The organism is Rhodococcus sp. IEGM1339 (genome assembly GCF_050321925.1).
GTDB lineage: Bacteria > Actinomycetota > Actinomycetes > Mycobacteriales > Mycobacteriaceae > Rhodococcus > Rhodococcus pyridinivorans.
The window spans coordinates 1-57,118 of sequence record NZ_JBNQFT010000014.1; the positions used below are offsets into that span (position 1 = coordinate 1).

53 protein-coding genes, 2 tRNA genes and 2 pseudogenes (1 of these 57 cut by a window edge) are annotated in these 57,118 nt (G+C 69.1%); 22 read left to right on the forward strand and 35 right to left on the reverse strand.

Annotated elements, in window-relative coordinates; translation table 11 throughout:
• Positions 1-154: 154 nt before the first annotated feature.
• A tRNA-Leu gene (locus ACQR3U_RS13970) sits at positions 155-228 on the reverse strand.
• Positions 229-575: 347 nt separating this feature from the next.
• On the opposite strand from ACQR3U_RS13970, the gene ACQR3U_RS13975 reads away from it, so the two are divergent.
• Positions 576-1,829, forward strand: a complete 1,254-nt coding sequence (locus ACQR3U_RS13975; RefSeq protein ID WP_230810749.1) for a lipase family protein — start codon at positions 576-578, stop codon at positions 1,827-1,829.
• Positions 1,830-1,843: 14 nt separating this feature from the next.
• Positions 1,844-2,308 (forward strand): hypothetical protein, encoded by a 465-nt coding sequence (locus ACQR3U_RS13980; RefSeq protein ID WP_033098280.1) that lies wholly within the window; start codon positions 1,844-1,846, stop codon positions 2,306-2,308.
• A gap of 122 nt (positions 2,309-2,430) precedes the next feature.
• Here the strand turns inward: ACQR3U_RS13980 and ACQR3U_RS13985 are convergent.
• The 7 genes and pseudogenes from ACQR3U_RS13985 to ACQR3U_RS14015 all read right to left on the reverse strand — a co-directional run.
• Positions 2,431-2,547, reverse strand: a pseudogene (locus ACQR3U_RS13985) (cold shock domain-containing protein); the annotation flags it as partial.
• A 12-nt stretch (positions 2,548-2,559) separates the two neighbouring features.
• The gene (locus ACQR3U_RS13990; protein WP_230810748.1) at positions 2,560-3,504 is read right to left on the reverse strand and encodes a Ppx/GppA phosphatase family protein; all 945 of its coding nucleotides are present in this window, start codon (positions 3,502-3,504) and stop codon (positions 2,560-2,562) included.
• Positions 3,501-4,028, reverse strand: a complete 528-nt coding sequence (locus ACQR3U_RS13995; RefSeq protein ID WP_230810747.1) for a DUF501 domain-containing protein — start codon at positions 4,026-4,028, stop codon at positions 3,501-3,503. The genes ACQR3U_RS13990 and ACQR3U_RS13995 overlap by 4 nt, the downstream gene beginning before the upstream one ends.
• Positions 4,025-4,732 carry an FtsB family cell division protein gene (locus ACQR3U_RS14000; protein ID WP_230810746.1) on the reverse strand — a complete coding sequence of 236 codons (708 nt, stop codon included), beginning with the start codon at positions 4,730-4,732 and terminating at the stop codon, positions 4,025-4,027. The genes ACQR3U_RS13995 and ACQR3U_RS14000 overlap by 4 nt, the downstream gene beginning before the upstream one ends.
• An 8-nt stretch (positions 4,733-4,740) precedes the next feature.
• On the reverse strand, positions 4,741-6,027 hold the full coding sequence (gene eno, locus ACQR3U_RS14005) for a phosphopyruvate hydratase (RefSeq protein WP_024103250.1): 1,287 nt from the start codon (positions 6,025-6,027) through the stop codon (positions 4,741-4,743).
• A gap of 116 nt (positions 6,028-6,143) precedes the next feature.
• On the reverse strand, positions 6,144-6,920 hold the full coding sequence (locus ACQR3U_RS14010) for a lytic transglycosylase domain-containing protein (RefSeq protein WP_230810753.1): 777 nt from the start codon (positions 6,918-6,920) through the stop codon (positions 6,144-6,146).
• A gap of 204 nt (positions 6,921-7,124) precedes the next feature.
• Positions 7,125-7,613 (reverse strand): annotated as a pseudogene (locus ACQR3U_RS14015) (sugar transferase); the annotation flags it as partial.
• A gap of 728 nt (positions 7,614-8,341) precedes the next feature.
• Between ACQR3U_RS14015 and ACQR3U_RS14020 the strand changes: the two are divergent.
• Positions 8,342-8,761, forward strand: coding sequence for a hypothetical protein (locus ACQR3U_RS14020; RefSeq protein ID WP_269572350.1), 420 nt, complete (start codon positions 8,342-8,344; stop codon positions 8,759-8,761).
• A gap of 7 nt (positions 8,762-8,768) precedes the next feature.
• On the opposite strand, the gene ACQR3U_RS14025 is transcribed toward ACQR3U_RS14020, so the two are convergent.
• The 6 genes from ACQR3U_RS14025 to ACQR3U_RS14050 all read right to left on the reverse strand — a co-directional run bounded on the left by ACQR3U_RS14025 (position 8,769) and on the right by ACQR3U_RS14050 (position 15,556).
• Positions 8,769-9,491, reverse strand: a complete 723-nt coding sequence (locus ACQR3U_RS14025; RefSeq protein ID WP_230810745.1) for a MazG family protein — start codon at positions 9,489-9,491, stop codon at positions 8,769-8,771.
• Positions 9,488-13,141 (reverse strand): transcription-repair coupling factor, encoded by a 3,654-nt coding sequence (mfd, locus tag ACQR3U_RS14030; protein WP_230810744.1) that lies wholly within the window; start codon positions 13,139-13,141, stop codon positions 9,488-9,490. The genes ACQR3U_RS14025 and mfd overlap by 4 nt, the downstream gene beginning before the upstream one ends.
• A gap of 113 nt (positions 13,142-13,254) precedes the next feature.
• Positions 13,255-13,833 (reverse strand): PIN domain-containing protein, encoded by a 579-nt coding sequence (locus tag ACQR3U_RS14035; protein WP_039584602.1) that lies wholly within the window; start codon positions 13,831-13,833, stop codon positions 13,255-13,257.
• Positions 13,834-13,899: 66 nt separating this feature from the next.
• Complete coding sequence (locus tag ACQR3U_RS14040) at positions 13,900-14,229, reverse strand: helix-turn-helix domain-containing protein (protein WP_006553851.1); 330 nt, start codon at positions 14,227-14,229, stop codon at positions 13,900-13,902.
• On the reverse strand, positions 14,226-14,867 hold the full coding sequence (locus ACQR3U_RS14045; protein WP_033098277.1) for a ScbR family autoregulator-binding transcription factor: 642 nt from the start codon (positions 14,865-14,867) through the stop codon (positions 14,226-14,228). Before ACQR3U_RS14045 ends, ACQR3U_RS14040 begins: the two co-directional genes overlap by 4 nt.
• Positions 14,868-14,950: 83 nt before the next feature.
• Positions 14,951-15,556 (reverse strand): TetR/AcrR family transcriptional regulator, encoded by a 606-nt coding sequence (locus ACQR3U_RS14050; protein WP_024103232.1) that lies wholly within the window; start codon positions 15,554-15,556, stop codon positions 14,951-14,953.
• A gap of 192 nt (positions 15,557-15,748) precedes the next feature.
• Between ACQR3U_RS14050 and ACQR3U_RS14055 the strand changes: the two genes are divergently transcribed.
• The 6 genes from ACQR3U_RS14055 (at position 15,749) to ACQR3U_RS14080 (ending at position 22,656) form a co-directional block, all read left to right on the forward strand.
• Positions 15,749-15,820 (forward strand) — tRNA-Gln (locus ACQR3U_RS14055).
• A 79-nt stretch (positions 15,821-15,899) separates the two neighbouring features.
• Entirely contained in the window at positions 15,900-17,375 is a 1,476-nt protein-coding gene (gene glmU / locus ACQR3U_RS14060) for a bifunctional UDP-N-acetylglucosamine diphosphorylase/glucosamine-1-phosphate N-acetyltransferase GlmU (RefSeq protein ID WP_006553848.1), read from the forward strand.
• Positions 17,372-18,349 carry a ribose-phosphate diphosphokinase gene (locus ACQR3U_RS14065; RefSeq protein WP_006553847.1) on the forward strand — a complete coding sequence of 326 codons (978 nt, stop codon included), beginning with the start codon at positions 17,372-17,374 and terminating at the stop codon, positions 18,347-18,349. Before glmU ends, ACQR3U_RS14065 begins: the two co-directional genes overlap by 4 nt.
• Before the next feature lie 33 nt (positions 18,350-18,382).
• Positions 18,383-19,012, forward strand: coding sequence for a DUF2461 domain-containing protein (locus tag ACQR3U_RS14070; RefSeq protein WP_230810743.1), 630 nt, complete (start codon positions 18,383-18,385; stop codon positions 19,010-19,012).
• Between the two features lie 157 nt (positions 19,013-19,169).
• On the forward strand, positions 19,170-19,847 hold the full coding sequence (locus tag ACQR3U_RS14075; protein WP_230810742.1) for a hypothetical protein: 678 nt from the start codon (positions 19,170-19,172) through the stop codon (positions 19,845-19,847).
• 220 nt (positions 19,848-20,067) lie between these two features.
• On the forward strand, positions 20,068-22,656 hold the full coding sequence (locus ACQR3U_RS14080; RefSeq protein WP_230810741.1) for a LuxR C-terminal-related transcriptional regulator: 2,589 nt from the start codon (positions 20,068-20,070) through the stop codon (positions 22,654-22,656).
• On the opposite strand, the gene ACQR3U_RS14085 is transcribed toward ACQR3U_RS14080, so the two are convergent.
• The 5 genes from ACQR3U_RS14085 to egtA form a co-directional block, all read right to left on the reverse strand.
• Positions 22,625-23,851, reverse strand: a complete 1,227-nt coding sequence (locus ACQR3U_RS14085) for an MFS transporter (RefSeq protein WP_230810740.1) — start codon at positions 23,849-23,851, stop codon at positions 22,625-22,627. The genes ACQR3U_RS14080 and ACQR3U_RS14085 overlap by 32 nt on opposite strands.
• 64 nt (positions 23,852-23,915) lie before the next feature.
• On the reverse strand, positions 23,916-24,872 hold the full coding sequence (egtD, locus tag ACQR3U_RS14090; protein ID WP_230810739.1) for an L-histidine N(alpha)-methyltransferase: 957 nt from the start codon (positions 24,870-24,872) through the stop codon (positions 23,916-23,918).
• The gene (egtC, locus tag ACQR3U_RS14095) at positions 24,869-25,618 is read right to left on the reverse strand and encodes an ergothioneine biosynthesis protein EgtC (RefSeq protein ID WP_006553841.1); all 750 of its coding nucleotides are present in this window, start codon (positions 25,616-25,618) and stop codon (positions 24,869-24,871) included. Before egtC ends, egtD begins: the two co-directional genes overlap by 4 nt.
• Complete coding sequence (egtB, locus tag ACQR3U_RS14100) at positions 25,611-26,903, reverse strand: ergothioneine biosynthesis protein EgtB (protein ID WP_230810738.1); 1,293 nt, start codon at positions 26,901-26,903, stop codon at positions 25,611-25,613. Before egtB ends, egtC begins: the two co-directional genes overlap by 8 nt.
• Positions 26,900-28,129 (reverse strand): ergothioneine biosynthesis glutamate--cysteine ligase EgtA, encoded by a 1,230-nt coding sequence (egtA, locus tag ACQR3U_RS14105; protein ID WP_024103226.1) that lies wholly within the window; start codon positions 28,127-28,129, stop codon positions 26,900-26,902. Before egtA ends, egtB begins: the two co-directional genes overlap by 4 nt.
• A gap of 154 nt (positions 28,130-28,283) precedes the next feature.
• Between egtA and ACQR3U_RS14110 the strand changes: the two genes are divergently transcribed.
• The 3 genes from ACQR3U_RS14110 (at position 28,284) to pth (ending at position 30,970) form a co-directional block, all read left to right on the forward strand.
• Positions 28,284-29,462 carry an aminotransferase class V-fold PLP-dependent enzyme gene (locus tag ACQR3U_RS14110; protein WP_230810737.1) on the forward strand — a complete coding sequence of 393 codons (1,179 nt, stop codon included), beginning with the start codon at positions 28,284-28,286 and terminating at the stop codon, positions 29,460-29,462.
• Between the two features lie 219 nt (positions 29,463-29,681).
• Positions 29,682-30,302, forward strand: coding sequence for a 50S ribosomal protein L25/general stress protein Ctc (locus ACQR3U_RS14115; protein WP_230810736.1), 621 nt, complete (start codon positions 29,682-29,684; stop codon positions 30,300-30,302).
• Positions 30,303-30,397: 95 nt separating this feature from the next.
• Complete coding sequence (gene pth / locus ACQR3U_RS14120) at positions 30,398-30,970, forward strand: aminoacyl-tRNA hydrolase (RefSeq protein ID WP_006553836.1); 573 nt, start codon at positions 30,398-30,400, stop codon at positions 30,968-30,970.
• A gap of 55 nt (positions 30,971-31,025) precedes the next feature.
• On the opposite strand, the gene ACQR3U_RS14125 is transcribed toward pth, so the two are convergent.
• The gene (locus ACQR3U_RS14125) at positions 31,026-32,663 is read right to left on the reverse strand and encodes a fatty acyl-AMP ligase (RefSeq protein WP_230810735.1); all 1,638 of its coding nucleotides are present in this window, start codon (positions 32,661-32,663) and stop codon (positions 31,026-31,028) included.
• A gap of 205 nt (positions 32,664-32,868) precedes the next feature.
• Here ACQR3U_RS14125 and ACQR3U_RS14130 point away from each other — a divergent pair, with 205 nt between their 5' ends.
• Together ACQR3U_RS14130 and ACQR3U_RS14135 are read left to right on the forward strand one after the other, a co-directional pair.
• Positions 32,869-34,578 carry a peptide chain release factor 3 gene (locus tag ACQR3U_RS14130; protein WP_230810734.1) on the forward strand — a complete coding sequence of 570 codons (1,710 nt, stop codon included), beginning with the start codon at positions 32,869-32,871 and terminating at the stop codon, positions 34,576-34,578.
• Positions 34,579-34,673: 95 nt separating this feature from the next.
• On the forward strand, positions 34,674-35,351 hold the full coding sequence (locus ACQR3U_RS14135) for a hypothetical protein (protein WP_064060584.1): 678 nt from the start codon (positions 34,674-34,676) through the stop codon (positions 35,349-35,351).
• A gap of 34 nt (positions 35,352-35,385) precedes the next feature.
• Here ACQR3U_RS14135 and ACQR3U_RS14140 read toward each other — a convergent pair whose 3' ends face one another.
• The 5 genes from ACQR3U_RS14140 to ACQR3U_RS14160 form a co-directional block, all read right to left on the reverse strand.
• Positions 35,386-36,426, reverse strand: coding sequence for an enoyl-CoA hydratase/isomerase family protein (locus ACQR3U_RS14140; protein WP_019288763.1), 1,041 nt, complete (start codon positions 36,424-36,426; stop codon positions 35,386-35,388).
• A gap of 49 nt (positions 36,427-36,475) precedes the next feature.
• The gene (locus ACQR3U_RS14145; RefSeq protein ID WP_006553831.1) at positions 36,476-37,147 is read right to left on the reverse strand and encodes a pyridoxine/pyridoxamine 5'-phosphate oxidase; all 672 of its coding nucleotides are present in this window, start codon (positions 37,145-37,147) and stop codon (positions 36,476-36,478) included.
• Between the two features lie 25 nt (positions 37,148-37,172).
• Complete coding sequence (locus tag ACQR3U_RS14150; RefSeq protein WP_019288765.1) at positions 37,173-37,607, reverse strand: VOC family protein; 435 nt, start codon at positions 37,605-37,607, stop codon at positions 37,173-37,175.
• Between the two features lie 14 nt (positions 37,608-37,621).
• Positions 37,622-38,104 (reverse strand): nuclear transport factor 2 family protein, encoded by a 483-nt coding sequence (locus ACQR3U_RS14155; protein ID WP_024103220.1) that lies wholly within the window; start codon positions 38,102-38,104, stop codon positions 37,622-37,624.
• Between the two features lie 133 nt (positions 38,105-38,237).
• A complete protein-coding gene (locus ACQR3U_RS14160; RefSeq protein WP_006553828.1) occupies positions 38,238-38,846 on the reverse strand; it encodes a TetR-like C-terminal domain-containing protein in 609 nt (202 codons plus the stop codon).
• A 101-nt stretch (positions 38,847-38,947) separates the two neighbouring features.
• Here ACQR3U_RS14160 and ACQR3U_RS14165 point away from each other — a divergent pair, with 101 nt between their 5' ends.
• From ACQR3U_RS14165 to ACQR3U_RS14175, 3 genes are read left to right on the forward strand one after another with little or no spacing between them, the layout of a single operon-like run.
• Entirely contained in the window at positions 38,948-40,462 is a 1,515-nt protein-coding gene (locus tag ACQR3U_RS14165; RefSeq protein WP_230810733.1) for an acetyl-CoA acetyltransferase, read from the forward strand.
• A complete protein-coding gene (locus ACQR3U_RS14170; protein ID WP_200359579.1) occupies positions 40,459-41,253 on the forward strand; it encodes an enoyl-CoA hydratase/isomerase family protein in 795 nt (264 codons plus the stop codon). The genes ACQR3U_RS14165 and ACQR3U_RS14170 overlap by 4 nt, the downstream gene beginning before the upstream one ends.
• A gap of 2 nt (positions 41,254-41,255) precedes the next feature.
• Positions 41,256-41,591, forward strand: a complete 336-nt coding sequence (locus ACQR3U_RS14175) for an acyl-CoA dehydrogenase family protein (RefSeq protein WP_230810732.1) — start codon at positions 41,256-41,258, stop codon at positions 41,589-41,591.
• 124 nt (positions 41,592-41,715) lie between these two features.
• Here the strand turns inward: ACQR3U_RS14175 and ACQR3U_RS14180 are convergent, their stop codons facing one another.
• From ACQR3U_RS14180 to ACQR3U_RS14190, 3 genes are all read right to left on the reverse strand, one after another.
• Positions 41,716-42,153: a DUF6069 family protein gene (locus ACQR3U_RS14180; RefSeq protein ID WP_217580074.1), complete on the reverse strand. Its 438-nt coding sequence runs from the start codon at positions 42,151-42,153 to the stop codon at positions 41,716-41,718.
• Positions 42,154-42,226: 73 nt separating this feature from the next.
• Complete coding sequence (locus ACQR3U_RS14185) at positions 42,227-44,017, reverse strand: ABC-F family ATP-binding cassette domain-containing protein (RefSeq protein ID WP_230810731.1); 1,791 nt, start codon at positions 44,015-44,017, stop codon at positions 42,227-42,229.
• Positions 44,018-44,060: 43 nt separating this feature from the next.
• On the reverse strand, positions 44,061-44,996 hold the full coding sequence (locus ACQR3U_RS14190; RefSeq protein ID WP_037216304.1) for a 4-(cytidine 5'-diphospho)-2-C-methyl-D-erythritol kinase: 936 nt from the start codon (positions 44,994-44,996) through the stop codon (positions 44,061-44,063).
• 89 nt (positions 44,997-45,085) lie between these two features.
• Here ACQR3U_RS14190 and ACQR3U_RS14195 point away from each other — a divergent pair, with 89 nt between their 5' ends.
• On the forward strand, positions 45,086-45,352 hold the full coding sequence (locus ACQR3U_RS14195) for a hypothetical protein (protein WP_006553821.1): 267 nt from the start codon (positions 45,086-45,088) through the stop codon (positions 45,350-45,352).
• A gap of 63 nt (positions 45,353-45,415) precedes the next feature.
• Here ACQR3U_RS14195 and ACQR3U_RS14200 read toward each other — a convergent pair whose 3' ends face one another.
• The 7 genes from ACQR3U_RS14200 to ACQR3U_RS14230 form a co-directional block, all read right to left on the reverse strand.
• The gene (locus tag ACQR3U_RS14200; RefSeq protein ID WP_006553820.1) at positions 45,416-45,622 is read right to left on the reverse strand and encodes a cold-shock protein; all 207 of its coding nucleotides are present in this window, start codon (positions 45,620-45,622) and stop codon (positions 45,416-45,418) included.
• A gap of 226 nt (positions 45,623-45,848) precedes the next feature.
• On the reverse strand, positions 45,849-46,757 hold the full coding sequence (rsmA, locus tag ACQR3U_RS14205) for a 16S rRNA (adenine(1518)-N(6)/adenine(1519)-N(6))-dimethyltransferase RsmA (protein ID WP_230810730.1): 909 nt from the start codon (positions 46,755-46,757) through the stop codon (positions 45,849-45,851).
• 53 nt (positions 46,758-46,810) lie between these two features.
• Complete coding sequence (locus ACQR3U_RS14210; RefSeq protein ID WP_230810729.1) at positions 46,811-47,938, reverse strand: resuscitation-promoting factor; 1,128 nt, start codon at positions 47,936-47,938, stop codon at positions 46,811-46,813.
• 391 nt (positions 47,939-48,329) lie between these two features.
• Positions 48,330-50,009 carry a sulfatase-like hydrolase/transferase gene (locus ACQR3U_RS14215; protein ID WP_269065721.1) on the reverse strand — a complete coding sequence of 560 codons (1,680 nt, stop codon included), beginning with the start codon at positions 50,007-50,009 and terminating at the stop codon, positions 48,330-48,332.
• 141 nt (positions 50,010-50,150) lie between these two features.
• Positions 50,151-50,579: a DoxX family protein gene (locus tag ACQR3U_RS14220; RefSeq protein WP_019288774.1), complete on the reverse strand. Its 429-nt coding sequence runs from the start codon at positions 50,577-50,579 to the stop codon at positions 50,151-50,153.
• 79 nt (positions 50,580-50,658) lie between these two features.
• Positions 50,659-51,735 carry a maleylacetate reductase gene (locus tag ACQR3U_RS14225; RefSeq protein ID WP_006553815.1) on the reverse strand — a complete coding sequence of 359 codons (1,077 nt, stop codon included), beginning with the start codon at positions 51,733-51,735 and terminating at the stop codon, positions 50,659-50,661.
• A 40-nt stretch (positions 51,736-51,775) separates the two neighbouring features.
• Positions 51,776-52,606: a TatD family hydrolase gene (locus ACQR3U_RS14230; protein ID WP_060652139.1), complete on the reverse strand. Its 831-nt coding sequence runs from the start codon at positions 52,604-52,606 to the stop codon at positions 51,776-51,778.
• A gap of 22 nt (positions 52,607-52,628) precedes the next feature.
• Here ACQR3U_RS14230 and metG point away from each other — a divergent pair, with 22 nt between their 5' ends.
• The 4 genes from metG to ACQR3U_RS14250 form a co-directional block, all read left to right on the forward strand.
• On the forward strand, positions 52,629-54,209 hold the full coding sequence (gene metG / locus ACQR3U_RS14235; RefSeq protein ID WP_006553813.1) for a methionine--tRNA ligase: 1,581 nt from the start codon (positions 52,629-52,631) through the stop codon (positions 54,207-54,209).
• An 87-nt stretch (positions 54,210-54,296) separates the two neighbouring features.
• Positions 54,297-55,436, forward strand: a complete 1,140-nt coding sequence (locus tag ACQR3U_RS14240; protein WP_051121661.1) for a DUF2786 domain-containing protein — start codon at positions 54,297-54,299, stop codon at positions 55,434-55,436.
• 134 nt (positions 55,437-55,570) lie between these two features.
• Complete coding sequence (locus ACQR3U_RS14245; RefSeq protein ID WP_230810727.1) at positions 55,571-56,749, forward strand: NAD(P)/FAD-dependent oxidoreductase; 1,179 nt, start codon at positions 55,571-55,573, stop codon at positions 56,747-56,749.
• A protein-coding gene (locus ACQR3U_RS14250; protein ID WP_039583783.1) for an RNA polymerase sigma-70 factor crosses the window boundary here: on the forward strand, positions 56,746-57,118 show its beginning. It continues 509 nt past the right edge of the window; only the first 373 of its 882 coding nucleotides appear in the window; it begins with the start codon at positions 56,746-56,748; its stop codon lies beyond the right edge, outside the window. The genes ACQR3U_RS14245 and ACQR3U_RS14250 overlap by 4 nt, the downstream gene beginning before the upstream one ends.

Consider the following 57,118-nt stretch of genomic DNA (forward strand, 5'->3'; position numbering starts at 1 on the left):
TGTCGGTGTTCGGCCGACTTCGACGTCGATCATGATGCTTCCGTTTCCCCGCGTCCGTCCCTGAATGTGTCTCACGACCATCCTGGCAACCAACGAATTGCTGTAGCGGATAGCGAGAGCGGTAGCGGATGCATCGGGGACGACCCCGGACCTGTGCCCCCAGTGGGACTCGAACCCACACTGTGCGGATTTTAAGTCCGCTGCCTCTGCCAATTGGGCTATAGGGGCGTGGGGATCACATTAGCGTTCACGACTGTCCACCACCGCGCCGGGGCGCGAGGTTCTTGAAGTACCGTGCGACGGGACGGCGTTCGTATCCTCTCCCCTCGTAGACGGAGGCCGGTACAGCCCGAGGACGGGACGCCACGCCCGGAGGGAGAGATCGAGTACGTCACTTCGTCGTTCGGCCGTGCAAGGTTCGATCCTCATTGCTCCTCGACCTCCTCGGATCCGACTTCGAATGTGCTCCTCGCCCGGGCTGTAACGCACCTCGATTTCCGGCCGACATCCTGCGGGGAGACAAGTACACAGCGGACAGCCAGGTGGTGAACCGGGCACGAAGAGAAGGACCATGGATGCGCTTCGCGACCGCACGCCCACTGACCGGGCGACTCGCCACCGCAGTAGCCGTCATGGCCCTGGCAGCGACGCCGAGCCTGGTGGCCGCACCCTCCGCACAGGCCGAAGGCATCGTCTACCCCGCGTCCGTGAACGACTCCTTCTACAGCACCCCCGACGACATCGCCGATCGGCAGCCCGGTGACGTCCTCGCCGCGCGCGTCCTTCCGCCGCCGCTCGGATTTCCCGGCACCGACGCCGTCCAGTTGAAGTTCCGGTCGACGAACTCCGACGGCGAACCGATCTCCGCAGTGACCACCGTGCTGTCCCCTCAGGGTGGGGCGCCGGGTCGTCCGCTCGTCTCGTACCAAGCCATCATCAACGCACTCGGGCTCGAATGCGCGCCGTCGACGGCGCTGTACGCACCGAACCCACTGCGAGGGATCCGGGAGTCTCCCGGCCTGCTCATCGCGATCCAGCGCGGCTGGTCGCTGGCCGTTCCCGATCATCTCGGACCGAACAGCGCCTACGGCGCCGCGAAGGTCGGCGGGCAGATCACCCTCGACGGCATCCGGGCCGCGCAACGCTACGCACCGCTCGAACTCGCCGACAGTCCGGTCGGCATCGCCGGCTACTCCGGCGGCGGGATGGCGACAGCGATGGCCGCAGCACTCGCCCCGACCTACGCGCCCGAGATCCCGATCGTCGGCTCCGCCTACGGTGGCGTCCCGATGGACATCGGCGAGATGGCCCGGGAACTCGGCGAATCCGCGCATCCCGCCTTCGGATTGGCGATGGCGGCCGCCCTCGGCCTCGAACGTGAGTACCCGGACCGCATGCCGGTCAGCGAGCAGCTCAACGGTGCGGGGCGGGAACTGCGCGACCGCATCGCCAACGCGTGCACCAACGAAATTCTGCTCGCCGGTGCCGGTCGCAGCATGGCCGACATCGCCGACGCGGCGGCGGGCCTTGCCCTGCTCGACAGCCCGACCGTGCAGGAGGTGCTGATGGAGAACAGCGTCGAGAAGGTCTCGACGGTGCCGAATGCCCCGGTGTACGAGTGGCATTCACCGACCGACGTGCTGATTCCTCTCGATGCGATCTCCACGACGCTGCGCAGGTACTGCGACGCCGGGGTGGCGGTGCGGACCGAACTCGTGCCGAGCCCGGATCACATCACTGCCGCCGTGAACGGCTTGCCGGGTGCGCTGGACTTCCTCGACGGCCGATTCGCCGGCGTTGCGCCGTCGTCGGACTGCGGGACGGTATGAACACCGCTCGGAGCGTGACTGGACGACAATTCCGTCGGACGTTCGCGGTCGGCGGCATGTCGCTTGCCCTGCTCGCGGTTCTTCCGGGCACGGCGTCCGCGCACCACCAGGAGTTCGTTCCCCTGCCGACCACATACTCGTTGGGGCGGGACCACTCGGTACCGTGCAGCGGGCAGCTGACCGGCCACGTGTTCGCCCCGCACCATCGACCGGGAACGATCCTCATCGATCTGTCCTGGTCGACGTTCTTGGGCGGTTCGTGCACCATCACCGCATTCGTCAACCACTGGGGAAGCAAGAGGAACGGCGTACGCGCCCTCGAGCTGACGTCGGCTCCCGGCGAACCCGGACACGCTCCCAGCGGACAGATCAGTATCGACATCGGTTCCGGCGATGCGGGAATGACAGTGACCACGGACGGCCTCAACACGACCTATCTCGACCCCGCCCGGTTCACCACTCGTTTCACGGTGCCCTGACGGGATTTCCTGTCGTCACAATCGTTTCCGCTCGATCCGGCCAGGACATGCATCAGGCCCGCCTCGAATGACGAGGCGGGCCTGATGGTGTCTCGGATCCCCTGGGGGAACGGGAGATCGAATCAGATCACGGTGATACCGGTGGCCTGGGGACCCTTGGCACCCTGGCCGATCTCGAAGCGGACGCGCTGGTTCTCGTCGAGGCTGCGGTAGCCGCCCGACTGGATCTCCGAGTAGTGCGGATCAAAGAACTAGCGGGCGACGGACAGGGCGATGCCGTCGAGGATGTCGTGCTCGCTCACGACCAGCTCGGTGATGCCGGCTCGGCGGCCGAGTTCCTCGGCGAGGACCGTGGTGATGATCGAGCCGCCGCCGATGACGTCGACGCGGCCGGGATGCATCGGGCCGAGCGCCGCGCGCTTCTCGCGGGTCGCGGCGACGAGACCGTCGCACACCTCGCGCAGGCGGTCGAACGGCACCGACGACAAGTGGATCTTCTCGGAGTCGTACTCGTCGAGTTCGAGGGCGAGCGCGGCGAGGGTGGTCATGGTGCCCGCGACACCCACCCAGGTGTGGGCCTGCTCGACCGGCACCCGCTCGAGCGCTTCGCGGATCTTGTCCGCCGCGACCTCCTGTGCCGCAGCGACCTGCGCGGCGGTCGGCGGGTCGTCGTGCAGGCACCGTTCGGTCAGCCGGACGCAGCCGATGTCGGTGGAGTAGGCGGCGTGCACACCGTCGGCGTCGCCGAGCACGACCTCGGTGGATCCGCCACCGAGATCGACGACGACGAAAGGCCCACGCGCGGAGTCGAGTTCGCCGACCGCACCAGCGAAGGACAGACGCGCCTCCTCGTCGCCGGTGATGACCTCTGCCTCGGCTCCGGTGATCACGGCACCGAGCACCTCGCGGGTCATCGCGAAGAAGTCCTCACGGTTGCTCGCGTCGCGCGTGGCCGAGGTGGCAACCATGCGAACGGCGGTGGCGCCGGTCTCGCGGATCAGGTCGGCGTACTCCACCAGCGCGACCCGCGTGCGTTCGATCGCCTCGGGTGCGAGACGACCGGTGGCGTCGACGCCCTGCCCGAGCCGCACGACCTTCATTAGGCGGGTGACGTCGGTGAGGGTGCCGTCCTTCGCGATGTCGGCGATCAGAAGGCGGATGGAGTTGGTGCCGCAGTCGATTCCCGCGACCCTCACTGTTTTTCTCCACGAAGCTCGGCGTAGGTGGGCCAGTCGGCGGGGATCGCCGTGCCACGCAGACCGGCGTCGGCGGCGAGGGCTACGGATTCGTCGCCGAGCGGGTTGACGCCCGGTCCCTTCGCGAGCGAATGGGCGATCAGCACGTGCAGACACTTGACGCGTTCGGGCATGCCGCCGCCGGTGAAGTCGGTGCCGAGCGACTCGATCGCGTCGCGTTCGACCAGGTACGACTCGTGGGCGCGCAGGTAGCCCGCAGCAAGTTCCTCGTCGGCGCCGAGGCGCTCGGTCATCTCCTTCATGACCCCGGCGGATTCCTGCCGGCTCGCTTCGGCTGTGAGGCGCGGGTCGGTGAGGTAGTACAGCGTCGGGAAGGGCGTGCCGTCGGGCAGCTTGGGCGCGGTCTTCACCACTCCGGGCGCACCGTCGGGGCAACGGTAGGCGATGGCCAGGACGCCGCGGGGTTTGCGCCCGAGCTGGGCGGCGACGGCGTCGAGGTCTTCTTGCGTGACGTGATCGGTCACCCGGGGACATCTCCTGGTTCTGGGGGTGCCACAGGCATCTGCTGGGGCACGGGTTCGGGCTCGGGTTCGGGTGCCGGTTCGGACACCGACAACCACAGGTCGCTGTACCAGGCGCCGGTCGTCGGCCGGTCGGGTTCGCGTTCCTCACGTTCGGGCGGGGCGTCGCCCGGCAGTTGCACCTGGTAGGGAATGTCGCCGGGGACGACGAAGCGCAGTCGCTCGCGGGCCTGGGCGCGGACCCAGGCCGGGTCCTCCATGCGGGCCTTCTGTTCCTCGAGGGCCGCGATCTCCTGTTCGAGCTGCACGCGTTCGGCGGCGAGCTGCTCGGCTTCGGAACGCTGGCTCACGTAGGTGCGCAGCGGCACCGCGAGGGTGAGCGCGAGACCACACACGACGAGGGCGAGCACCACGGCGCGGCCGGTGGACAGGCCCAGGACGGTGCGTTCGGTGCGGGGGCGGCGGGAGTCGCGGGGCGCGCCGACCCGGGTGGGGCGGGCTCGCCCCGAACCACCGGGGCGGCCGCGACCGGGCGACGAATGAACGGGGTCCTCGCGGCCGGCCGGCCGCGCACCCGCGTTCTCGGCCGAGTGTTCGGCCGGCGCGGTAGATCCCGTGGGCCGGACCCGGCTCGGACGCCGGACGCCGGACACACCCTCGGTGCGGGTGCGCCTCGCTCCGGGACGGGATCTACCGCGCTGACTCATGCCGGCGATCAGCCCTCGACGGAGAACCGCGGGAAGGCGAGCTCGCCGGCGTAGCGAGCGACGTCGCCGAGGGACTCCTCGATGCGCAGCAGCTGGTTGTACTTGGCGACACGCTCGGAGCGGGCGGGCGCGCCGGTCTTGATCTGTCCGCTGCCGACGGCGACGGCGAGATCGGCGATGGTGGTGTCCTCGGTCTCGCCGGAGCGGTGGCTCATCATCGTCTTGTAGCCGTTGCGGTGCGCGAGGTCGACGGCGTCGAGGGTCTCGGTGAGGGTGCCGATCTGGTTGACCTTCACGAGCAGCGCGTTCGCGGCGCCCTTGACGATGCCGTCCTCGAGGCGCTCGGGGTTGGTGACGAACAGGTCGTCGCCGACGAGCTGGATCCTGTCGCCGATCTCCTCGGTGAGCGCGACCCAGCCCTCCCAGTCGTCCTCGCTGAGCGGATCTTCGATGGAGACCAGCGGGTACTGGCCGAGCAGCTCGGCGTAGAAGGCGCCCATCTCGGCGGCCGTCCGGTTCTGGCCCTCGAACTTGTAGCCGGTGCCCTCGGTGTAGAACTCGGTGGCCGCGACGTCCAGTGCGAGCGCGACATCGCTGCCCAGCTTCAGACCGGTCTTACCGATGGCCTCGCTGATCAGGTCGAGCGCGGCCTTGGTGCCCGCGACGTCGGGGGCGAAGCCGCCCTCGTCGCCGAGGCCGGTGGCCAAGCCCTTGCTCTTGAGCACGGACTTGAGGGAGTGGTAGACCTCGGCACCCCAGCGGAGGGATTCCTTGAAGGTCGGGGCGCCGATCGGGGCGACCATGAACTCCTGGACGTCGACGCCCGTGTCGGCGTGGGCGCCACCGTTGAGGATGTTCATCATCGGAACGGGAAGGATGTGGGCGTTCGGGCCTCCGACGTAACGGAACAGCTCGAGTCCGGACGACTCCGCACCGGCCTTCGCCACGGCGAGCGACGCGCCGAGCAGGGCGTTCGCGCCGAGGCGGCCCTTGTCGGGGGTGCCGTCGGCGTCGAGGAGTGCCTGGTCGACGGTGCGCTGCTCGGTGGCGTCGAGGCCGATGATGGCCGGGCCGATCTCGGCGAGAACCGCCTCGACGGCCTTCTCGACGCCCTTGCCGAGGTAACGGTCGCCGCCGTCACGCAGCTCGACGGCCTCGTGCTCGCCGGTGGAGGCGCCCGACGGCACTGCAGCGCGAGCGAAACTTCCGTCCTCGAGCAGCACTTCGACCTCGACCGTGGGGTTGCCACGGGAGTCGAGGATTTCGCGGGCTCCTACCTGCTCAATGATGGCCACTGGCTGATTCTCCTTCGATGGACTGTCACGCTGCGGTGTCTGCACGCTGTGGACAGCCTAACGGTCGCGACCTGCGTGTGAGGTACAGGCGCGCTCGAGGCCCGGCGCGGTACTGTCTACGGCCGCACTCCCACGCCGTAGGCGGCGGCGCGGTCGCGGACGAGCATCAGGTATTCGGTGGAGCGGTTGTAAGCCATCAGGGCGTTCGTCCAGCCCTCCGCGGTGGTCAGGTCGCCTCCACGGTCGCACAGATAGCGGCCTGCGGTCAGGGCCGCGTCGTCGATGTTGTCGGGGTGGGCGATGCCGTCGCCGTTCGCGTCGACGCCCCACCGTTCCCAGGTCTCGGGGATGAACTGCATCGGCCCGACCGCCCGGTCGAGCACCGGGTCGCCGTCGAGGCGGCCACCGTCGGTGTCGCGGATCTCGGCGTTGCCCCGGGTGCCGTCGAGCGGGACACCCCGGATGGGCGGTGAGACGCTGCCGTCGGATCCGAGGGAGGCGCCGCCGAACCGTCCGTGGCTGCTCTCCACGTTGCCGATGCCGGCGAGGGTCGTCCACGACAGGCCGCAGTCGGGGGTGCCGACGGCCAGGACGGCCGCCGCGTGCCCGTACGCCTCGAGTGCGGTGGTGGGGATGCCCAGTTCGCGGGACTGTGATTCGGCCCAGTCGGCGAGCTGTGCTGCTGTGCGGCCGGGACCGTTCACGTCGATGGGCGGAACGGGCAGACCGGGTGCCGGCGGGACGCCGTCGGGGATCTCGACGGACGGTCGCCGGGGTGAGTGCAGAGCGGACTCGACCGCCACGAAGACGACGGCGACGAGTGCACTGAGCAGGACCACCGGCCACAGCCAGCGTCGGGGTTCTCGATCGGACGGCACCCCTCCATATTCCATACGGGACGAAAACCCCATGTAGACGCACCGGCGTCGACGATCCCGCCTGATCGTCGGCGCCGGCCTCGGAGGGTGGAATCCGCGAGGGGTCGGACTCCACCGCTGTTTCGGCAGCGATGTCCCTCGATACGCGCCGTCCCCGCTGAGGACCGCCCGGATGGTGCGACGCAGGATCGACAGGTCGAGCATGAAGGTCCAGTTCTCGACGTACCGCAGATCGGCCCGTACCGACTCGTCCCAGGACAGATTGCTGCGTCCGTTGACCTGCCACAGTCCCGTCACACCCGGTTTGACGAACAACCGCCGCGCCGCGCCGTCCTCTCCGTACCGGGCGACCTCGCATTCGAGCGGTGGGCGCGGGCCGACTCCGGCACCGATGTCGTGATCGGCGATGTCGTCCTTGTGCTCGTCGGCGCCGACGACCATGCTGCGGAACTTGTACATCGTGAACGGGGTTCCGCCGCGTCCCACCCGTTGCTGACGGAAGAGGATCGGTCCTCTGCTGCCGACCTTGATCGCGACCGCGACGGCGAGCAGTGCCGGCGCGATCACCATCAGGATCAGCACCGCGAGGACCCGATCGAAGACGTTCTTCACGATCCAGGCCGGGCCACTGTAGCTGGGGGCGCTCATCTGCAACAGGGGCAGCCCCTCGAGCGGGGAGATGTGCAGGCGCGGGCCGACGACGTCCATAAGCACGGGGGCGATGAGGAGCTCGGCACCGATCTTCTCGAGGTCCCAGCCGAGTCTGCGTGTCCGCGCGTGCGGCCACCAACCGGAGGGCAGGAGTGCGACGGCCTCGAAGTTGTGCTGCTCGGCGACGGCCAGGACGATCTCGTCGGTGCCGAGGGCGGGGATGTCGTCGATGGCCACCGGCAGGGAGTCGGCGCCGCGGTCGACGGCGAGGCAGATGCCGTCGACCCGCCATCCGGCGCGTCGGAGGCAGTCGGCCCGGGCGACCAGCTCGTGCACCTACTCCACGTCTCCGGCCACGAGCACCGAGTGCAGATATCGACCCTCGGTGCGGGCCTTCGAGAGGTGACGGCGGAGCAGCGTCCGCCCCAGCAGGGTGAGCACGAGAGCGATCAGCAGCGAACCGAACGTCCAGGACTGACCGGCCGAGGTGCCCCCATCCGTATCCGGCGACGGCCAGGGCGGCGACGGCGAAGACGTATCCGCGGGCGACCCTCCGGTACTCCTCTGTGCCGGTTCCGAGAATTCTTTCGTCCCAGGCCTTCTGGATTCCGAGGGAGACGATCGCCGCAGTCGTCGAGGCGCCGACGAGAACGGGGGTACGCCACGAGTCGATCTGGTCGAAGCAGTGGTATCCGACCGTGACGACCACGTGGGCGATCACGAGCACCAACAGCTCGAAGCCGGTCACCACCGATCTGTAGAATGCGGGACTGAGTGCACGCCGGATCCTCGCCGCCGAACGGGCGACCGGCATCACGAGCGCTGCGACACTCCGCACCCTGCAACGGCGGGCCGACCGCCAGGTGGACGAACTGGTCTCCTGGATGCGCAAGTCGGCCGCCGAACACCGACGGGTCTTCGCCTACGGCGCGGCTTCCCGGGCCGTGGCACTGTTCGCTCGTGCGGGTGTCGACCGCTCCGTCATGGAGGCCGTCGCCGACGGCTCACCGGCGAAGGCCGGACGACGAATGCCGGGAACGGACGTCCCGATCGTCGACCTCACCGCTCTGCGCGATGCATCCCCCGATTGCATCCTGCTCACCATCCCCGATCTGCTCCCCGAAGTGCGGGCGCAGTTCCCGGAGTTCGAGGGCCGCTGGTGTATTCCACCCGACAGCCGGCACGGGGTCCGGTGGGTCGGGTGAGACACATTCAGGCGCGGTGCTCGTCTGCGGGTCCCCCGCGGTGCTCGTCTGCGGGTCCCCCGCGGTGCTCGCCGGCGGGTGCCCAGTAGCGACGCCACGCATCCTCGTCGAGCCCGCCGTGCGGAACTCCGTCGGTGTGCGCGGCCTTCTCCGTTGCCCGGATCGATCCGGCGAACGCGAGGATCGCCGATCGGAGCGTCGACTCCGTGTCGCCCGTGCCTGTGATCCGGACGACCCGCAACGTCTCGGGCACCAGGTCCTCCGGGAAACCCGCTCGCATCGCGCGTTCGATCACCTTGTCGGCCAGGGAGAGTGCGGGCTGTGCCATCGCGATCCCGTCGAGGCACGACGTGCGTGCCTTCTCCGTCTTCTTCGCGATCTCCCACGCCGCTTCCTGCTCCGCGACGTCGAGCGGACCGGCGTGCCCGTTGGTCAGGTGCGGGCTGCGCGCGGCCAGCTTGGCGACGAGCGTCGCCGCCACGTCGTCGACCGTGAACTGCCCGTTCGCCTCGGCGATCCGGGAGTGGAACAGCACCTGCAGCAGCAGGTCGCCGAGTTCTTCGCGGAGTTCGTCCGGATCACCCGACTCGACGGCGTCGAGAACCTCGTAGGTCTCCTCGATCAGATAGCGGCGCAGACTCTCGTGGGTCTGGGTGACCTCCCATCCCCCGAACGACCACAGTCTGTCCATCACGGCCGCCGCCTCGGCGAGAGCGGTGTAGTCGGTCATGCATTCACCGTCGCCGCGCTGTTCAGGTCCACCGAGCCTTGCGGCTTGCCGTCGAGGGCGAGCAGGAAGTCGGCGATGTACTGCAGCAGCGCCACGTCGCGCACCCGATCCGATCCGACCCCGCCGGTCCGCGGGATCGGCAGTTGCAGGAGACCGCTCGTCGCGCGGTACTGCGCTCCCGGGTACAACCGCTTGAGCCGCATCTGCTTCGAGTCGGGCAGCTCCATCGGCGAGATCCGGATCTGGGTGCCGGTGACCGCGACCTCCTCGAGGCCGTACTCGCGGCACAGCAACCGCAACCGGCCGACGGACACGAGCCGCTGCACCTCATCGGGCAGCGGACCGTAACGGTCGACGAGTTCGTCGACGACCGTGGCGATCGCGGCGTCGTCGTTCGCGGCGGCGAGCTTGCGGTACGCCTCGAGGCGCAGCCGGTCGGATGCGACGTAGTCGGCCGGGATGTGCGCATCGACGGGAAGGTCGATCCGCACCTCCTTGGGCGCTTCGTCGGTGGTGACCGTGCGGCCGTCGGCCGCGGCCCGGTACGCCTCGACGGCCTCGCCGACGAGCCGCACGTACAGGTCGAAGCCCACGCCGGCGACGTGGCCGGACTGTTCGGCACCGAGAACGTTACCGGCGCCGCGGATCTCGAGGTCCTTCATGGCCACGGCCATACCCGCGCCGAGATCGGAGTTCTGCGAGATCGTGGCGAGTCGGTCGTAGGCGGTCTCCGTCAGCGGCTTCTCCGCCGGGTACAGGAAGTACGCGTAGCCGCGCTCACGCGAACGCCCGACGCGGCCGCGCAACTGGTGCAGCTGCGACAGACCGAGCGAATCCGCACGTTCGACGATGAGCGTGTTGGCGTTCGAGATGTCGAGGCCGGTCTCGACGATCGTCGTGCACACCAGCACGTCGAACTCGCGCTGCCAGAAGCCCTGCACCGTCTTCTCGAGCGTCTCCTCCTTCATCTGCCCGTGCGCGACCGCGACCCGCGCCTCGGGGACGAGATCGCGGAGTCGCTTGGCAGCCTTGTCGATCGAGCTCACCCGGTTGTGGACGTAGAAGACCTGACCGTCGCGCAGCAGCTCTCGGCGGATCGCCGCGGCGACCTGCTTGTCGTTGTACGCACCCACATAGGTGAGGATCGGGTGCCGCTCCTCGGGCGGGGTGAGGATGGTCGACATCTCGCGGATCCCGGCCATGCTCATCTCGAGGGTTCGCGGGATCGGTGTGGCCGACATCGTGAGCACGTCGACGTGCGTGCGCAGCGCCTTGATGTGTTCCTTGTGCTCGACGCCGAAACGCTGCTCCTCGTCGACGATCACGAGACCGAGGTCCTTCCAGCGGATCCCGGTCTGGAGCAGGCGGTGGGTGCCGACGACGATGTCGACGGTGCCGTCGGCCATGCCCTCGGTGATCGCGCGCGAATCGGATGCGTCGGTGAACCGGCTCAGCCCCTTCACCGTCACGGGGAAAGCCGCCATCCGCTCGGTGAAGGTCTGCAGGTGCTGCTGCGCGAGCAGGGTCGTGGGGACGAGCACCGCGACCTGCTTGCCGTCCTGCACGGCCTTGAAGGCCGCACGCACCGCGATCTCGGTCTTGCCGTAGCCGACGTCGCCGATCACGACGCGGTCCATCGGCACCGCCTTCTCCATGTCGGCCTTGACCTCGGAGATCACCGTGAGCTGGTCCTGTGTCTCCGTGAAGGGGAAGGCGTCCTCCATCTCCTTCTGCCACGGCGAGTCGGGCGCGAAGGCATGGCCGGGCGAGGCCTGCCGCGCCGCGTACAGCCGCACGAGCTCGCCGGCGATCTCGCGAACCGCCTTGCGCGCCTTGCGCTTGGTGTTGGCCCAGTCGGATCCGCCGAGCTTGCTGACGGACGGCAGCTCACCGCCGACGTACCGAGAGAGCTGGTCGAGCTGCTCCATCGGCACGAACAGCTTGTCGCCGGGCTGGCCCCGCTTGCCGGGCGCGTACTCGATGACGAGATACTCGCGGCGGGCACCACCGACCGTGCGCTCGACCATCTCGACGAACTTGCCGATGCCGTGCTGGTCGTGGACGACGAAGTCACCGGCGTTCAGGGCGAGCGGGTCGACCTGGTTGCGACGCTTGACTGGAGTCTTGCGGCCCTCGGTGACCACGCGGTTACCGGTGAGGTCGGCCTCGGTGACGACCACCAGCCCCGGCACCACGTTGTCGTCGTTGCCGGGGAGGACGACGCCCTCGTGCAGGCAACCGCGCATGACGCCGACCTGCCCGCGCACCGGTTCGGTGCCCGGTTCGAGCTTCGCGGCGGGGACCTCGTTCTCCTTCAGCCGCTCGAGGATGCGCTGTCCGGTGCCCGCACCGGCGACGACGATCACCGCGCGGCCCCCCGCGGTGACGTGGGCGCGCAGGTTCACGAACAGCATCGACAGCAGGTCCTCGGAGCCGCGGACCTCGGGGGCCGGCTGCACGTCGAGGACGAGTTCGGTGTCGGCACCGGAGGCGAGCGGGCTGAGCGTCCACCACGGTCTGCCCGCGGCCTGCGCGGCCTCGCGCACCTGACGCAGCGACCGGTAGGCCGACGCGCCGAGATCGAGCTTCCGGCCGTCCACCCCGTTGAGGTTCGAGGTGTCGAGCGGCGCCGCACCACCGATCGAGGCGGCCGTCCACGACGCCTCGAGGAACTCCTGCCCGGTGCGGGCGAGATCGCTCGCACGGGTGCGGACCTTCTCCGGGTCGCAGATCAGCACGTGCGCCCCGGCGGGCAGAACGTCGGTGAGCAACTGCAACTCGCCGGGCTGCAGCACCGGCAGCAACGCTTCCATGCCCTCGACGGGGATGCCGCCGGCCATCTTGTCGAGCATCTCGACGAGCGCCGCATCGGCCGGGTTGTCCTCGGCGAGCTGCGCGGCGCGGGCCTTGACCTCGTCGGTGAGCAGCAGTTCGCGGCACGGCGGCGCGACGAGCACCGGCACGTCGACCTCGGAGATCGAACGCTGGTCGGCGACGGAGAAGCAGCGAAGTTCGGTGACCTCGTCGCCCCAGAACTCGACGCGGACCGGATGGTCGGCGGTGGGCGGGAAGACGTCGAGGATGCCGCCGCGCACCGCGAACTCACCGCGCTTGCCGACCATGTCGACGCGGGTGTACGCCAGTTCGACGAGCCGCTCGACGAGTTCCTCGAAGTCGTGTTCGGTGCCGACCCGCAGCGTGACGGGGTCGATCTCGCCGAGTCCGGGAGCCATCGGCTGCACCAGCGACCGCACGGTGGCGACGACGACCCGCAGTGCGGGCCCGAGATCGCGATCGTCGGGACGCGCGAGGCGACGCAGGACGTGCAGGCGACGGCCGACCGTGTCGGCGCTCGGCGACAGGCGCTCGTGCGGCAAGGTCTCCCACGAGGGGAACTGCGTGACACCCTCGCCGAACATCTCGGTGAGTTCGGCGGTGAGATCGTCGGCCTCGCGTCCGGTGGCGGTGACCACGAGCAGAGGTGTCTTCTCGGCCAGCGCCGCCGCGACGAACGGCCGCGCGGCGGGTGGGGCGACGATCTCCTGTTCGGCGGAACCGGCGAGCTCGCCGATCCTGCGCAGTCTGTCGTCGGCCAGCGCGATCCGCGCCAATCCGGACAGTGGGACAGCGGCCGGGGGCACAGCAGACAAGGAAGGCGCTCCTGAGTGTGGGACGAGAACCTTGTCGAGTCTATTCCGCTGTTCCCCGCGCGTCACCGCGCCGGGGCGTGAAACGCGCTACCGCGCCGGGGGCGTGAAACGCGCTACCGCGCCGGGGGCGCGAGGAGGTCGGCGCTGTTTGCACCGAGGTCGCGCGCGGCCCACTCGGCCAGCCGTGCGAACAGTTCGTCGTCGTCCGCCTCGCGCCGGGTGTCATCGTCGGCGAGCCAGCGACGGCGCACCATTCTCAGCAGTGCCGCGCGGGTGCGGACGGGATCGGCGTCGAGCGCGAAGGTGACGAAAGCGTCGGGTGTCCACGCTTCGATACCCGATCGTTCCAGTGCCCCGGTGAGCTCGGGGTCGGCGGTGACGACGGCGTCGGCGTGGCACAGCAGCGCCACCGAGGTCACGTGTGCCTCCCTCGGTCCCGTCACGTGCGGCACCTCGCGGAGCACGGTGGTGGGCCAGACCACCCGGGCGTCGGGGAAGGCGCGGTCGAGTTCGGCGAAGAGGAAGTCGCGGGCGGGACGCAGCAGTTCCTGCGGCAGTCGGCGGTCCACTTCCGCGATGATTCCGTCGCTCCAGAAGGGTTGGTAGAGGCCGTCTTCGGTAAGGGCGAGCGCCACATCGCGCAGGCGGGGGCGGGCGAGGACCGTCGCATCGAGCACCACTCGAACCGGCATCGTCACCCTTCGTCGAACCGTCGGAACGGACCGTACCGTGCTGCCGCGGCGGGCCGCGTCATGCTGTCAGAACGGGTCGTACAGTCCTTCGCGCCGCGTGAGATCGGCGAGTCCGTCGAGGACCGTCGTGACCACCTCCGCCTGCTGCTTCGCGAGGTCGAGGACGTCGGAGCGCAACACCCGCCGGTGCAGGCCGTGGAAGTCGGCGGAGAGTGCGCCCGTGTCGACCAGGCGCGCGACGTGCCGGCGGGAGCAGCCGAGGACGTCGGCGGCCTGGGCGATGGTGAGCAACGACGGCACGACACCGATCGTCACGGCGGTGTCGGACCCGAACCGGTCGAGCAGACCCGCCAGCGCCGCGGGGGCCTCCTCGGCGGAGAACGGCCCGAAGGTCACGACTGCAGCCGCAGACGGCGCTCCACGAACTGCCGGAAGTATTCGAGCTTGTTCGCCGGCACCAGCGCGGGCAGGATCATCTGCCACATCGCACCGGTCTGCTCTGCGAGCCGTTCGGTCGCCTTGAGAGCGTTCGCCATGATCCGGGCGCCCATCGCCTGTTCGAGCAGCAGCAGGGAGACCGCGTGGACGTCGACGTCCTCGACGAGGTCGCCCTCGTCGGCGGCCCGGGCCGCGAGCTCCTGCAGGTTGTTCTGCCAGATCTCGTAGGGCCGGTGCTCGGTGCCCTGGTAGTCGCCGATCTCGACCAGCAGCCGGAACATCGCCCGCACCACGGAATCGGTCTCGGACATGTCGACGTGCAGGACCGACAGGTCGATCAGTGTCTCGAGCGCCGGGGAACGGCGGTCCATCTTGGACTCGGCGGCGGCCTCGAAGCGGAGATAGCCGGAGTCGATCACCCCGCGCGCCAGTTCTTCCTTCGAACCGAAGTGGAAGTACAGCGCACCCTTGGTGACGCCGGCCTCCTCGATGATGTCGCCCAGGTTCGCGTCCGCGTACCCGTCGCGCACGAAGATCGTCGCTGCGCCCTGCAGCACCGATTCGCGTGTCACCTCTGCGCGTACTTGTCGTCCCACCACAGCCTGCCTTCTCACGGGTATCCCAACGATAACGCCACTTAACTGAAAGTAGAGAGCAGACGGTCCCGGAAACGAGAGGACTATTCGGAAACCGGGGGTTCCCCGAGCTTCGGGTCCGCTTCCAGACCGATGAGGCCGTTCCAGCACAGGTTCACGAGGTGGGCCGCGACGTCCTCCTTCGACGGAGTGCGGCGGTCGAGCCACCACGTCGCAGTGGTGGCGACCATGCCGACGAGAGCCTGGGCGTAGAGCGGAGCGAACTCCGGGTTGAGCCCCCGCCGGGAGAAGTCGCCGGTCAACAGCTTCCCCACCTGACGCATCGCCTCGTTGAGCAGACTCGAATAGGTGCCTTCCTCGGCGGACATCGGCGAGTCGCGCACGAGGATGCGGAAGCCGTCGGTGCGCTCCTCTATGTAGGTGAGCAGAGCGAGCGCGGCCCGCTCGACGCGGATCCTCGACCGGTTGCGGGTGAGGCTCTCGGTGACCATCGACATCAGCACGGTCATCTCGCGGTCCACGACCACCGCGTAGAGACCTTCCTTACCGCCGAAGTGCTCGTAGACGACCGGCTTGGAGACCTGCGCCCGCTGGGCTATCTCCTCGATGGAGGTGCCCTCGTAGCCGCGCTCGGCGAACAGGGCGCGACCGATTTCGATGAGCTGTTCCCGACGCTGCGTGCCCGTCATCCGGATCCGCGGAGTGCGCTCGGTTCGCTTCTGCGACGCCTGCGACACAGGTCCTCCTTCGGCGGCGGGACGTACTCGAACGTTCGACAGCCTATCCATTCCCGATCGCGCCACCCCAGGTTCGACGTCGACGCCGTCTCGTGCGAGGATCAGGGGCGCACGCCCGCCGGTTCCGCCGCGGGGGTGTGGCAATCCGCCGTGGTGTAATCGGCAGCACCTCTGATTTTGGTTCAGATAGTTCAGGTTCGAGTCCTGGCGGCGGAGCGGGAACCGTCCCGGGGAGCCTCAGTGCTTCCCCGGTGTACGCACGGACCGGCGTACAGAAACGTGTCGAGGGAGCTACATGCAGGTGCAGACCGCGATCGTCGTGCTGGCAGCCGGAGCAGGAACAAGGATGCGGTCGAAGACACCGAAGGTGTTGCACACCCTCGGTGGACGCACGATGCTCGCTCACTCCCTGTACGCCGCCGCCGCACTCGGACCTGCCCATCTCGTCACCGTCGTCGGGCACCGCCGCGAGGAGGTCTCCGCCGAGGTGAGCGCCGTGGCCGCGGATCTCGACCGCGAGATCCGGGTGACCGTCCAGGAGGAACAGCTCGGCACCGGCCACGCCGTGGAGTGCGGCCTCGGCGCCCTCCCCGACGACTTCGACGGCACGGTCGTCGTCACCGCCGGCGACGTCCCGCTGCTCCGCTCCGACACCCTGCAGGAACTGCTCGACGCGCACCTCGACACCGAACCTGCCGCCGTCACCGTCCTCACCACGACGGTGTCCGAGCCGACCGGTTACGGACGCATCGTGCGCACCACCGACGGCGACGTCGCCGGGATCGTCGAGGAGAAGGACGCCTCGCCGACGCAGCGCGCGATCCAGGAGATCAACACGGGCGTGTACGCCTTCGACGCGGCCGCGCTGCGCTCCGCGCTCGGCAAGCTGAGCGCCGACAACTCGCAGGGCGAGCTGTACCTGACCGACGTCGTGAAGATCGCCCGCAACGAGGGCCACACCGTCCGCGGACTCCACACCGACGACGCGGTGCAGGTCTCCGGCGTCAACGACCGCGTCCAGCTCGCCGCACTGACCACCGAACTCAACCGGCGCCTGCTCGAGCACTGGATGCGCGAGGGTGTCACGGTGATCGACCCGGCTTCGACGTGGATCGACGTCGACGTCGTGCTCGGCGCCGACGTCACCATCCACCCGGGTGTGCAGTTGCGCGGCCGCACGGTGATCGCCGACGACGCGGAGGTCGGCCCCGACACGACGCTGACCGACGTGCAGGTCGGCGCCGGCGCCACCGTGATGCGCACCCACGGCTCCGACGCCGTGATCGGCGCGGAGGCCACCGTCGGCCCGTTCACCTACCTTCGCCCCGGCACCGAACTCGGCGCGTGCGGCAAGCTCGGCGCCTTCGTCGAGACGAAGAACGCGCAGATCGGAGCGCATTCGAAGGTCCCCCACCTCACTTATGTCGGCGACGCGGAGATCGGCGAGCACTCCAACATCGGGGCATCGAGCGTGTTCGTCAACTACGACGGGGTGAAGAAGTACCGCACGGTCGTCGGATCGCACGTCCGGACCGGGTCGGACACTATGTTCGTCGCTCCCCTCACGGTGGGCGACGGCGCCTACACGGGCGCCGGAACAGTACTCCGTCGCGACGTTCCTCCGGGGGCGCTGGCGGTGTCGGGTACGCCACAGCGCAATATTGACGGGTGGGTCCAGCGAAATCGCGCCGGTACCCCCGCTGCCGAGGCAGCATCGAGAGCACAGCAGCCGCACGACCACGATCGCCAGAAGGACGGCCAGAACCAGTGACCAATTGGATCGACAACCAGAAGAACTTGATGCTCTTCTCCGGCCGGGCCCATCCCGAGCTGGCAGAGCAGGTCGCGAAGGAACTGGGCGTCCCCCTCACCCCGCAAACGGCACGGGACTTCGCGAACGGTGAGACGTTCGTGCGTTTCGAGGAGTCGGTGCGCGGTTCGGATGCCTTCGTGCTGCAGAGCCATCCGTTCCCGCTGAACCAGTGGGTCATGGAGCAGCTCATCATGATCGACGCGCTCAAGCGTGGTTCGGCCAAGCGCATCACCGCGATCCTGCCGTTCTACCCCTACGCCCGTCAGGACAAGAAGCACCGCGGCCGCGAGCCCATCTCCGCCCGCCTGATCGCCGATCTGCTCAAGACCGCCGGCGCCGACCGCATCATCACGGTCGACCTGCACACCGATCAGATCCAGGGCTTCTTCGACGGTCCGGTCGACCACATGCACGCACAGGGCCAGCTCGCCGAGTACATCCGCGGCAAGTACGGCGTCGAGAACATCGCCGTGGTCTCCCCCGACTCCGGTCGCGTGCGGGTGGCCGAGAAGTGGGCCGACACCCTCGGTGGCGCGCCGCTGGCGTTCATCCACAAGACCCGCGACCCGCTGGTGCCCAACCAGGTCAAGTCGAACCGCGTGGTCGGTGAGGTCGACGGCCGCACCTGCATCCTGATCGACGACATGATCGACACCGGTGGCACCATCGCCGGCGCCGTGAAGATCCTCAAGGAGGCCGGCGCGGGCGACGTCATCATCGCCGCCACCCACGGTGTGCTCTCCGACCCGGCCGCCGAGCGCCTCGCTTCGTGCGGCGCCAAGGAGGTCATCGTCACCAACACGCTGCCGATCCCGCCGGAGAAGCAGTTCGACTGCCTCACCGTGCTGTCGATCGCTCCGCTGCTCGCGCAGACGATCCGCGAGGTCTTCGAGAACGGCTCGGTCACCTCGCTGTTCAACGGGGTCGCCTGACCTTCCGCTCGACGACGGGGCAGACTTGTCCGGGTGTTCACCGGATTTCCCGTCGCGGCCCTCGACTTCTACGACGATCTCGAGGCCGACAACAGCAAAGCATTCTGGGCCGCGCACAAGGCCGTCTACGACGACTGCGTGCGCGGCCCGATGCTTGCCCTACTTGCGGAACTCGAGGAGGAGTTCGGGGAGGGCAAGGCCTTCCGCCCGTACCGCGACGTGCGGTTCAGCAAGGACAAGCTGCCGTACAAGACCCACCAGGGCGGATTCGCCTCCGTCGCGCAGAGCGTCGGCTACTACGTCGAGATCAACGCCGCCGGATTGCGGGTCGCCGCCGGCCTGTTCCACGGCTCGTCCGATCAGATCGCCGGTTACCGGACCGGGGTCGATCACGACCGCCGCGGCCCCGAGCTCGGGAGGATCGTGCGCAAGCTCGAACGCGCGGGATACGAGATCGGCGGCGACCGGTTGAAGTCCCGGCCGCGCGGCGTGGACGTCGATCATCCCCGCATCGAACTCATGCGTCACCGGTCGCTGTGGGCCGGTCGCACCGAGATCTCCCCGCCGTGGATCAACAGTCCGCGCACCCTCGAGGAGGTGCGCTCGGCGTGGCGTGAGTTCCGGCCGCTGGTGCGCTGGCTCACCGCTGCTACCACAACGTGATCCGGCAGACCGGGTGGTATGGAAATGCTGTGTGGCGCAATGGTTTGAAGGACGCGCCGGGACGGGGATGATCTTCGTCACGCCGCGTGAAATCGTCGCAGGTCGTGCGAGACCCCCCTCCCCTGCGTAACTCGGCTTTCACCTAAAGTGGCACCTCGTGACCGACGCGCAAACTCTCGAAGCCCCTACGGAAAACGCGACAATCCGAACGGTCCGACGATGGTCGCCGGGTGCGTGCGTCTGGTGCGGCGACACCGACTCTGTCGAGGTCTTCCGCAACGAACCTCGCTGTGCCACATGCCGTAAGCACGAAGCCGTCATCGACGAGGCCCGCAAGTTCATGGGCATGTACGGCCTGCGCCCCATCGGCGGCACCCTGCAGTCCGACGACGAGGAGGAATACGAGCACCGCCTCGCCGCCCGCGAGGCCCGCCGCGCCCTCAACGACATCCGTCTCGCCGAGCAGCCCGACCCGGCGCTCGTGCGCAAGGCCTTGCGTCCCCGCGCCGCCGCGATCACGGAGGGCCACACCGGTTCCTCCGCGCAGACGTCGACGCGTCCGGCCTCCGCGACCCGCAGCTCGTCCGCTTCGGCCAAGCCGGCGAAGTCCGCGGCTCCGGTCCGGGCGGGCGCCGTGGACGTCGAGGAGATCCAGACCCGGGCCCTCGCGCTGCTCGATCAGCTCTCCGCGATCGACGCGCAGCTCGCGCTCGTCGCCGAGCAGAACGGCCTCGCCGCCCGCGCCCGCCGCAGCGATCTGGAGAAGCAGAAGGCGACGATCCTGCGCACCCTCGCCGCCCTCGAGAAGGCACGTCTGAGCGCATCCGGCAGCTAGTCGCCGGCTCACACCACCGCAGCCTTGTCCCGCTCCGTCGAGTCCGCTCGACGGTCCGGTGCCGGGGCTGCCGTCGTTACCGCACGTCACGACCGTTGTCGTTACCGCACCTCACGACATCGGACCAGGTAGTCTGTGATCGACCAAGAGCCTGTCGGGGGCACTGCTCGGGCCATCCCTCCTGTGCAGATCCGGGCTGAAGCGTTCCGAAGGAGTGCGCGTGAGCGTTTCCGACTCCCCTCGCGTCGGTGCACCCGCGTGGCGTTCCTTGTCCTCGGCTCTGGCGCGACCCCGATTGTTCGCGTGTCTCGACCGGTGCTCCACGCTGACGGTGATCGACGCTTCCCCGGGTTTCGGCAAGCGGACGCTCGTCGCGGGATGGCTCCATCGGGGCGGCGCACCCGACCACACGATCGTCTGGGTTCCCGAACTCACGGCGTCCGGCGACGGCGACCTGCCCGAGCATGTGCTCGCGGTCCTCGCCGATCACCCGGCCGTCGAGGTCGCCGGCGACGGTCCCGACGATTCCCCGTTCGAGCGCGTGGTCCGTACCTTCCGCGATCTGGGGTCGCCCTGCCTGCTCGTGCTCGCCTGTGTGTCGCCGCAGAACTCGGCCGAGGTGCTCGAAGCAACCCTTCGGCTGCTCGACCGGTGCCCCCTGCTCGATGCGATCGTCTGCCTGCCGGGAAACAGCACCGACATGACCGAGGTCGTCCTCCGCGGGATCGACTCCACGTACGTCCCGGCGGCCGATCTCGCGTTCACCATCGAGGAGACGACGACGCTGTTGCGCGACGCCGGACCGGAGCGCTCCGACAGCGAGTGCGAGGTCGTGTGTCGCGTGCTCGGTGGTGTGCCCACCCTGGTCTCGGCGGCCACGGCCGTCGCCCGGAGCCGGCCCCAGCGCCTGATCGACTCCCGTGGACTGCCGACCCCGGCCTTGGTCCGCCTCGTGCGGACGTATGTGGACAGCCGACTCGACGAACTCGACGACGCGCACCGCGAGTTCGCGCTCTCGGTCGCCGCTGCCCACAGCGTCACCGCCGAGCGGGCGGCCGAACTGACGGGCGCGGCGGACCCCGAGGCCGCACTCGCGACGCTCGCCGCGGCCGGCCTCCTGATGGATTCGCCCTTCGACGATCCCCGGACGTGGCGGTGGCCCGACGCCGTGCGCTCGTGCGTGCTCGACATCTCCCGCCGAGAGCAACCCGGACGTGTCGACGCCCTGCTCGTCGAACTCGCCCGGGCCCATCGCGACGCCGGCAGGCCCGCCGAGGCGTCGATCTATGCCGTCGAGGCCGGCGACTGGGAGACCGCCGTGGCGATCGTCGAGGAATCCTGGGCGCGCATGGTCGACAGTTCTTTCGACGTTCTCGTCAAGGTGCTTCGGCAGATCCCCGACCAGGAGCTCGGCGACCATCCGTCGGTCCAGGCAGGTCGCGCGCTGTTCACACAGATGCTCGACGAACATTCGATCCTGCACGCCTCCCTGCCCGCGGATCCCGACGAACTCACCGAGCTCGGGAAGACACCCGGCGCCGCGCAGGCCCTCTACGTCGCGACGGTGCAGACCCTGACCCTGCGGGTCTCGGGCGAATTCGGTGAGGCCGCGCGGTTGACGCTGCTGTTGCGTCCGCTCGTCGATTCGATCCTCGAACACCGGCCCGACGATCTCGGTCCGCAACTGCCGCTGCTGCGCGTGCAGTGGGCGATCACGCTCCAGCTCGCCGGATATCTGACCGAGTCCACCACCGTCTTCCGCCGCGCCCACCGCGGTGCGTACGCCGTGAACATCGCCTTCGTCATCCAGAACGCCGCGGGCAGCTCGGCGCTGAACTGGGCGGTGACGGGCGACAATCCGCGCGCCCGGGAATGGCTGCGCACCGAGAGCAACGCCGAGCCCACCGAGGGTCGCTGGGGCGAGATGGTCAAGGTGGGTGGTCGCGTGGCGTCCGCGCTCGTCCACCTCGACTCGCTCGAGCTCGACCGTGCCGTCGGATATCTCGACGAGCTCGGTGTCCCGCGGGTTTCGGAGGAACTCTGGGGATTCGTCGCCTACGGCCGGGCCTACTACAACCTGGCGGCGGGCAACGCCTACGACGGACTCACCGAACTGCACCGGCTCATCGCTTCACACCACGATCTGTTCGACCGCAGCGCGTTCTCGCGCATCCTGCTCGGGGCCGCCGAGATCGACCTGCAGCTGGCGCTCGGCAACGGCAACCTCGCGCGCGCTCTCGCCGAGGAGTCGCCGCAGACCCATCCGATGCTCGTGGTGACGAACGCGCGTGTCGAACTGTTCACCGGTTATCCGGAGATCGCGCTCAAGCAGCTCAAGCGTGTTCCGTGGACGGAGTGCGGCTTCCCGCGCGCACATGTCGAGGCATTGCTCATCGAGGCGAGCGCCCACCTCGATCTCGACAAGAAGGACGCCGCGGTCCGCAGCTGGCAGCGGGCCTGCACGCTCGCCGAGGCCCTCGGCAACCGCCGCGCCTTCACCACTCTGGCCGAGGGTGTCGCCGGGCGTCTCGCGGAGCCCGGCGGTCTCACCGTCCCGGACGAGGCGATCAGGTCCGTCTTCACCGAACCGGTCACCCATGTCGAACTGTCCCGGCGGGAGACAGACGTGCTGGAGTTGCTGGCGCTGGGATCGACGCACGCCGACATCGCGAAGAAGTTGTTCGTCTCGCACAACACGATCAAGACCCAGTTGCGCAGCATCTACCGCAAGCTCGGCGTGCACACGCGGGTGGAAGCCATCGGCCGGGCTCGCGATCTCAGGCTGCTGCCGGTCCGCCGCTCACTCTAGCCGAACGCGCACGCATCCGGGCGGTGAGCCGAAGATCGAGCGCCCACACGACACCCGCGAGCGCCGCCAGTCCGACACCGAGCACACACACCGCGGTCCACCCGCCGGCGCTCCACGCCATCGTGCCGAGCGCCGAACCGGACGCCGCACCGATGAAGTAGCCCGTCATGTAGACGGAATTGACGCGCGAGCGGGCGTCGGGGTCGAGGGCGTACACGATGTTCTGGTTGGTGATGTGCACGAGGTTGAGCGCGAGGTCGACGACGAGCATCCCGACGACGAACCACACCAGTGAACTCGCACCCGCCGCGAGCGCCGCCCACGACGCGATCAGCGTGAACATGCCCACCGCCGTCGTCGGCAGTCCGTAACCGCGGTCGACGAGCCGGCCCGCCGCGGTCGCGGCGAACGCACCGGCCACCCCGGCCAGCCCGACGAGCCCGATCTGCAGGTCGTCGAGGCCGAAGGGCGGGTCGGACAGCAGGAACGCCATCGTCGAGAACAGCGCGCCCACCGACGCAAAACCCAGCCCGCCGAGCAGGGTCCGGGTGCGCAGGCGAGGATGCGTGACGATCAACGTCCCGAGTGATCGCAGCGTGCTGCCGTAACCCTGACGGACCACCGGTGGCGTCGCCGGCAGCACCCGCCACAACGCGAGCGCCACGATCACCATCGCGACCGCGCTCACCCGGTAGACCGTCGTCCAACTGTCGCCGAGTTCGGCGAGGATGCCCGCGACGCTCCGGGCCACGAGGATCCCGACGAGCAGCCCGCTCATCACGGTGCCGACCGCGCGACCCCTCGATTCCGGCGTCGCGAGGGTCGCCGCGAACGGCACCAGCACCTGCGCGGCCACCGAGAACAGACCGGCGACAGCGGTGCCCACCACGAGCACCCCGATGTTCGGCGCGAATCCGCTCAGCCCCTGCCCCGCCGCCGCGGCCAGCATGAGCATCACCGCCAGCCGCCGCTGCGGGAACATGTCGCCGAGCGGCACGAGGAACAGCAGGCCGAGAGCATAGGCGACCTGCGCGACCGTCACGGTGGAGGCGGCGGCCGATCGGGAGGTGTCCAGTGCTTCGGCGATCGAGTCGAGCAGCGGCTGGTTGAAGTAATTGCCACCCACGCACAGACCCGTCGCCACGGCCATGAGCAACAGGACCGGGGTCGTCAGGACGGGACGGGAGGACGCCATGTCCTCCAGCGTCCCGTGTCGGCGCGGCGGAAGTCGAATCGGCTCGTCGGCCGCCTTCCGAGGACTACTCCCGGGAGGCGGCGAGCAGGACGAACCGTCCGTCCGGATCCACCCATTCGTGCCGGACCACGAATCCCGCGTCGGCGAGTTCCTGCGAGATTCCGACGAGGCGGAACTTCGCGGAGATCTCGGTCCGGATCTGCTCACCCTCGGCGAAGGAGATCTGCAGGTCGAGGCCCGGGATCGTCACGTCCATCGCCTCGGTCGCCTCCAGGCGCATCTCGATCCACTCGTTCTTCGGGTCCCAGACAGCGCGGTGCACGAACCGGGCGGGATCGAAGTCGGCGCCGAGCCGGTCGTTGAGCACCCGCAGGACGTTCCGGTTGAACTCCGCCGTCACGCCGGCCGCGTCGTCGTAGGCGGCGATCAGGGTGTCGCGGTCGATGACGAGACCGGCGCCGAGGAGCAGCCACTCGCCGGGACGGAGGATCGCGGCCGTCCCGGCGAGGAACTGTGCGCGTTCGCTCGGGACGAGATTGCCGATCGTGCCGCCGAGGAACGCGATCGCGCGTTTCCCGCCGGCCGGCAGATGCGTGAGCGAATCGGTGAAGTCGCCGACAACCCCGTGCACCGTCAGGTTCGGATACTCCGCCGCCAGCCGGGTGACGGCCGACCGCAACGCCGGTTCGGAGACGTCCTGCGGCACGTAGGTGTGGAGATACGGTTCGAGGGCGTCGAGCAGCACGTGCGTCTTCTCGGACGACCCGGAGCCGAGTTCGACGAGCATCTCGGGGCGGGCGGCATCGGCGAAGTCGGCGGCGTGCTGTCGCAGCAGTGCGAATTCGGTGCGTGTCGGATAGTACTCGGGCAGTCGCGTGATCTCGTCGAACAGTTCGCTGCCCCGCGCGTCGTACAGCCAGGTCGGCGACAGGTACTTGGGATCGGACGTGAGTCCGCGCCGTGCGTCCTCGCGCAGTTTGGCGTCGAGGTCCTCGGGGCGCAGATGCACGTCGACGATCACGGTGAACCGACCTCCAGTGGTGAGACGATGAGTTTGCCCGGCATCGCGGCGACGAGATGCCGGTCGGGTACGGGTTTCCAGCGGCTGTCGTCGTCGAACGGTTCGGACGCCACGATCGCGACCTGCTCGTCGACGAACGTCCACAGCGAGTGGTACCAGGCGGTGGCCCAGATCCCGGATTCGTTGCACAGCAACATGTTCAACCGTGATTCCGGTGCGAGTTCCAGCACGTCGTGGACGAGTGAGATCAGCGCCGGCTCGGGATCGGCCGAGCGCAGACGCGACTGGAGCAGGAGCCACAGCGTGGCAGCATCGGTCGGTGATTCGAGCTGCAGCAGTTCGGCGACGGGAAGCGCGCCGGCGAGGGTGACGAGCGATCCCGGCCAGCCCCGGACGACACCGTTGAGACTGAACGCCCACCGGTCGTCGGAGAAGGGCGCGGCCGCCGACCGTTCGACGGGCATCCCCTCGGTGGCCGAGCGGGTCGCGGCGACGACGGTGCGCGACCGTATCGACGTCAGGCCTTCACCGACGAAGGGATCGGACCAGATCGGCAACGCCGACCGGTAGCGCCCGAAGGTGCCCTCGGCACTCCACCATCCGACACCGAATCCGTCGGCGTTGATCGTGCCTCCCCCACGCATGTCGGTGGGCGCCCACGACTGGCGGAGCAGCGAGTTGGTTCCGGTGGACAGCAGTGCCGCGACGTTCGTCTCCGGCCCGATGTACGCCAGATGTCTACACATCGCCCGTCCCGTACGCGACGCGGAGCCCGGAGAAGATCTGACGGCGGATCGGCAGATCCCAGTTGCGGAAGGTTCCGCGGCACGCGACCTCGTCGGTTCCGAACGAGCCTCCGCGCAGAACCCGGTGTCCGTCGCCGAAGAAGACCTCCGAGTACTCGCGGTACGGGAACGCGCGGAAGCCCGGATAACCGGTGAACGGTGTGGACGTCCACTCCCAGACGTCGCCGATCAGCTGGTGCACCCCGAGCGGTGACGCTCCCTGCGGATACGCGCCGACGACGGCGGGACCGAGATGACGCTGACCTAGATTCGCGTGGTCGGGACCGGGATCCTCGTCGCCCCACGGGAATCGGCGGCTGAGCCCGGTGGCCGGATCCCAGCGTGCCGCCTTCTCCCATTCGGCCTCGGTCGGAAGACGTCCACCGGCCCAGCGGGCGAACGCCTCCGCCTCGTGGAAGCACACGTGCACGACCGGCTCGTCCGGGTGCAGCGGCATCGTGCGGCCGAAGGCCGTTCGGCTCCATTCGGTTTCGTCGCGACTCCAGAACTGCGGGGCCTCGAGACGGGCGTCGAGGCGGTGCTGCCAACCTGCCTCGCTCCACAGTTCGGGCCGCTCGTACCCGCCGTCCTCGACGAACCCGAGGTAACGGCGGTTGGTGACGGGCACCGCGTCGAGTTCGAACTCCGGCACCTCGACGACGTGTGCCGGGCGCTCGTTGTCGAGGGCCCACGGATCGGTGGACGTGCCCATCTCGAATGCGCCGGCGGGGATCCGGACACGTTCGGTGTCGCGGACGGTTCCGGTGCGCGGCGCTTCCGGCGCGTGGAGCAAGGGTGGACCCTGCCGTAACTGGTGCGTCGCGAGCATCGTCTCGCCGTGCTGCTGTTCGTGCTGCGCGACCATCGCGAAGACGAAACCCTCGCGGGTCAGATCGTCGTCGAATGCACTGTCTTCGAGCACATCCCAGGTGAGCTCGCGGACGGCACGCGCGTAACGGCGGGCGGCGTCGGGGTCGAGCAGCGGCAGCCCTGTGCGGGTCGCGCGGGGATGCCGGAACGCGTCGTAGAGATCGTCGATGTCGCCGCGAACCGCAGGGCGCCTGCCCGCGACCCGCACGAGCCAGCGCTCCTCCTGGTTGGCGATGTGCGCGAGATCCCACACCAGCGGACTCATCAACGGCGAATGTTGTGCGGTGAGATCCTGTTCCGGCACGGAGGCGAGTACCTCGGTGCGGGCACGCGCCCGCTCGAGGTGCCGCCTGAGCGCAACACGAGCAGGTGTCACCGCACCTCCTCCCCCGGCGCCAGACCGCGCAGGCACCGTGCCGCGGCCGCGTCGAGCGCCGCGGTGAACCGCATGTCGCGGGAGGACTCCGCCGCGAGCGAGAGCAAACCCGCCGCCGCAGCACGCAATTCGAGCGAGGCGAGACCGACGCGGGCCGCCTCGGACCACTGGTCGCGCACCGGCGCGGCGATCGCGCACGCCTCCGCGGAGACCTCGGGCGCCGACAGCAACGCCTCGAGAGCCGCGACGGGCACCTGCCACGACTCGGCCGGCTGGGCGTCGAGATAACGCACCTCGAGATGCCCGCACGGACGAACAGGCGGGAACAGCGTCGTCATGTGGTAGTCGAGGTCGTCGATGGTGGGTCGACGGTGGATGTCGGCGTCGAGCTCGCCCGCGAGCCACGCCGCGAAGGTGGCGCCGGGCGGTGCGTACCATTCGGGCATTTCCGAACGCACGCAGGTCAGCGGTGCGTCGAGCACCCATGCGGGGTAGTCGGCGGGATGGTCGACGTGACCGAGTGCGGGATCGAGTTCGAGCCACGTGCGCATCCGCTGCGACGCCCAGTCGCCCTCCGGAGCACCTCGCAGCCGGGGCGAGCACGCGAAGGCCGCGATCATCGCCGGGCCGATGGCGTGGAGCAACTCCCAGCGCTGCACCACCTCTGCCTCGTCGCGTCCCGCGTCGACGGAAACCTGTATGGACGCAGTGCTGTTCATCATCAACCGGCCCATCGGGCCGATCCGGTCGTAGCGGAGTTCCATCGCTCCGTAGCGCGGGGTGCGCAGCAGACGGTGGGGAGGCCGCACCTCGTCGGCGGCGCGGTCGAGCATGGTCACCGACCGGCGGGCCAGCAACGCGCGGAGCATGCGGAGGTCGGCCGTGAGCCGATCGCACACCTGCCGTGCCGAAGTGCACGGCACGCTCGACAGCTCGATCTGACCACCCGGCTCGACGCTGACCGCGCTGCCCGACGGCAGGGGACGGGCCGACGACGACGGCGCTACCGTGCGCGGCGCGTGGGGCCCGAGGGCCTCGACGAGCCTCGTGAGTTCGGGACGCGATTCGGTGCCGTCGGCCCGCGCGGTGAGCCATTCGAGCTCGACCCCGATCAGCCTGGGGATTCCCAGCCGGAATGCCCTGCTGCGGACGTGGTCCTCCGCTGCTGCTCGGGAGCCGAGTTCCTTGCGGGCACGGGAGGCTGCGGCATCGACTGCCATTGCCATTCGTCCACCCCCTCGGCCGGTGCGCCAGGTCTGCGGTCGAGACTAACCCGCCGGGGGACATGACGCGCGGATAACGCACCCTTGCGTGCGCGAACGCACTCCACCGGGCAGGCTCGACCCCGACGATACGGACGACGGAGGAGGTGAGCGGCCCGTGCTGGACCTCCAGGCGGCCCGACGCGACACACCGGGATGCTTCGACCGGGTCTTCCTCGACAGCGCCGGCTCGTCGCTGCCCCCGGCACCGGTGCTCGAGACGATGCTCGCGCACCTGCGCCGCGAGGCCGAGATCGGCGGGTACGTGGCGGCCGACGAACGGCTCGACGACCTGACGGCCGTGAAGACCTCGCTCGGCCGCCTGTTCGACGTGCCGGAGACCTCCCTCGCGCTGTCCGACGGCGCCTCGCGGGCGTGGACGTCCTTCTTCTACGCGGTGCCGCTGCGACCCGGCGACCGCATCCTGATCTCGCAGGCCGAATACGCCGCGAACGCGATCGCCGCGCTGCAGCGCGCGCGGGCGACCGGCGCCACCGTCGAGGTCGTTCCGTCCGATCCGTCCGGCCGCGTCGACGTCGAGGCGCTCGAGGGGATGCTCGACGAACGGGTGCGGCTGGTGTCCGTCGTGCACGCCCCCACCAACGGCGGGCTCGTCAACCCGGTGCGGGAGATCGCCGACGCCGCGCACGCGGTCGGGGCGCTCGTGCTGCTCGACGCGTGCCAGTCGGTGGGGCAGCTGCCGGTGAGCGTGCCCGAACTCGACGTCGACGCACTGTCGGGCACCGGGCGCAAGTGGCTCCGCGGGCCGCGCGGCACCGGTTTCCTCTACGTGCGGCCGCGCCTGGTGAGCGAACTCGAACCGGCCGTTCTCGACCTGCACAGCGCCTCGTGGACCTCGGCCGACAGCTACGAACTCGCTCCGGACGCCACCCGCTTCGAGATGTGGGAGGCCGGAGTGGCGGCCCGGCTCGGGCTCGGCGTGGCCGTGGACTATCTCCTCGATCTGGGTGTCGACGCCGTGGCCGAGGCGGTGGCCTACCGGGCCGGGCACGTGCGCGAGGGGCTCGCGGGCATCGACGGCGTCACCGTCACCGACCTCGGCGAGCAGCGCAGCGGCATCGTCTCGTTCACCGTGGACGGCCGCGACCCGCGGGAGGTCCGCGACGCCCTGGCCGAGCGGTCCGTGACGGTCACGGTCAGCAGCCGCAGTTCGACGCTGCTGGACATGACCTCGCGCGACCTGCAGTCGGTGGTGCGGGCGTCGCCGCACTACTTCGTCTCCCCCGCCGACGTCGACAGGTTCCTCGCCTCGGTGCACGACATCGCCCGGTCGTGAAGCTCACGCGCGTCGACGACAGGGCTGTTTGTCCCTGATCGACGTCGTCCGGTAAAGTGGTTCGAGTTGTCTCGGCGAGGGTGAACCGCAAATATCGCTGGATCACCGTGATCGACGCGGCTGCGACGGAAGCAATGTGCTCCCCGGTCGCACGTGTCGGATCCGTTCGTTCGAGAACACCCGACCACCAAGTGCCACCAGCGTAGGAGCCGTCACATCATGTCCGACGAGAATCGTCTCGTAGCCAGCGTCCGCACCGAGTTCGGCAAGGGTGCCGCACGCCGCGCCCGTCGCGCCGGCCAGGTCCCCGCCGTCCTCTACGGCCACGGCACCGAGCCCCGGCACCTCGCCCTCCCCGACCTCGAGTTCGCAGCCGTGCTGCGTAACCACGGCACCAACGCCATCCTCACCCTCGACGTCGACGGCGAGGATCAGCTCGCGCTGACCAAGTCGGTCGTCGTCCACCCCATCCGTCGCTACATCGAGCACGCCGACCTGCTCGTCGTGAAGAAGGGCGAGAAGGTCACCGTCGAGGTGCCCGTCGTCCTCTCCGGTGAGGCCGGCTCCGGCACGCTGGTGGTCAACGAGGTCAACACGATCAAGCTCGAGGCCGACGCCCTGAACATCCCCGAGGAGATCACCGTCTCGATCGAGGGCGCCGAGGCCGGCACCCAGATCCTGGCCGGTGGCGTCGAGCTGCCCGCCGGCACGACCCTGCAGGACGATCCCGAGCTGCTGCTCGTGAACATCGTCGAGGCTCCCTCCGCCGACGCCCTGGAAGGCGCCGAGGGCGAAGAGACCGCTGAAGAGGCCTCCGAGGAGGCCTCCGAGGAGGCCTGAGCCTTCACCGGCTCCCTGTGAAGTCACTCGTGCGGCGCGTCATCCCTTCGGGGTGGCGCGCCGCACGTCGTTCGAATGCACGGAAGGATCAGTTCGTGGGCGACGACGCCGCGCTCGTGGTCGGTCTCGGCAACCCCGGCCCGAAGTACGAGAACACCCGGCACAACATCGGATTCATGGTGGCCGACGTGCTGGCCGGACGCGTCGGCGGCAAGTTCTCCGCGCACAAGCGCAGCAACGCCGACATCGTGCAGGCCCGGCTCGACGGGCGGCAGGTGATCATCGCGAAGCCGCGCACCTACATGAACCTGTCCGGCGGTCCGGTCGCCTCCCTGGCCAAGTTCTTCTCGGTCGATCCCTCGAACGTGATCGTCCTACACGACGAACTCGACCTGGACTTCGGCACGATTCGGCTCAAGCTCGGCGGTGGCGAGAACGGGCACAACGGCCTGCGGTCGACCTCGTCGGCGCTCGGCACCAAGGACTACCTGCGGGTCCGGATGGGCATCGGCCGCCCTCCCGGCCGCCAGGATCCCGCCGACTTCGTGCTCAAGCCGTTCTCGGCGACCGAACGCAAGGAGCTCGACGTGTGGTGCGAGGAAGGCGCCGACGCCGTCGAACTGCTGCTGAGGCTCGGCCTCGAGGGCGCCCAGAACCGTATCCACTGACCGCCCGCCTCCGCCGAGGCCGGCGCGGTCGCAGCGGCGTCGCGTGGCGCGGTGCTCAGGCCCGCGTCAGCAGTGCCAGCGAGGTGCCGCGACGCAGCTTGCCCGAGGAGGTCTTCGGGATGCTGCCGGGACCGAGTACCGCGACCGTGCGGGGCCGCACGCCCACCTCGGCGACCACCGCGTGCACGACGTCGTGTTCGATGCGGCGCACCTCGTCGGGGTGGTCGAAGAGTTTGGTCTCCACGGCCACCGCGAACGATTCGCGCTTGTCCCCCGCGTCGAGCCGGATGGCGACGGCGTTGCCTGGACGCACCCCGTCGACGGTCCCAGCCGCTCGCTCGATGTCGGTGGGATAGATGTTGCGGCCGCCCATGATGATGACGTCCTTCACCCGGCCGCACACCACGACGAGACCTTCCTCGGTGAAGTAACCCACGTCGCCGGTGTCGAGCCAGCCGTCGGCGTCCTGGGCGGGTACGGGTCCGTCCACGGTGAGATAGCCGTGCGTGACGGCCTCGCCGCGCAACTGGATGATGCCCACGCCGCGGGGTGGCAGCACCTGTCCGTCACGGCCGACGACCCGGCCCTCGAGACCGGCCACGAGACGGCCGAGGGTGGGCATGCGGCGCGTGTGGGTGCGGTTGGTCGGCACGGCCATCCCGCCGGCCTCGAGCAGGTCGGGGTCCACCACGTCGAGCACCATCCCGCGTCCCGGATCGGGGACCGACACCGCGAGCGTGGTCTCGGCCATCCCGTAGGAGGGCGCGAGGGCGGACGGGTCGAGACCGAAGCGCTCCCCGGCCTCCGCGAGGGCCTCCATCGTGTCGGGATCGACCGGCTCGGCGCCGTTCCACATCCAGCGCATCGACGACAGGTCGAGCGCGCCATCCGGCGCCTGCGACAACTTCCGGGCCAGCAACGAGTACGCGAAATTCGGTGCTGCGGTGAGCGTTCCGTGATACTTGCCGATCAGCTCCGCCCACAGGATCGGAGAGCGCAGGAAGTCCAGCGGCGTGACCGAGACGACCTCGGCGCCCACCTGCATGGGGACGCTGAGGAAGGCCACCATGCCCATGTCGTGGAACAGCGGCAGCCAGCTGATCATGACGTCGTCGTCGAGCGAGAACTTGACGCGGTCCATCATCGCCGTCGCGTTGGCGTAGAAGTTGCCGTGCGTGATCCGCACCGCCTTCGGCGAGCCGGTGGACCCGGACGTCAGCTGCTGGAGCACGATGTCGGACTCCGCCGTGTCGACGGGATCGACGGGCCTCCCCTCCCGCATCCGCTCCACGGTGACGACGGAGATGCCCCGCTCGCGCAGCAGCGGCTCCGCGATCTCGAAGGGTGCGCCGAGCACGACGGCGCGGGCGTCGATCATCCGCAGGACCACCTCGGTGTCGCGCGACCACATCTGCAGGTCGGTGCGCGGCGTGGGCTGGTGCAGCATCGTCACGCTTCCGCCGCGCATCCACACGGCCTGGCAGACCGGTGCGATGTCCACCGGTTGTCCTGCGAGGACACCCACCGCGTCGCCGGGTCCGATACCCGCCGCGGCCAGTGCGCCGGCCATGCGGCGGGCCTGCCGGTGGATCTCTCCCCAGTTCTGCCGCAACGGCGTATCCGGTTCGCCGGTGACCAGAGCCCCGGTGTCCGACTCCGCCGTCGCGTACATCTCCTCGGTGAACCTGCTCACGACCCGCTCCTCGTCCGGTGGTGCACGACCTCGATCAAGATCCGGTAGTTGCACATCAGCGTGCGCCGTCGAGTGGTCGGTATGGGGCGGCCTCGGGGAAACGTGATCGAATCTGGCGGAAATCGACACCGAATCGCCGAGTAACATGGACGAGTTGGCGGCGATAGCGCCCCTACTTCCTGCCCCCTTCGAGAGGTTTTTCCCGTTGAGCACCCCGCGCGCTTCGGCCGACAGTCAATCCACCGGCACGACGGAGCCTGCGCAGTCCTCCGGCACAGCGAAGCCCGGGGCCGCGAAGGAGGTCAGAGCCGAAGCCGAGCGCAGACGCACCTTCGCCGTCATCTCCCACCCCGACGCCGGTAAGTCGACGCTCACCGAGGCGCTCGCCCTGCACGCGAAGGTCATCTCCGAGGCCGGCGCGGTCCACGGCAAGGCCGGCCGCAAGTCGACGGTCTCCGACTGGATGGAGATGGAGAAGGCCCGCGGCATCTCCGTCAGCTCCACGGCCCTGCAGTTCAACTACACCCGCTCGGACGTCGCGGGCACCGACGACGAGGTCGTCAACGTCGTCAATCTCGTCGACACCCCCGGTCACTCCGACTTCTCGGAGGACACCTACCGCGTCCTCACCGCCGTCGACGCCGCCGTCATGCTCATCGACGCGGCGAAGGGTCTCGAGCCGCAGACCCTGAAGCTGTTCCAGGTGTGCCGCCACCGAGGCATCCCCGTGGTCACCGTCATCAACAAGTGGGACCGACCGGGCCGGACGCCGCTGGAACTGCTCGACGAGATCGACGAGCGCATCGGCCTGATGCCGACTCCCCTGTTCTGGCCCGTGGGCATCGCCGGCGACTTCCGCGGTCTGCTGCGTCGCGGCGAGGACGGAGACGCGGCCGAGTACATCAAGTTCACCCGCACGGCCGGTGGCGCCAAGATCGCGCCCGAGGAGCATCTGTCCCCCGCCGAGGCGCTCGCCCTCGAGGGCGACACCTGGGTCGAGGCCGCCGAGGAGTCCGAACTGCTGTCGTCCAACGGCCAGGATCACGATCAGGAATTGTTCCTCGCCGGGCAGACCTCGCCGGTGATCTTCGCGTCGGCGATGCTCAACTTCGGTGTGCGGCAGATCCTCGACACCTTGGTCACGCTCGCACCGCCACCGCGTGCCCGTCTCGCCATCGACGAGACCGCTCGCGAGGTCGACGATCCGTTCAGCGCCGTCGTGTTCAAGGTGCAGGCCGGCATGGACACCGCCCACCGCGACCGGCTCGCGTTCATGCGTGTCGTCTCGGGTGTGTTCGAGCGCGGCATGGTCGTCACGCACGCGCAGACCGGTAAGCCCTTCGCCACCAAGTATGCGCTGACGGTCTTCGGCCGCGAACGTTCCACGGTGGAGAACGCCTATCCCGGCGACGTCGTCGGCCTGGTCAACGCCACCGCGCTGGCGCCGGGGCATACCCTCTACATCGACAAGAAGGTGGAGTTCCCGCCCATTCCGTCGTTCGCGCCCGAGCACTTCGCGATCCTGCGGGCCGAGAGCGCCTCGAAGTACAAGCAGTTCCGCAAGGCCGTGGACCAGCTGGATTCCGAGGGCGTCGTGCAGATCCTCCGCAACGACGTCCGCGGCGACGCGTCGCCGGTGATGGCGGCCGTGGGTCCGATGCAGTTCGAGGTGGTCGCGGCGCGGATGAAGGCCGAGTACAACGTCGACCCGAAGATCGAGCATCTCGGCTACTCGCTCGCGCGTCGCACCGATGCGGCTTCGGCCGACGAACTGAACCGCGAGCGCGGCGTCGAGGTGTTCACCCGGTCGGACGGCGTGCTCCTCGCTCTCGTCAGCGACAAGTGGCGGCTACAGTACATCCTCAAGGAGTTGCCGGAGCTGACTCTCGAACCGTTGGTCGCGGCGACCGACTGAGCGTCCCGGCAATGCCGGACGGGTAGTGCGTCCAGCGGATTTTACTGATACTTTCCCTTTCGTCGATCCGACGTATTCGGGTGGAATCAGGAGTTGTGTCGATGAACGACGACGTACCGGCCGCAGCCGGTGAGGACCTGTCGTCCGGTGGGACGGCGGATACGAGCAGGCGATCCGGACGCGCGAAGCGCTCGGGCACCTTCGTCTACCCGCTGCCGAGCACTCCTCTTCCGAGCAGTACCCCGCTGACGAGCACGCCGGATCCCGGAACACACCGCATGAGCGTGGGGGATGCATCGTCGCTCGAAGGTGACCCGGCCGGCGGGGTGGGCGCCGGCAATTCCGAGGAAGGAACGACCCTGGTGAGCAGCACCGGCACGAACGGCTCCGCGAGTGGGCCCGCCACCACCACGACGACCCCGACGGCCACCGAGAGCCTGGGCACGATCACCGCACCGGGTCCGGTCCCGTCACGGCGCAATTCGATGGGCGTGGCGTCGGTGCGTATCGCCGCGCGACTCGCACAGAACGAACTGACCTCCCGCGACTCCCGCAGCACCGGAGCGCACGGCGACCCGCGTAGCACCGGATCGCACGGCGACCCGCGTAGCACCGGATCGCACGGCGACCCGATAGCGGACAACGATGAACTGCTCACGCTGCTCGGCGAGTACCTGCTGGCCGGTGGCCTCGAGAAGCCCGAGATCCACGCGACCCTCGGTGGGCAGCCGATCGTCGTCGACCTGCAGGTACCGCAGCGTCACGCCCGGTAGAGTTCACGCCCGGTAGAGACGGGCAGGTCGCGGGTTATCCGTCGCCGAACAGTGCGGCGATCGCCGCCGGATCGACGTCCTCGAGCGTCGCGGGCGACCACTGCGGGTCGCGGGTCTTGTCGACGAGCACGGCGCGCACACCTTCGATGAAGTCCGGCGTCGCGGCGACGCGCACGGCGACGTCGAGTTCGCGGGCGAAGCATTCCTCGAGCGTGCTCTCGGCACCGCGTCGCATCAGTTCGGCCGTGGCCCACACGCTCGTCGGCGACAACGACCGCAGGGCCGTGCGAGTCTGCTCGGCCCACTCGGCGTCGATGTCGGCGAGGCTGTCGAGGCGGGTCACCATGTCGAGCACCGTACCGTCGCCGAACACCGTCTCGATGTCGGGGAAACGCTGCGCCAGGGAGGATTCGGGGGTCGGTTCGACGAACTCGTCGAGGGCGTCGCGCCACTGCCCGGCGCGGATGCGGTCGGCGAAGTCGTCGATGCGGGCACTGGGCACGTAATGCGTGGCCAGGCCGACGGCCAGCGCGTCGCCGGCATCGATGCGGGCGCCTGTGAGTCCGAGATACATCCCCACCGCATCGCACCGCGCGGTGGTGCCGCGCAGGCGCGGGAGGAAGTGGCTCGACCCGATGTCGGGAACGAACCCGATGGCCGTCTCGGGCATGGCCATCGTGGTCTTCTCGGTGGTGACGCGCACCGCGCCGTGCACCGAGATACCGAGCCCGCCGCCCATCGTGACGCCGTCGAGGACCGCGAGATACGGCTTCGGGTAGGTGGCGACCAGCTCGTCGAGGCGGTACTCGTCGGCGAAGTACTCGCGGACGGTGTCGAAGCGCCCCTCGAGGGCCAGCTCGCGCACCGGCTTGACGTCGCCACCGGCGCAGAACGCGCGGTCGGACGTGCTGGTGACGAGCACGGCCGTGACGGCCGGGTCGTCGCGCCAGGCGAGAAGCGACGAGCGGATGTCGCGGATCATCGACCGGTCGAGCGCGTTGAGCGCACCGGGACGGTCGAGTTGCACTTCGCCGACTCCGTTGGCGACGCGTGTGCGGATGAAGGACTCGTTCACGGGCGGGAGCCTACCGGTCGCGGGCGACTCGTCCCGGCCACGCGACACGTCACGGATGAAGTTCCTCGGTGACCCACCGGTCCCCCGCACGCCGGTAGCGATACCGCAGGTGCCGCCGGCCGGGATCCGCCTGCCAGAACTCCACGGCCTCAGCGGCGACGCACCACGCCGTCCAGTGCGGCGAGACGAGGTCCGGATCGTGTTCGAGCGCGGTCAGGCGTTCCCGTACGAGGTCGTCGTACTCGGCGGAATCGGTGAGGACCTCGCTCTGGTGTCCCGTGGATGCGACGGCACGGGCGAAGACCGACCGTTCCCGGAAGTCGCGGGCACACACCTCGGGTGGGCCGGCCAGGACGGGTCCGCGCACGCGTACCTGCCGGCCGAGTTCGCGCCAGTACACGGTGAGCGCGGCGGCCGGTGTCGCGTCGAGCTGGCGGCCCTTCGGGGAACGGTCGTCGCCGGAGAACCACCAGCCGTCGTCGGTGACGTCCTTGATCAGCAGCATGCGCGCGTCGGGCGTCCCGGACGGGTCGACGGTCGACAGGGTCGCTGCGTGCGGCTCGGCGACGCCGGCCTCGGCCGCCTCGGTGAGCCAGCGGAGGAAGGTCTCCTGCGGCGTCGCGGCCGGTGCGAACGGCGGCGCGGACGCCGTGAGGGTGGGCAGGGCCCGGATCCAGCCGCGGGTATCGGGAAACTCACTGCGACGCGCGATCTCACTCATCGCCGCATGGTACCGATTCGGGAGCTCACTCCCGAGGTGGCGGCAGCTTGCCGGTCAGGGGGCCGACGAGCATCCAGCGATGCCCGAAGGGGTCGAGCAGGGTCGCGTTGCGATGACCGTGGGCCTCGTTGATCCACCTCTCGACCGAACCGCCGGCCAGACGGGCGCGGGTGAGCACGGTGTCGGTGTCGGCCACCTGGAGCATCAGGCTCACCGAGACCGCCCCCTCCTGCGGCGCCGTGAGTCCGAGTTCGGGGAATTCGTCTGCGAGATAGATCATTCCGCTGGGGAACCGCAGTTCGGCGTGCCCGACGCGACCGTCGTCCATGACGACCGGTTCGGCGGTCAGCGAGGCTCCGAAGACCCGGGTGTACCACTCGATCGCCTCGTGGGCCCGCGGCACCGTCAGATAGGGCAGCGCCCCCGGACGGGGAAAATCGCCGGAACCCTCCGAGACCATCTCGTCGTCCCCGCTCAGGACGCTTTCGGTTGCTGCAGCAGCGCCCATCGATTGGTCGTCAACCGGACCGAAGGCGAGTCGCCCATGCATGTGACCGTCTCCCAGTTGCGTTGATATCCGGTGCGGCTGATCCGCCAGCATCCGTCGTCGCCGAGGCTGTACCGATCGTGATAGTAGGCCGAGCCGCGCAACATCATCCCGTCCTCGGGGATGATCACGGTGTCGGACAGCAACCACACCCCGGTGGCGCTGCGGCCGTCGTCGGCGATGTCGATCTCGGGATGGGAACAGGTGTGCTCCGTGATCAAGCGCGTTCCCAGCGTGTTCTCGAGGAAACCTATGAAGGCGTCGCGTGAGTCGAAAACGAGATGCTCCCCGTAGACGGCGTGTGCGTCGGGGGTGAGGGTGTTCGCCAGCTCGTCCCAGTCCTTCGTATCGAGCGCTCGCGCATAGCGGTATTTGAGCCGCGTGATCTCCGCTACCGCCTGCACATCCATCGTCGGCCTCCCATTGGCGCCCCCTGCGAGTATTCGCATTCCAGGCTAGCCCGGACGACCGGCGCAGACGGCCGGAATCACACTGTCACCAGGCAGCATTCGATCGCGATTCGGTCACGGGAGGGCGTGCCGGTCACGACTCGGGACGACGCAGCGCGCGGATGGTCGCGTCGACGACGAGTTCGGCGTAGTCGTCGTCGACGTTCTGGGCCGGGGTGGCCAACGCGAACAGGGCATGACTGAGCACGGTGCCGGTGACCATTTCGAGCAGCAGCGTCGCCGAGGTGTCGGCGGGGAGTTCGCCGCGCTCGACGGCGCGGTGCACGATCGTGCGCGCCGCGAGCACGCGGCTGCGGTTGAGGGTGTGGATCAGCCGGGCGAGCAGTTCGGGGTTGGCACGGGCGTCGAGCGCGACGCGCAGGCTCGCCAGGCCGGGGGTGGTCCGGTAACCGCGCAACAGCTGCCGGGCGAGTTCGACGAGATCGGATCGGAGCGCGCCGGTGTCGATCGGCACGGGCAGCGGGCTGCGCGCTTCGAGGGCCTGGACCAGCAGGTCGTCCTTGCTCGACCACCGGCGGTAGAGGGCGGCGCGCCCCACCCGCGCGCGTCGTGCGACCGCGTCGAGCGTGAAACCACGCCAGCTCGTCTCGGAGTACACCTCGAGCACGGCGTCGAACACGCGGTCCTCCAGGTCGGCGTCGCGGGGGCGTCCGCGGCGGCGCGGTGCGGGTGCTTCGGTCACGTCGGAAAAGTGTGCCAGACCACTCCTCGATTTACAGACTGAAATCGTCCGCATTAAGCTGGCGGCGTCCTCCCCCCTCAAGAGCAGACCGAAGGAACGCCATGACCGACCCCACTCGGGTTCCCGTCGTGATCGGGGTCGGCGACCTGCGCTCCGGCCGTGCCGGTGCGCCCGCCGACCCGCGTGAACCGCTCGACCTCATCCACGAGGCCACCCTCGCCGCGATCGCCGACTCCGGCGCCGATCTCGCCACGCGGATCGACACCATCCACGCGATCAAGACCGCGAGCTGGAACTACGACGACCTGCCGGGCCTGCTCGCCGAACGTCTCGGCGCGACGCCCGAGCACACGTCGACCACGCCGATCGGCGGCCACTGGCCGGCAGCCCTGCTCGATCGCATCGGCCACGACATCGCCGCGGGCACCAGCACCGTCGCGCTGCTCGTCGGCGGCGAGGCGCAGGCCTCGGCGACCAACTCGTACAAGGCCGGAACGGATCCGGTCACGCTGGGATGGACCACCGCCCCGGGCGGCCCCGCGCCTATCAGCAACAAGGACCTCGGCAGCCCCGCGATGCAGCGCGCCGGGATGATCGTCCCCACGCGGGTCTACCCGCTGTTCGAGAACCGGCTCAGCCACGATCTCGGGCACTCGCGCGAGAAGTCGCTCGACTGGTCGGCGACGCTGTACGCCGCCTTGTCCGAGGTCGCCGCCGGGAACCCGGCGTCCTGGAACCCCGAGCGCCGCACCGCCGACGACATCCGCACCATCGCCGGCAAGAATCGCCTCGTCACCGACCCGTACCCGCTGATGGTCAACGCGATGCCGTTCGTCGACCAGGCCGCTGCCGTGGTCGTCACCTCGCTCGCCGTGGCCCGCGAATTCGGTGTCCCCGACGACCACCTGCTCTACGTGTGGGGCGGCGCCGGCGCGACCGAGCCCTCGGACGTGCTCGCCCGCGGCGACTTCGGACGCTCCGCCGCACTCGACGATGCGCTGCGGCGCACACTGTCGGCGAGCGACCTGCGTCCCGGCGACTTCGACATCATCGACGCCTACAGCTGCTTCCCCGTGGTCCCGAAGCTGCTCATCGAGCAGCTCGGCCTCCCCCGCGACACCGTCCCGTCGGTGACCGGCGGCCACTCCTTCTTCGGCGGCCCGCTCAACAGCTACACGCTGCACTCGGTGGTGTCGGTGGCCAAGCGGCTGCGCCAGGACGGCGAGCTCGCCCTCGTGCACGGCAACGGTGGCTACCTGACCTACCAGCACGTCGTGGTCCTCGGCTGCGCGCCGCACACCGACGGTTACGTCGGCGACCCCGAGCACGTGCTGCTCGAGCCGTCCGCGCCGGAGACAGCCACCGATTACAGCGGCGAGGTCCAGATTGTCACCGCCACGGCCGAATTCGGTCGCGACGGCAACCCGTCGATCGGTTTCCTCGTCGGCCTCACCCCCGACGGCCGGCGTGTCTCCGGCCAGACCGACGCCACCGGCGCCGCAGTCCTCGCCGCCGGAGCCGACATCGTCGGCGAGACCGTCCACGTCACCGACGACGGCGGCATTCTCACCGTCACCCGCACCGAACACCTGTGCCCCGAGGAGTACCAGTCGTGAGCGAACCCGTCGTTCACGTCGAGAAGCGCGAGCACGTCCTGCTCGTCACCATCAACCGCCCCAAGGCGGCCAACAGCATCAACGCCGACGTGCACCAGGCACTCGGTGAGGCCTGGGACCGCGCCGAAGAGGACCGCGACGTGCGCGTCGTGGTGCTCACCGGCGCAGGCGGCGCCGTCTTCTGCGGCGGCGCCGACCTCGAGGCCCTCGGCACCAAAGGACCGGACGGCGTCACCCCGCCCGAAACCGCCCACTGGGGCTTCGCCGGTGTCGTCAAGCACCACATCTCCAAGCCCGTCATCGCCGCGGTCAACGGCACCGCGCTCGGTGGTGGCACCGAACTCGCCCTCGCGAGCGATCTCGTCGTCGCATCCGAAACCGCCGAATTCGGTCTGCCCGAGGTGCACCGCGGCCTGATCGCCGGTGCCGGCGGCGTCTTCCGCATCGGCCAGGCCATCCCCCGCGCCGTCGCGATGGAACTCGTCCTGACGGGCAAGCCGATGTCGTCCGCCGACGCGCTGCGCTGGGGCCTCGTCAACCGGGTCGTCCCACAGGACGAGGTCCTCGACACCGCTCTCGCTCTCGCCGCCGACATCGCGAAGGGCGCCCCGCTCGCCGTGCAGGCCGGCAAGACCGTCGCCCGCGGCATCATCGACGGCAACGTCCCCGCCGAGGACCTGCCCTGGGAACTCACCGACAAAGCCCTCGCACGTCTCACCACCAGCGCCGACACCCTCGAAGGCGTCATGGCCTTCATACAGAAGCGCGAACCCGTCTGGAAGGGCGAATAGGCATGACCACCACCGAAGTGATCCGCTGGGACACCGACGAGCAGAAGGCACTTCGTCAACTCGCTGCCGACTTCACCCGCAAGGAGATCGTCCCCCACCTCGACGAATGGGAGCGCGCCGGCGAGATCCCGCGCGAACTGCATCGCAAGACCGCCGACGCGGGCCTGATCGGCGTCTCCGTCGCAGAGGAGCACGGCGGGTCGGGCGGCACCGCCCTCGACATGCTCGCGATCCTCGAAGAGATCATCCTCGCCGGTGGTTCGTCGGGCCTGATCTCGGCGCTGTTCAGCCACGGCATCGCCACCCCGCACATCGTCTCGTCGGGCAACTCGACCTGATCGAGCGGTTCGCGCGTCCCGCGCTCAGCGCTGCTTCGACCTGACCGTAGGCCTCTGCCCGAATCAGGGGGAGGAAATGTGCGACTTTCCTTGCGGAAGCGCATATTTCCTCCCCCTACTCGTGTCAGTCACGCGCACGGAGCATCTCCAGGGCGACGACGACCACCACGGCGATCACGACGTGCATCAGCGTCAGGGCGACGGTGCTCGGCGTGTCGAAGTCCGCGGAGATCGTGCCCTGGATCGTCGCCAGCGGCAGCAACGCCCCGACGACCTGGGCGATCCGCGCGAAACCGTTCCACCACAGGGTGAGCAGGGCCGCGACGGCGAGACCGACGGTGAGCGGGACGACGGACATGAGCACCACGCCACCGGGCGCCGCGCTCACCACCTCACCGGCGTCGGTGTGTTCGAACGAGCCACCCGCGATGAGCCCGACGGCCCACAGCGCGAGGTCGATCACCAGTGCGGTCACGACGGACGCGGCGACCACCACGGCGGAACGCGCGAGCCGGGACTGCGGGAGATGCGTAGGGGTACCGGATGTTTCGGTGACGGACATGGATCCTCCTGATGGACGTTCCTTCTGACGACGCCCATCCTGCGACCTCGAGCCGACTCGAGGTCAAGAGGATTCAGTCGAGATCTTCGGCGAGCTCCATCCATTGCTCCTCGGCCGCCTCCTTCTCCGCGACCACCTCACGCAACTGCGCGTCGAGTTTCTGAAGCCGGTCAGGATCGGTCGCCGCCTCCGCGAGGTCGTGGTGCAGCTTCTCCTCCTTCTCGGTCAGCTTCGCGACGAGACGCTCCAGGCGCGACAGTTCCTTGCGCGCGGTGCGTTCGGCGGCACCGTCGCGCTTCTTCGGCTGCTCGGCGTCACCGGTCTTCGAGACGGTCGACGCCACCGACGGCACGTCGCCGTCGCCCATGGCCGCGCGCCGGCGCAGGTACTCCTCGATGCCACCGGGAAGGTTCGTCAGGCGGCCGTCGCCGAACAGGGCCCACGTCGAATCACAGATGCGTTCGACGAGATACCGGTCGTGGCTGATGACCACGAGGGTTCCGGCCCAGCCGTCGAGCAGGTCCTCGAGCTGCTGGAGGGTGTCGATGTCGAGGTCGTTGGTGGGCTCGTCGAGGAGCAGCACGTTCGGTTCGGCCATGAGCACGCGCGTGAGCTGCAACCGGCGACGCTCACCACCGGACAGGTCGCCGACGGGGGTGCGCTGCCGCGCCGGTGTGAAGCCCAGACGTTCGGCGAGCTGACCGGCGGAGATCTCCTTGTCGCCCAGTGTGATCCGCTCGGCGACGTCCTTGACGGCGTCGAGCACCCGCATGTCGGTGGGCAGGTCGTCGAGTTCCTGCCGCAGCCAGCCGATCTCGACGGTCTGCCCCTGGACGCGACGTCCCTGCGCCGGTTCGAGTTCGCCCGCGAGCGTGCGCAGCAGGGTCGTCTTGCCCGAACCGTTGACGCCGACGAGACCGATCCGCTCGCCCGGACCGAGACGCCAGGTGAGGTCGCGGACCAGTTCGCGCCCGTCCGGGGTGGTGAGGGTGGCGTCCTCGAGTTCGATGACGACGCGGCCCAGGCGGCGCTTCGCGAACGATGCCAGCGCCACCGAGTCGCGCGGCGGCGGCACGTTCGCGATCAGCGCTTCGGCGGCCTCGATGCGGTACTTCGGCTTGGACGTGCGGGCCGGAGCTCCGCGACGCAGCCACGCGAGTTCCTTGCGCGCGAGATTGCGGCGGCGTTCCTCCATCGCGTCGGCCTGGCGGGCACGCTCGGCGCGCGCGAAGATCCAGTCGTTGTAGCCGCCCTCGTAGCTCTCGACTCGGCCGTTCACGACCTCCCAGGTGCGCGTCGCGACGGTATCGAGGAACCAGCGGTCGTGGGTGACGACGACGAGCGCGCTGCGCCGCGACAGCAGGTGCTCGGCGAGCCACTGCACGCCTTCGACGTCGAGATGGTTCGTGGGCTCGTCGAGGACGAGCAGGTCGAGATCCTGCACGAGGGCTGCGGCGAGGGCGACCCGGCGACGCTCACCACCGGACAGACCGTCGACGACCGCGTCGAGACCGAGATTGTCGATGCCGATACCGGTGAGCACCGAGCGGATGCGCGCATCACCGGCCCACTCGTGCTCGGCCACATCGAGCGGCCCGAGGACCACCTCGCCGACGGTCGAGCCCTCCGGCAGACCGCCGCGCTGCGTCACGACGGCCATGCGCAGACCGTTCACGCGGCTCACCCGGCCCGAATCGGGCTCCTCGATGCCGGCGAGCACCTCGAGCATCGTCGTCTTGCCGCCGCCGTTGAGGCCGACGACACCGATCCGCTCCCCCTCGTTCACGCCGAGGGACACCGAGTCGAGTAACGGCTTGATGCCGAACGACTTCGAGACCTGTTCGAGGTTGATCAGATTCGCCACGTGGAGGAACGCCTTCCGAAAATTGCGGGGATGTACTACAGGATCAGGAGTGTGCGGGATCGGCGTCGCCGACGACACGGGCTCCGGGCACCGGACCGGAGGCGACCCGCACCGTACGGCACACACCGGCACCGGCGAGTTCGGCACTCACGGTGACGGCGGCGTGCTGGTCCTCGACGAGGAACGCGCAGGTGGGGCCGGAACCGGAGACGATGCCCGCCAGGGCCCCGGCCTCGACACCCGCCCGGAGCGTGCGTCGCAGCATCGGGTCGAGGGACAGGGCCGCGGCCTGCAGGTCGTTGCCGAGCAGCGGCGCGAGCTGGTGGGCGTCGCCGGAGCCGAGCGCGGAGAGCACGGCATCCGCGCTGCCGATGCGCTGAGGTTCTCCCTCGGCACGCAGCCGGTCGAGTTCACGGAAGACGACCGGTGTGGACAGGCCCCCCTTCGCGAGGGCCAGTACCCAGTGGAAGGTGCCGCGGGTGAGGACTGGGACGAGGCGCTCGCCCCGCCCTGTTCCGATCGCCGTTCCGCCGTGGAGGCAGAACGGCACGTCGCTGCCGAGGCGGACGGCGAGATCCGCGAGGTCCTCCCGGGGCGCCCCGATGCCCCACAGTGTGTCGAGCGCGACCAGCGTCGCGGCAGCGTCGGCGCTGCCACCGGCCATTCCGCCGGCCACGGGGATGCCCTTGTCGATCGTGATCGCCACGTCGGGTGTACGTGCGGCCCGTTCCGCCATCATCTCGGCGGCGCGCCACGCCAGGTTCGTCGAATCGGTAGGTACCGACTCGGCGCCCGCGCCGCGCACCGTCACGCTCAGGGTGTCGGCCGGGACCACCGACACCTCGTCGTACAGGGACAGAGCCTGGAAGACGGTGTGCAGGTCGTGGTAGCCGTCAGGACGGAGGTCACCCACCGCGAGATGCAGGTTGACCTTGGACGGGACCCTCACTGTCACGGGGGTCGGCACGACGGAAAGCACGAGTACAGAGCTTACTCGGGATACGGATGCTTCCCGACCGCCGCGGCCACGCTCTACGATCGATCGACTCTGAACACTCTGGAGGAAATGTGACTCGTTCCGTACGTAATGCGGTCGCCGTCTGCGCCGTCGCCGTGGCGGCCACCATGGGAACCGCCGGCGTCGCCTCGGCCGAACCGGCTCCGCCGCGCGTCTGCTCGCTCGGCGACCTGGTCCTGCGCTCGCTGAATCTCGTGGACTGCGTGACCCCTCCCACGGGCTCCGCCGGAATGGCGACCGGCTCCGCCGACTCGGCGGGCTCGTCGACCGGTTCGTCGAACTTGGGCATCACCGGTTACGGGGCAATGATCGGCTGACCGGACGAACGAATCCGGGCCGGCACCCTGAGGTGCCGGCCCGGATTCGGAGAATTATCGGTATCAGCCGATGACGTTCACGCCGGTGGCCTGCGGGCCCTTCTGGCCCTGGCCGATCTCGAAGCTCACGCGCTGGTTCTCCTCGAGGGTGCGGAAGCCGCGGCCCTGGATCTCGGAGAAGTGCACGAAGACGTCAGCGGAGCCGTCCGAGGGAGCGATGAAGCCGAAGCCCTTTTCGCCGTTGAACCACTTCACAGTACCTTCAGCCATGTTGCTGTCCTTCACTTGCAGGCAGAACGGATGTAGACGTTCTGTCTCGTCGGGAGTCGGTTTCGGCCCCCGGGTCTGTCACTACACGGCTGAAACGATTCCATCGTGGCTATCGCATCCGCTCGCAACCAGAAATGTGCGAGGGGTAAACCACGAACACACTACCTAACGACCGAGGACAACTTAACCACACATCGCATCCGACCGCCAGGAAGAGTGACCGGGATCACTCCACCCCTGCGAGCCGCACGAAGGCTGCGGCGTCGAGCTTCTCCCCGCGGGTCGACGGCTCGATACCGGCCGCCAGCAGGCGCCTCTCGGCCTCCGCGGGCGAACCTGCCCATCCACTCAACGCTGCGCGCAACGTCTTTCGCCGTTGAGCGAAGGCCGCGTCGACGACGGCGAAGACCCGGGCGCGTGTCCGGGCGTCGGTGGGCCACGGTGGCTCCGCATAGCGGTCGACACGCACGAGGCCCGATTCCACCTGGGGAACGGGCCAGAAGACCGCACGCCCGACGGCGCCGGCCCTGCGGACGTCGCCGAAGAACCGCGCCTTCACGCTGGGTACGCCGTAGATCTTACCGCCCGGTTCTGCTGCGAGCCGATCGGCGACCTCGGCCTGCACCATCACGAGAGCGGTTCGCAGAGTAGGGAATTCAGAGAAAAGGTGCAGCAGCACCGGCACCGCGACGTTGTAGGGCAGGTTCGCGACCAGCGCGGTGGGCGTGACGGGAAGATCCTTCGGCAGCACCTTCATCGCGTCCATGTGCACGACGTCGAAGCGGTCGGCGAGCTGCGGGGCCCGCTCCCGCACGGTAACGGGAATACGCTGCGCGAGAACGGGATCGAGCTCGACAGCGACCACACGGTCGACGACGTCGAGCAGGGCGAGAGTGAGCGAACCCAGGCCCGGCCCGACCTCGAGCACGACATCCTCAGGGCCGACCCCGGCGACGTTGACGATGCGGCGCACCGTGTTCGCGTCGTGCACGAAGTTCTGGCCGAGCTGCTTCGTCGGGCGCACCCCGAACTCCTCCGCGAGTGCGCGGACCTCGGCGGGCCCGAGCAGCGCGGCGAGGCCGCGCGGAGAAGCCGGAGTGGCCCTCGGAGAGGTTTCGGGATCGTCTGCTGACACGTGGTGAACCTAGCGCACTCGGGAGCAGGTCACACCGCGCACACCCGCGCCGGTCAGCGCAGACCGAGCTTGCTGGTGCAGGATGGCCAGGCGCCCCAGCCCTGGGCCGCCTGGACCTTCTCCGCGACGGCGATCTGCTGCTCGCGCGTCGCGAGATCGGCACGCGGCGCGTACTGGGTGCCGCCGAAGCCGGCCCACGTCTGCTGCGTGAACTGCAGGCCACCGTAGAAACCGTTGCCGGTGTTGATCGCCCAGTTGCCGGTCGCCTCGCACTGCGCGAGAGCGTCCCAGGTGGAGCCGCGACCGGAGGCCGGCACGGCGGGCTTCGGCTTGGTGCCGACGCGGACCACGACGGGCCGCGGCTCGACGAGGACCTTCGAAGCGGTCTCGGCGCGTCCGACCTCGACACCGTTGACGGTGTGAACGTCGAAGGTCACCGACCGCTCGCCCGGAGCACCCGGGTCGCTCACGGCGGCCTCACCCTCGAGCATGTTCGGATCGTCCACGCGGTTCTCCGGCGGGGCGATCGGCAGGTTCTCGGTCCGCGACTCGGTCCGGTCGCGGGTGACCACGACCTCCATGCCCTCCGCGAGTTCCGCGTCGAGGGCAGGGGTGACGCTGTCGGCCTGCTCGAGCTTCGCGCCCTGGGCCTCGAGGAACTCGGCGACCGTCGGCGCTGCGACGCGCACCTCGGCGGCGGGCGCGCCGTTGTCGGCGAAGCGCACCATCTTGGGGTTGACGACCTCGAGATCGGCACCGTCGAGCGGGAGGCGGTGCGAACGGGAGGCGGAGACGTAGGCGTCGTCGGAGAGGCGGAACTGGTCGAGCGCCTCGTCGACGGTCAGCGCGGTGGTCCACACCGAGCGCTCCTCACCGTCGACGGTGAGGCGCAGCTCGCGAGCCTGTCGCAGGACGATGGTGTCGCCGTCGGAGACGGACGAGTCCACGGCCGGGGCCACGACGTCGTTCTCGTCGACGGTGTAGCCGGCTGCGGCCAGGATGTCGCCGACGTTGGAGTTCATCGTGCCGAAGGCACGCTGCTCACCGTCGACGTCGAGGACGACGTCCTTGTGCTGAACCACAGCAGTGGCGCCACCGGCACCGAGGGTGACGAAGACGGCGGCGACCACCGAGTAGAACACCGGCGACTTGAGGCGATTGATCTTGATGAAAGGTGACACGATTATTTCCAGACGGACGACAACTGTGATCACAGCACGGTAACGAGACGGCATTGTTATCGCAACTTCATCGCGTTTACCTGCACAGATCATGATTTCTGTCAGATCACGACGCACGTCACAGATATCGGATCGATATTAGCTCGATCATTTTCAAGTGTCCGAAATCGCCATTTCGATCGACACTCGGAAGAAGAACTTCCTCGCGATTCGGGCGGCAAGGACATGGACTCCGTGAGGTAGCCGAGGAGCGCGCGCAGCTGTGCCCTGCCCCATGCGGGGGCGTTCGAGGTGCCGATGCCCACAGGCTCGGACGGAGCGGCCGGCTTCGCGGGCGCAGCGGTTTCCGGGACCGCCTACCGATGGTCGCGGTTGCCGGTGATCGGCTTCGTCAGCGTCCGGCCGACCCGCTGGGAATCGGGAGATCGGCGGATCCGCTCGGTACGGGGAACTGCGGAATCGTCACAGCCGGGGTGGTGCCCGTGCGGGCCATCACGTCCATCAGGACGGCGTGCATGGTCGCGACCTGCACCGGGTCGAAGTTCGCGAGATCGAGCGGGTTCGCGCGGTTGCGCGTCTCGAGCGGATCGTCGTGCAGGTCGTAGAGCTCGAACTGCGGCAGCGCGCGTCCCGACGGATCGAAGTACATCGCGTACTTCCACCTGTCCTGCCGGACGGCACGAATGTGGTTGGGCTGCTTCACCGTCGTCTGCCCATTGGCCGCGGCGGCGTTCTCGTCGTCGAAGGTGAACAGGACGGTGTCCTGCACCTGTGGCGGCGTGCCACCGGACGACGCGCCCTCGATGACGGGCGTGAGGTCGACGCCCTTGAACGTCCACGCCGAACGGTCGGGCACGGCGGCCATCGTCGCGAGGGTGGGCATGACGTCGATCAGCGACGCGAGCGCGTCGGTGGAGACCGGCCTCGGGAACATCACCGGATTGCTCACCACGAGAGGGACATTGAGCGTCTCCTCGTAGGCGTTGAAGGCCTTCTGGCGGAGTCCGCCGTGGGAGAGCCCCATCTCACCGTGGTCGGCCACCCGGAAGACGACGGTGCGTTCGCGCATGCCCGAAACCGATTCCAGCGCATCGAGAACCGTCCCGATGTGCTGGTCGACGACCTTGTGCATGTAGGCGTACAGGTTGACGTACTGCCGTGCCGCTTCGGGACCGACGAGCGGACCGAGCGCACCTGCGAGCAGCAGGAGCAGTTCGGCCTGGGCGGTGGGCTTGAAGTTGCGGAGCAGGTCCTCGTCGATGGTGGGCGGCAGGTCGATTCCCTGCTCGAAGGCTTCGGGTGCGAACGCCCCGTAGTTGTTGCAGTCGCCGTCGACCTGATCCCAAGTCTTCGGGTACGAGAGGATGTCGTGGGGATTGGCGAACGACACGATGAGCGCGAACGGCCTGTCGTCGGAGGCGCTGCGCGACCGCAGGAATTCGGCGGCGTCGGAGGCGATCTTGCCGTCGCGGTCGGCGCAGCCACCCCCGAAGTTCTCGGGTGCTGTGTCCTGCCCCGCCTCCGGGGGCTCCCACCCCGCGAAGCCGTACCGCGCGATGTCGTCGGGCGACGGGTCGCCGCCGTCGGCGCCCTTGCTCATGTGCCATTTGCCGCGGTAGTGGACGTCGTATCCGGCGGAGAGCAGCATCTTCGCCATGTTCTGGCCGTCCACCGGCAGCACGGGTTCGGTGGGCGAGAGCGTGCCACCCTCGGTGAGGGTGCTCACCACCCCGTGCTGGGCGGGATAGAGGCCGGTGAAGAACGTGCTGCGACTGGGCGAGCACATCGCGGCGTTGCAGAACGACCGCGTGAAGGTCAGCCCGGTGTCGGCCAGACGCTGCCGGTTGGGCAGGTTGTTGCGCGCCCAGTCGGCCGGCCAGTGCATCGGCCGGCGCTCTTGGTCGGTCATGATGATGAGGATGTTGGGACGCTGCGGTGTCCGAGGCTGTGCCGCAGATGATCCGGCGCCCACGAGGCCGGCAGCGAGGAGCGCACCCGCGCCCGCGAGGAAGGTCTGTCGATTGACATTCCACGTGGTGTCGCGACGCGGAACAGCCTGCTGCACGGTCATATCGGTCCTGTCGGAGAGATCCGTGAACGCGTATGTCGTGCAGGAGAATAACAAGACATATGCGTTGAGCACGCGTCATCGGACGGAAGAGGCGCTGAGGACGATCGGGGGAAATCGTCCACAGCGCCGCGGAACCGCAGGTCAGGCCGTGCGCAGGAGCGGAACCTTCCGCGCGAGGAATCGGTCGACGCTGAACGCTCCCGCACCGACCGCGGCGAGTAGGAGGGCCCCTGCGCCGAGCGCGGCCACGAGTTCGAAACCGCCGTCGCCGACGTAGATTCCGTTCTCCACGTGCACGATGAAGAACGCGCCGAGCATGAGCAGGAACAGCAGGACGCCGAAGACGGGGACGAGCACACCGAGGATGAGCGCGAGACCGCCGAGGATCTCGATCCAGGTGGCGACGAACGCCGAGACGGCCGGGGCGGGCACGCCCATTCCTTCGAAGCCGGCCTTGGTGCCTTCGTATCCCCACGAATTGAACTTCTGCAGTCCGTGCGCGAGGAAGATGACACCGAGTACGAGTCGGGCCACGAGGATGCCGAGGTCGCGGACGAGAGGAGTCTTCATTTCGAGCCTTTCGGGTAGGAGGCCGGAGAGCCCCACTTAGTTGAAGCGACAACTAAGGTAGCAACCCTTGGTTGTAGCTTCAACCAGACTTCTGCGCCGGTTCCGGACGGGTACCGGCGAACGCCTCCCCCAGCAACCGTCGCACGCCCACCTCCGTGACCTCCCGGGGATTCGGATACGGCTTCGCCGTCGCCAGTCGTGCCGCCTCGTCCAGATCGGACTCCCGGAACCCCAGTTCCTCGAGACTCGTCGGCCCACCGGCCGCCGCCACGAGGTCGTAGACGCCCGCGGACGCCGAATCCGTGCCGAGCGCCTGCGCGACCCGCACCATGACGTGCGGTACCGACGGTTCGTTGTAGGCGAGCGCGTGGGGCAGCACGACGGTGTGCGTGGCGGCATGCGGCAGGTCGAACGAGCCGCCCAGCACGTGACAGAGCTTGTGGTGCAGCCCCATTCCTGCCGAGGCGAGACAGGTTCCGGAGAGCCACGCCGCGAGCAGCAGATCCGAACGCCCCTCGGGATCGGCCGAATCCGCACCGAGCGCCGGGATACCCCGGGCGATCGCGGCCACGGCCTCGAGCGCGAGGGCGTCGACGATCGGATTGGCCTGTTCGGAGTAGAGGGCCTCGACCGCGTGGGCCATCGCGTTGATCGCGCTGGTCACCGCCAACGGAATGGGCATCGAGGTGGTGAACTCGACGTCGTAGATCACGGTCTCGGGAAGGATGTCGGGCGACGAACGCGTGGTTTTCACCCCGTCGGCGGTCTCACCGAGAACGGGCGTCACCTCCGACCCGGCGTAGGTCGTCGGCAGGATCACCTGATCGATCCCCGTGCGGAGTGCCAGTGCCTTGGCCAGTCCTGTGGTCGAGCCGCCACCCACCACGACGACCGCATCGACGTCGTGCTCGGTGACCCGGCCGAGGACCCGTTCGGTCACCTCGACCGGCGTGTGCATCACCGCGCCGTCGAAACGCGCGACCTGCAGATCGCCGAGATACTTCTCGACCAGTTCCGCCTGGTGCCGCACGTGCTCGCCGGCGAGCAGCAAAACGCGGGAACGATCGAGTCGACGTACTTCGTCCGCGACCCGCGAGGCGGTACCGGGGCCGAAGATCACACGTACCGGATGAGAGTTGTAGACGAAGGAGCGCATGCCCGTATTCTCACGACGGGAGTGGGGACGCGCGTGCCCTTTACGAAAGTCCGTACACCCGCTCGGCGTTCGCGGTGGTGGCCGCCGCCAGTTCCTCGGCGTCCTCGCCCCGCACCTCGGCGAGCGCGCGCACGGTGTACGGCAGGCAGTACGACTCGTTCGGCGCGCCCCGGAAGGGATGCGGGGTCAGGAACGGCGCGTCGGTCTCCACCAGCACCAGCTCGCGGGGCACGAGCGGCGCCGCTTCACGCAGGGCCTTCGCGTTCTTGAAACTCACGGTGCCCGAGAAGCTCAGCAGGTATCCGGCGTCGACGCAGCGGCGGGCCATGTCGGCATCCGACGAGAAGCAGTGGAAGATCACCTTCTCGGGTGCGCCCTCGTCGTGCAGGACACGCAGCAGGTCGGCGTCGGCCTCGCGGTTGTGGATCATCAGCGGCTTGCCGAGTCGCTTCGCGAGGTCGATGTGCCAGCGGAAGCCCTCCTCCTGCTCGGCCGGTTCGGCGCACCCGTCGAGCTTGCCGGGCCAGTAGAGGTCGAGGCCGGTCTCCCCCACCGCGACGCAGCGCGGGTCGGCGGCGAGTTTCTCGATCTCGGCGCGGGTAGCGTCGTCGAGACTGTTCGCGCGGGTGGGATGGATGGCGACGGCCGCGTGGACGCGGTCGTCCCAGTGCGCAGCCCGCACGGCGAAACGCGCCGCCTCGAGATCGTCGGCGACGGTGACGATGCGTCCGACCCCCACCGCGGCGGCACGATCGACGATCGCGGAGGTCGTCGCGGCGTCCTCGGCACCGCACGCGTCGAGGTGCGTGTGGGCGTCGACGAGGGGACTCAACGGCTGCGGGGCTTCGGGGGCGGGACGGGCTGCGCTCACGCCCTATAAACTACTGGCCACCATGACTGCGCCTGATTCCTCCCGCCCGGCTGCCGGCGATCCCACCCGCCCGCCGTTCTACGTCACGACCGCGATCGCGTACCCGAACGGCGCCCCGCACATCGGGCACGCCTACGAGTACATCTCGACCGACGCGATCGCGCGGTTCAAGCGTCTCGACGGCTTCGACGTGCGCTTCCTGACCGGCACCGACGAGCACGGCCTGAAGATGCAGCAGACCGCCGCGAAGGAAGGCATCCCGGTCACCGAACTCGCGTCCCGCAACTCGGACGTGTTCGAGGCCATGGACAAGCGGCTGAACATCTCGTACGACCGGTTCATCCGCACCACGGACGCCGATCACCTCGAGGCGAGCAAGGCGATCTGGCAGCGCATGGTCGACTCGGGCGACATCTACCTCGACACCTACGCGGGGTGGTACTCGGTCCGCGACGAGGCGTTCTACACCGACGGCGAGACCACCCTGCTCGAAGACGGCTCGCGGATCTCCACCGACACCGGCACCCCCGTGGAGTGGACCGAGGAGTCCACCTACTTCTTCCGGCTGTCGGCTTATCAGGACAAGCTGCTCGAGCTCTACGAGAAGCAGCCCGACTTCATCGCCCCGGCCACCCGCCGCAACGAGATCGTCAGCTTCGTCTCCGGCGGCCTGAAGGACCTGTCGATCTCCCGCACCACCTTCGACTGGGGTGTGCCGGTCCCCGATCACCCCGATCACGTCATGTACGTGTGGGTCGACGCGCTGACCAACTACCTCACCGGCGCCGGCTTCCCCGACACCGAATCGGAGTCCTACCGCCGCTACTGGCCCGCCGACCTGCACATCATCGGCAAGGACATCACGCGGTTCCACACCGTCTACTGGCCGGCCTTCCTCATGTCGGCGGGGCTCGAACTGCCGAAGCGGGTCTTCGTCCACGGCTTCCTGTTCAACAAGGGCGAGAAGATGTCGAAGTCGGTCGGCAACGTCGTCGACCCGCTCGAGATGGTCGACCGGTACGGCCTCGACCAGCTGCGCTTCTTCCTGCTCCGCGAGATCTCCTACGGCCAGGACGGCAGCTACAGCCACGAGGCGATCGTCACCCGCATCAACGCCGATCTCGCCAACGACCTCGGCAACCTCGCGCAGCGCTCCCTGACGATGGTCGCGAAGAATCTCGAGGGCACCGTGCCCACGCCGGGCGAGTTCACCGCCGACGACGAGGCGATGCTCGCCCAGGCCGACGCGCTGCTCGCGAAGGTGCGCGCCGAGTTCGACGCGCAGGCCCTGCACCTCGGTCTCGAAGCGATCTGGCACGTCCTCGGCGAGACCAACCGTTACTTCTCGGCGCAGCAGCCGTGGGTGCTGCGCAAGACCGATCCCGAGCGGATGGCGACGGTCCTGTACGTCACGCTCGAGGTCGTTCGGATCGTGGGTCTGCTCGTCCAGCCGGTGATGCCCGATGCCGCCGCGAACATCCTCGATCTCCTCGGTCAGACACCCGAGGCACGGCAGTTCGACGCCGTCGCGACCCGCCTGGCTCCGGGCACGACCCTGCCCGCCCCGGCACCGGTGTTCCCGCGCTACGTCGACGAGGACTGAGCGTCCGATCCGGCGACGGAGAGCTTTCACCTGCGTGTTCTCCGTCGCCGCGCAAACCTGTCGGTGCCGTGCGCCACACTGCGGCGCATGCGCAGCGATAGAACACATGTTCGATCCGATGGCCTGAACGAGCACTCCCTGCTCGCCGAGCTGGGCGGTGCCTACGAGCGGGGATGGCAGCCCGCCGACGTGCTCCACGTGACGGCCCGCTCGGGTGGTCCCTCCGATGTCGCACTGACGGCGGCCACGATGCTGTTCGACGCGCAGATCCGGCGCGCGGCCGAACGCGCCCCCGTCGAGTGGGTACGGCAGCTCGACGAGATCACCCGCCGGCACCCGCGTCCGGCCCACGCCGCCGGAGCCCCGACCCTGGCCGACGGTCTGTTCCGCGCGTTCCCCGACGTCACCCGCTTCGAGATCGAAGGGCTCGCCTTCACCTGGAAGTACCTGCCGTCCTTCGCGATCCTCACACCCCCGCCGTCGCGATGGCCGTCCGTCCGGTCCGGCGACCCGTCTGCGCCCGCCCCGCCCGACACCCGGATCCTCGAACGCATCCGGGCACTGCTGTCGAAGGCCGAGTCCACCGACTTCCCCGACGAGGCCGAAGCGCTCACCGCGAAGGCGCAGGAACTCGTCTCGCGTCACGCCGTGGGTGCGGCGCTGCTGGCCGGACCCGACTCCGGCACAGACCCGGTCGTCGGCCGGCGCATCCACCTCGACAGCCCGTACATCCGCGAGAAGGTCCTGCTCCTCACCGCCATCGGCGACGCGAACCGCGTGCGCACGGTGTGGTTCACCCGGGTGCAGATCGCGACGATCGTCGGTACCGCCACCGACCTGCAGCAGGCCGAGATGCTGTACACCTCGCTGCTCGTGCAGGCCGGACGGGCCGTGCAGGCGGCCGGAACGGCGGGGCGGCGCGGATCGTCCGCGACCTCCTTCCGCCGCGCCTTCCTCACCGGCTACGCGCACCGGATCGGCGAACGTCTCCGCGAGGCGGACGTCCGGGCCACCGCCCACGCCGCCGCCGACGCGCAGATGCCCATCACGAAACTCGCACCCATCCTCGCCAGACGCTCCGACGCCGTCGACACCGAGTTCCGGCGGTTGTTCCCCGTCACCCGCGACTCGCGTAGCCGCGGGGTCGACGCCGACGGCTTCCACGCCGGTCGGGATGCGGCCGAGACCGCCTCGCTGACAACGGAATTCCGCACGGTCGGTCGCTGACCGGATCGATCACCGACGAGGTCGACAGCAGGAGACGGGCGTCACAGGAATTCGCGGTGGCGCCGTGTCACATCCCTGCCACGAGCGGTGTCCTATCGGTGACACCACTTCCGACAAGCGAAGGGAACAGAGCGATGACGACGCAATTCCATGTGGTGGTCGTAGGGGCGGGCTACGCCGGAGTGATGGCTGCGAACCGCTTGCTCGCCGAACACCCCGAGGTGGCGGTCACCGTCGTGAACCCGCGACCGGTCTTCGTCGAACGCGTCCGGCTCCACCAGGTGGCGGCCGGATCCGGAACCGCCACACACCAACTGTCCGATCTCCTGCACCCGCGGGTGACGCTGCACGTCGGCACGGCCGTACGGATCGAGCCCTACGCGGTGTCCCTCGCCGACGGCACGGTCCTGCCATGCGACGCGGTGGTCTACGCCGTCGGCAGCACCACGGGCTCCGGCGCGATCCCCGGTGCGGAGAAGGCGTTCTCCGTCGCCGACCTCGACTCCGCCACTGCCCTGCGCGACGCGCTCATCGAGGCGGACGATCACGCCTCCGTCGTCGTGATCGGTGGCGGGCTCACCGGTCTCGAGACCGTCACCGAACTCGCACAGTCGCATCCGCGGCACACCCTCGTCCTCGTCGGCGATCCGGGGGCGGCCCTTCCTGTGAACACGCAGCGTTACATCCGCCACCGGCTCGACGAACTGGGCGTTCAGGTCCGGTCGGGAACGCGGGTCGCCCGCATCGACGACGGCTCGGTCGTCCTCGACGACGGCTCCGAGATCCCCGCGACCCTCGTGGTCCGCACGGCCGGTTTCTCCGTGCCCGACCTGGCCCGTCGCAGCGGCCTGCCGGTCGACGACGACGGTCGTCTCCGGGTGCGCGACACCCTGCAGGCGGTCGACGGCTCGCCGATCGTCGGCGTGGGCGACGGCATGCCGGTCGTCGGCGTGGGCGACGCAGTGGTGGTGGACGGCAACGACCACCTGCGCATGAGCTGCCAGGCGGCGATGCCGCTCGGCATCCACGGCGCCGACACGGTGTGGCAGTTGTTGCAGGGACGCAAGCCGGCACCGCTCTCGCTCGGTTTCGTCACGACCTGCATCTCTCTCGGCCGCGATCGCGGCGTCGTGCAGTTGTCGGCACGCGACGACACCCCGTCGAGGTGGGCCCTGCGCGGTCGGCTCGCAGCACCGGTGAAGGAAGCCGTCGTTCGTGGGACCATCCACACCATGCAACTCCAGGCGCGCGGACGTGCCCTGCCGTCCCGACGCGGACCGGACACCGCCGCACGCGAGAAGGCTCACGTATGACCGGCGACGACGTCTTCACCGAGCATCGGGGACTGCTGTTCTCGATCGCCTACGAGATCACCGGCAGTGTCGCCGACAGCGAGGACGTCCTGCAGGAGAGTTACATCCGCTGGGCCCGCACCGACACCGGCAGCGTCGACAATCCGCGGGCCTACGCGGCGCAGATCGTGACGCGTCAGGCGCTGAACTCGCTGCGCTCGGCGCAACGCCGCCGGGAGGACTACGTCGGGCCGTGGTTGCCCGAGCCGATGCTCACCGCCCCCGACGCAGCCGCCGAGGTCGAACTCGCCGAGTCGGTGTCGACCGCGATGCTGTTGGTGCTCGAGACATTGACGCCCGTCGAACGCGCGGTTTTCGTGATGCGCGAGG

What these genes read in the sequence shown, in the direction of transcription:
- ACQR3U_RS13975 (WP_230810749.1), top strand. Translation starts at nt 576, where the DNA reads ATGCGCTTCGCGACCGCACGCCCACTGACCGGGCGACTCGCCACCGCA.
- ACQR3U_RS14000 (WP_230810746.1), bottom strand. Translation starts at nt 4,732, where the DNA reads ATGAGTCAGCGCGGTAGATCCCGTCCCGGAGCGAGGCGCACCCGCACC.
- ACQR3U_RS14010 (WP_230810753.1), bottom strand. Translation starts at nt 6,920, where the DNA reads ATGGAATATGGAGGGGTGCCGTCCGATCGAGAACCCCGACGCTGGCTG.
- ACQR3U_RS14025 (WP_230810745.1), bottom strand. Translation starts at nt 9,491, where the DNA reads ATGACCGACTACACCGCTCTCGCCGAGGCGGCGGCCGTGATGGACAGA.
- ACQR3U_RS14035 (WP_039584602.1), bottom strand. Translation starts at nt 13,833, where the DNA reads ATGCCGGTTCGAGTGGTGCTCGATGCGACGGTCCTCGCCCGCCCCCGC.
- ACQR3U_RS14050 (WP_024103232.1), bottom strand. Translation starts at nt 15,556, where the DNA reads ATGACGGGCACGCAGCGTCGGGAACAGCTCATCGAAATCGGTCGCGCC.
- glmU (WP_006553848.1), top strand. Translation starts at nt 15,900, where the DNA reads ATGCAGGTGCAGACCGCGATCGTCGTGCTGGCAGCCGGAGCAGGAACA.
- ACQR3U_RS14085 (WP_230810740.1), bottom strand. Translation starts at nt 23,851, where the DNA reads ATGGCGTCCTCCCGTCCCGTCCTGACGACCCCGGTCCTGTTGCTCATG.
- egtC (WP_006553841.1), bottom strand. Translation starts at nt 25,618, where the DNA reads ATGTGTAGACATCTGGCGTACATCGGGCCGGAGACGAACGTCGCGGCA.
- egtA (WP_024103226.1), bottom strand. Translation starts at nt 28,129, where the DNA reads ATGGCAATGGCAGTCGATGCCGCAGCCTCCCGTGCCCGCAAGGAACTC.
- ACQR3U_RS14115 (WP_230810736.1), top strand. Translation starts at nt 29,682, where the DNA reads ATGTCCGACGAGAATCGTCTCGTAGCCAGCGTCCGCACCGAGTTCGGC.
- ACQR3U_RS14145 (WP_006553831.1), bottom strand. Translation starts at nt 37,147, where the DNA reads ATGAGTGAGATCGCGCGTCGCAGTGAGTTTCCCGATACCCGCGGCTGG.
- ACQR3U_RS14150 (WP_019288765.1), bottom strand. Translation starts at nt 37,607, where the DNA reads ATGGTCTCGGAGGGTTCCGGCGATTTTCCCCGTCCGGGGGCGCTGCCC.
- ACQR3U_RS14155 (WP_024103220.1), bottom strand. Translation starts at nt 38,104, where the DNA reads ATGGATGTGCAGGCGGTAGCGGAGATCACGCGGCTCAAATACCGCTAT.
- ACQR3U_RS14165 (WP_230810733.1), top strand. Translation starts at nt 38,948, where the DNA reads ATGACCGACCCCACTCGGGTTCCCGTCGTGATCGGGGTCGGCGACCTG.
- ACQR3U_RS14175 (WP_230810732.1), top strand. Translation starts at nt 41,256, where the DNA reads ATGACCACCACCGAAGTGATCCGCTGGGACACCGACGAGCAGAAGGCA.
- ACQR3U_RS14180 (WP_217580074.1), bottom strand. Translation starts at nt 42,153, where the DNA reads ATGTCCGTCACCGAAACATCCGGTACCCCTACGCATCTCCCGCAGTCC.
- ACQR3U_RS14200 (WP_006553820.1), bottom strand. Translation starts at nt 45,622, where the DNA reads ATGGCTGAAGGTACTGTGAAGTGGTTCAACGGCGAAAAGGGCTTCGGC.
- ACQR3U_RS14215 (WP_269065721.1), bottom strand. Translation starts at nt 50,009, where the DNA reads ATGACCGTGCAGCAGGCTGTTCCGCGTCGCGACACCACGTGGAATGTC.
- ACQR3U_RS14220 (WP_019288774.1), bottom strand. Translation starts at nt 50,579, where the DNA reads ATGAAGACTCCTCTCGTCCGCGACCTCGGCATCCTCGTGGCCCGACTC.
- ACQR3U_RS14225 (WP_006553815.1), bottom strand. Translation starts at nt 51,735, where the DNA reads ATGCGCTCCTTCGTCTACAACTCTCATCCGGTACGTGTGATCTTCGGC.
- metG (WP_006553813.1), top strand. Translation starts at nt 52,629, where the DNA reads ATGACTGCGCCTGATTCCTCCCGCCCGGCTGCCGGCGATCCCACCCGC.
- ACQR3U_RS14240 (WP_051121661.1), top strand. Translation starts at nt 54,297, where the DNA reads ATGCGCAGCGATAGAACACATGTTCGATCCGATGGCCTGAACGAGCAC.
- ACQR3U_RS14245 (WP_230810727.1), top strand. Translation starts at nt 55,571, where the DNA reads ATGACGACGCAATTCCATGTGGTGGTCGTAGGGGCGGGCTACGCCGGA.